General features: G+C 65.8%; 50 protein-coding genes and 2 tRNA genes (1 of these 52 running past the window's edge). 21 read left to right on the top strand and 31 right to left on the bottom strand.

Going from position 1 to position 57,671, the window contains the following annotated elements:
• From lepA to U1H82_RS16010, 7 genes are all read right to left on the bottom strand, one after another.
• Positions 1-1,441, bottom strand: partial view of a translation elongation factor 4 gene (gene lepA, locus U1H82_RS16040; RefSeq protein ID WP_322965949.1) — the 5' portion only. 371 nt of this gene lie to the left of the window's left edge; only the first 1,441 of its 1,812 coding nucleotides appear in the window; the start codon lies at positions 1,439-1,441; its stop codon lies beyond the left edge, outside the window.
• Positions 1,442-1,479: 38 nt separating this feature from the next.
• The gene (locus U1H82_RS16035; protein ID WP_322965948.1) at positions 1,480-2,007 is read right to left on the bottom strand and encodes an AAA family ATPase; all 528 of its coding nucleotides are present in this window, start codon (positions 2,005-2,007) and stop codon (positions 1,480-1,482) included.
• Complete coding sequence (pnuC, locus tag U1H82_RS16030; RefSeq protein ID WP_322965947.1) at positions 2,004-2,555, bottom strand: nicotinamide riboside transporter PnuC; 552 nt, start codon at positions 2,553-2,555, stop codon at positions 2,004-2,006. Before pnuC ends, U1H82_RS16035 begins: the two co-directional genes overlap by 4 nt.
• Positions 2,556-2,632: 77 nt before the next feature.
• Positions 2,633-2,709: transfer RNA gene (locus U1H82_RS16025), tRNA-Pro, on the bottom strand.
• A 117-nt stretch (positions 2,710-2,826) separates the two neighbouring features.
• Complete coding sequence (locus tag U1H82_RS16020; protein ID WP_322965946.1) at positions 2,827-3,645, bottom strand: ATP-binding protein; 819 nt, start codon at positions 3,643-3,645, stop codon at positions 2,827-2,829.
• 46 nt (positions 3,646-3,691) lie between these two features.
• Positions 3,692-5,710, bottom strand: coding sequence for a tetratricopeptide repeat protein (locus U1H82_RS16015; RefSeq protein WP_322965945.1), 2,019 nt, complete (start codon positions 5,708-5,710; stop codon positions 3,692-3,694).
• Between the two features lie 2 nt (positions 5,711-5,712).
• Complete coding sequence (locus U1H82_RS16010) at positions 5,713-7,101, bottom strand: TIGR03013 family XrtA/PEP-CTERM system glycosyltransferase (RefSeq protein ID WP_322965944.1); 1,389 nt, start codon at positions 7,099-7,101, stop codon at positions 5,713-5,715.
• A gap of 169 nt (positions 7,102-7,270) precedes the next feature.
• Here U1H82_RS16010 and U1H82_RS16005 point away from each other — a divergent pair, with 169 nt between their 5' ends.
• Positions 7,271-8,314: a mannose-1-phosphate guanylyltransferase/mannose-6-phosphate isomerase gene (locus U1H82_RS16005; protein WP_322965942.1), complete on the top strand. Its 1,044-nt coding sequence runs from the start codon at positions 7,271-7,273 to the stop codon at positions 8,312-8,314.
• A 42-nt stretch (positions 8,315-8,356) separates the two neighbouring features.
• Here the strand turns inward: U1H82_RS16005 and U1H82_RS16000 are convergent, their stop codons facing one another.
• Positions 8,357-9,355, bottom strand: coding sequence for a polysaccharide deacetylase family protein (locus tag U1H82_RS16000; RefSeq protein WP_322965940.1), 999 nt, complete (start codon positions 9,353-9,355; stop codon positions 8,357-8,359).
• A 2-nt stretch (positions 9,356-9,357) separates the two neighbouring features.
• Positions 9,358-11,175: a sensor histidine kinase gene (locus tag U1H82_RS15995; RefSeq protein ID WP_322965939.1), complete on the bottom strand. Its 1,818-nt coding sequence runs from the start codon at positions 11,173-11,175 to the stop codon at positions 9,358-9,360.
• 191 nt (positions 11,176-11,366) lie between these two features.
• On the opposite strand from U1H82_RS15995, the gene U1H82_RS15990 reads away from it, so the two are divergent.
• Positions 11,367-11,834: an Lrp/AsnC family transcriptional regulator gene (locus U1H82_RS15990; protein ID WP_042487895.1), complete on the top strand. Its 468-nt coding sequence runs from the start codon at positions 11,367-11,369 to the stop codon at positions 11,832-11,834.
• Positions 11,835-11,967: 133 nt separating this feature from the next.
• On the opposite strand, the gene U1H82_RS15985 is transcribed toward U1H82_RS15990, so the two are convergent.
• Positions 11,968-13,254, bottom strand: a complete 1,287-nt coding sequence (locus U1H82_RS15985) for a hypothetical protein (RefSeq protein ID WP_322965938.1) — start codon at positions 13,252-13,254, stop codon at positions 11,968-11,970.
• A gap of 169 nt (positions 13,255-13,423) precedes the next feature.
• Between U1H82_RS15985 and U1H82_RS15980 the strand changes: the two genes are divergently transcribed.
• From U1H82_RS15980 to U1H82_RS15960, 5 genes are all read left to right on the top strand, one after another.
• The gene (locus U1H82_RS15980) at positions 13,424-14,164 is read left to right on the top strand and encodes a YaaA family protein (RefSeq protein ID WP_322965937.1); all 741 of its coding nucleotides are present in this window, start codon (positions 13,424-13,426) and stop codon (positions 14,162-14,164) included.
• Positions 14,161-14,859: an SDR family NAD(P)-dependent oxidoreductase gene (locus tag U1H82_RS15975; protein ID WP_322965936.1), complete on the top strand. Its 699-nt coding sequence runs from the start codon at positions 14,161-14,163 to the stop codon at positions 14,857-14,859. Before U1H82_RS15980 ends, U1H82_RS15975 begins: the two co-directional genes overlap by 4 nt.
• A gap of 384 nt (positions 14,860-15,243) precedes the next feature.
• The gene (gene gyrA / locus U1H82_RS15970; RefSeq protein ID WP_322965935.1) at positions 15,244-17,994 is read left to right on the top strand and encodes a DNA gyrase subunit A; all 2,751 of its coding nucleotides are present in this window, start codon (positions 15,244-15,246) and stop codon (positions 17,992-17,994) included.
• A complete protein-coding gene (locus tag U1H82_RS15965) occupies positions 17,991-18,341 on the top strand; it encodes a DUF952 domain-containing protein (RefSeq protein WP_322965934.1) in 351 nt (116 codons plus the stop codon). Before gyrA ends, U1H82_RS15965 begins: the two co-directional genes overlap by 4 nt.
• A gap of 94 nt (positions 18,342-18,435) precedes the next feature.
• Entirely contained in the window at positions 18,436-19,716 is a 1,281-nt protein-coding gene (locus tag U1H82_RS15960; protein ID WP_322965933.1) for a methyl-accepting chemotaxis protein, read from the top strand.
• A 4-nt stretch (positions 19,717-19,720) separates the two neighbouring features.
• Here the strand turns inward: U1H82_RS15960 and U1H82_RS15955 are convergent, their stop codons facing one another.
• On the bottom strand, positions 19,721-20,155 hold the full coding sequence (locus U1H82_RS15955) for a DUF488 domain-containing protein (RefSeq protein WP_322966034.1): 435 nt from the start codon (positions 20,153-20,155) through the stop codon (positions 19,721-19,723).
• A gap of 74 nt (positions 20,156-20,229) precedes the next feature.
• Here U1H82_RS15955 and trmFO point away from each other — a divergent pair, with 74 nt between their 5' ends.
• Entirely contained in the window at positions 20,230-21,624 is a 1,395-nt protein-coding gene (trmFO, locus tag U1H82_RS15950) for a methylenetetrahydrofolate--tRNA-(uracil(54)-C(5))-methyltransferase (FADH(2)-oxidizing) TrmFO (RefSeq protein WP_322965932.1), read from the top strand.
• Here the strand turns inward: trmFO and U1H82_RS15945 are convergent.
• The 4 genes from U1H82_RS15945 to pdhA all read right to left on the bottom strand — a co-directional run bounded on the left by U1H82_RS15945 (position 21,533) and on the right by pdhA (position 25,557).
• A complete protein-coding gene (locus U1H82_RS15945) occupies positions 21,533-22,024 on the bottom strand; it encodes an EF-hand domain-containing protein (RefSeq protein ID WP_322965930.1) in 492 nt (163 codons plus the stop codon). The genes trmFO and U1H82_RS15945 overlap by 92 nt on opposite strands.
• A 274-nt stretch (positions 22,025-22,298) precedes the next feature.
• Positions 22,299-22,991 carry a squalene/phytoene synthase family protein gene (locus U1H82_RS15940; protein WP_322965929.1) on the bottom strand — a complete coding sequence of 231 codons (693 nt, stop codon included), beginning with the start codon at positions 22,989-22,991 and terminating at the stop codon, positions 22,299-22,301.
• Positions 22,992-23,081: 90 nt separating this feature from the next.
• A complete protein-coding gene (locus tag U1H82_RS15935; protein ID WP_322965928.1) occupies positions 23,082-24,512 on the bottom strand; it encodes a pyruvate dehydrogenase complex E1 component subunit beta in 1,431 nt (476 codons plus the stop codon).
• Position 24,513: 1 nt separating this feature from the next.
• The gene (gene pdhA, locus U1H82_RS15930) at positions 24,514-25,557 is read right to left on the bottom strand and encodes a pyruvate dehydrogenase (acetyl-transferring) E1 component subunit alpha (RefSeq protein WP_322965927.1); all 1,044 of its coding nucleotides are present in this window, start codon (positions 25,555-25,557) and stop codon (positions 24,514-24,516) included.
• 171 nt (positions 25,558-25,728) lie between these two features.
• On the opposite strand from pdhA, the gene U1H82_RS15925 reads away from it, so the two are divergent.
• The 3 genes from U1H82_RS15925 to U1H82_RS15915 are packed head-to-tail and all read left to right on the top strand — an operon-like array spanning position 25,729 to position 29,278.
• Positions 25,729-27,081: an MFS transporter gene (locus tag U1H82_RS15925; RefSeq protein WP_322965926.1), complete on the top strand. Its 1,353-nt coding sequence runs from the start codon at positions 25,729-25,731 to the stop codon at positions 27,079-27,081.
• A complete protein-coding gene (gene cysK, locus U1H82_RS15920) occupies positions 27,078-27,998 on the top strand; it encodes a cysteine synthase A (protein ID WP_322965925.1) in 921 nt (306 codons plus the stop codon). Before U1H82_RS15925 ends, cysK begins: the two co-directional genes overlap by 4 nt.
• Positions 27,995-29,278, top strand: coding sequence for a cell wall hydrolase (locus U1H82_RS15915; protein WP_322965924.1), 1,284 nt, complete (start codon positions 27,995-27,997; stop codon positions 29,276-29,278). Before cysK ends, U1H82_RS15915 begins: the two co-directional genes overlap by 4 nt.
• A 4-nt stretch (positions 29,279-29,282) precedes the next feature.
• Here U1H82_RS15915 and U1H82_RS15910 read toward each other — a convergent pair whose 3' ends face one another.
• From U1H82_RS15910 to U1H82_RS15895, 4 genes are read right to left on the bottom strand one after another with little or no spacing between them, the layout of a single operon-like run.
• The gene (locus tag U1H82_RS15910; protein ID WP_322965923.1) at positions 29,283-29,693 is read right to left on the bottom strand and encodes a MerR family transcriptional regulator; all 411 of its coding nucleotides are present in this window, start codon (positions 29,691-29,693) and stop codon (positions 29,283-29,285) included.
• A 33-nt stretch (positions 29,694-29,726) separates the two neighbouring features.
• Positions 29,727-30,236 carry a hypothetical protein gene (locus tag U1H82_RS15905; protein WP_322965922.1) on the bottom strand — a complete coding sequence of 170 codons (510 nt, stop codon included), beginning with the start codon at positions 30,234-30,236 and terminating at the stop codon, positions 29,727-29,729.
• The gene (gene hisI, locus U1H82_RS15900; protein ID WP_322965921.1) at positions 30,233-30,595 is read right to left on the bottom strand and encodes a phosphoribosyl-AMP cyclohydrolase; all 363 of its coding nucleotides are present in this window, start codon (positions 30,593-30,595) and stop codon (positions 30,233-30,235) included. Before hisI ends, U1H82_RS15905 begins: the two co-directional genes overlap by 4 nt.
• Positions 30,596-30,630: 35 nt before the next feature.
• Positions 30,631-30,882 carry a DUF7218 family protein gene (locus U1H82_RS15895; RefSeq protein ID WP_322965919.1) on the bottom strand — a complete coding sequence of 84 codons (252 nt, stop codon included), beginning with the start codon at positions 30,880-30,882 and terminating at the stop codon, positions 30,631-30,633.
• A gap of 144 nt (positions 30,883-31,026) precedes the next feature.
• Between U1H82_RS15895 and purF the strand changes: the two genes are divergently transcribed.
• Together purF and U1H82_RS15885 are read left to right on the top strand one after the other, a co-directional pair.
• The gene (purF, locus tag U1H82_RS15890) at positions 31,027-32,478 is read left to right on the top strand and encodes an amidophosphoribosyltransferase (protein ID WP_322965918.1); all 1,452 of its coding nucleotides are present in this window, start codon (positions 31,027-31,029) and stop codon (positions 32,476-32,478) included.
• Positions 32,478-33,188: an SDR family NAD(P)-dependent oxidoreductase gene (locus tag U1H82_RS15885; RefSeq protein WP_322965917.1), complete on the top strand. Its 711-nt coding sequence runs from the start codon at positions 32,478-32,480 to the stop codon at positions 33,186-33,188. The genes purF and U1H82_RS15885 overlap by 1 nt, the downstream gene beginning before the upstream one ends.
• 119 nt (positions 33,189-33,307) lie before the next feature.
• Here the strand turns inward: U1H82_RS15885 and U1H82_RS15880 are convergent, their stop codons facing one another.
• Genes U1H82_RS15880 through U1H82_RS15865 form a run of 4 tightly spaced genes read right to left on the bottom strand, consistent with a single transcriptional unit; the run spans position 33,308 to position 37,213 of the window.
• Positions 33,308-34,282 (bottom strand): DNA polymerase III delta subunit-related protein, encoded by a 975-nt coding sequence (locus tag U1H82_RS15880; protein WP_322965916.1) that lies wholly within the window; start codon positions 34,280-34,282, stop codon positions 33,308-33,310.
• A 7-nt stretch (positions 34,283-34,289) separates the two neighbouring features.
• Positions 34,290-35,462 (bottom strand): D-alanyl-D-alanine carboxypeptidase family protein, encoded by a 1,173-nt coding sequence (locus tag U1H82_RS15875; protein WP_322965915.1) that lies wholly within the window; start codon positions 35,460-35,462, stop codon positions 34,290-34,292.
• A gap of 31 nt (positions 35,463-35,493) precedes the next feature.
• A complete protein-coding gene (locus U1H82_RS15870; protein WP_322965914.1) occupies positions 35,494-36,186 on the bottom strand; it encodes a septal ring lytic transglycosylase RlpA family protein in 693 nt (230 codons plus the stop codon).
• On the bottom strand, positions 36,170-37,213 hold the full coding sequence (locus tag U1H82_RS15865; protein WP_322965913.1) for a lytic murein transglycosylase: 1,044 nt from the start codon (positions 37,211-37,213) through the stop codon (positions 36,170-36,172). The genes U1H82_RS15870 and U1H82_RS15865 overlap by 17 nt, the downstream gene beginning before the upstream one ends.
• A gap of 142 nt (positions 37,214-37,355) precedes the next feature.
• On the opposite strand from U1H82_RS15865, the gene U1H82_RS15860 reads away from it, so the two are divergent.
• Positions 37,356-37,445 (top strand) — tRNA-Ser (locus U1H82_RS15860).
• Between the two features lie 250 nt (positions 37,446-37,695).
• Here U1H82_RS15860 and U1H82_RS15855 read toward each other — a convergent pair.
• A complete protein-coding gene (locus U1H82_RS15855; protein WP_322965912.1) occupies positions 37,696-38,562 on the bottom strand; it encodes a YiiG family protein in 867 nt (288 codons plus the stop codon).
• Positions 38,563-38,825: 263 nt separating this feature from the next.
• Here U1H82_RS15855 and U1H82_RS15850 point away from each other — a divergent pair, with 263 nt between their 5' ends.
• Both U1H82_RS15850 and U1H82_RS15845 read left to right on the top strand, forming a co-directional pair.
• Positions 38,826-39,257 carry a hypothetical protein gene (locus U1H82_RS15850; protein WP_322965911.1) on the top strand — a complete coding sequence of 144 codons (432 nt, stop codon included), beginning with the start codon at positions 38,826-38,828 and terminating at the stop codon, positions 39,255-39,257.
• Positions 39,254-39,859, top strand: a complete 606-nt coding sequence (locus U1H82_RS15845; protein ID WP_322965910.1) for a DedA family protein — start codon at positions 39,254-39,256, stop codon at positions 39,857-39,859. The genes U1H82_RS15850 and U1H82_RS15845 overlap by 4 nt, the downstream gene beginning before the upstream one ends.
• A 31-nt stretch (positions 39,860-39,890) precedes the next feature.
• Here the strand turns inward: U1H82_RS15845 and U1H82_RS15840 are convergent, their stop codons facing one another.
• Both U1H82_RS15840 and katG read right to left on the bottom strand, forming a co-directional pair.
• Complete coding sequence (locus U1H82_RS15840) at positions 39,891-40,148, bottom strand: hypothetical protein (RefSeq protein WP_322965908.1); 258 nt, start codon at positions 40,146-40,148, stop codon at positions 39,891-39,893.
• A gap of 128 nt (positions 40,149-40,276) precedes the next feature.
• Positions 40,277-42,502, bottom strand: a complete 2,226-nt coding sequence (katG, locus tag U1H82_RS15835) for a catalase/peroxidase HPI (protein ID WP_322965907.1) — start codon at positions 42,500-42,502, stop codon at positions 40,277-40,279.
• Positions 42,503-43,272: 770 nt separating this feature from the next.
• On the opposite strand from katG, the gene U1H82_RS15830 reads away from it, so the two are divergent.
• Together U1H82_RS15830 and U1H82_RS15825 are read left to right on the top strand one after the other, a co-directional pair.
• Positions 43,273-43,875, top strand: coding sequence for a hypothetical protein (locus tag U1H82_RS15830; RefSeq protein ID WP_322965905.1), 603 nt, complete (start codon positions 43,273-43,275; stop codon positions 43,873-43,875).
• A gap of 22 nt (positions 43,876-43,897) precedes the next feature.
• A complete protein-coding gene (locus U1H82_RS15825; protein ID WP_322965904.1) occupies positions 43,898-44,455 on the top strand; it encodes a fasciclin domain-containing protein in 558 nt (185 codons plus the stop codon).
• A 17-nt stretch (positions 44,456-44,472) separates the two neighbouring features.
• Here U1H82_RS15825 and U1H82_RS15820 read toward each other — a convergent pair whose 3' ends face one another.
• The 3 genes from U1H82_RS15820 to U1H82_RS15810 are packed head-to-tail and all read right to left on the bottom strand — an operon-like array spanning position 44,473 to position 50,265.
• Positions 44,473-45,924: an efflux transporter outer membrane subunit gene (locus tag U1H82_RS15820; protein ID WP_322965903.1), complete on the bottom strand. Its 1,452-nt coding sequence runs from the start codon at positions 45,922-45,924 to the stop codon at positions 44,473-44,475.
• A complete protein-coding gene (locus U1H82_RS15815; protein WP_322965902.1) occupies positions 45,924-49,070 on the bottom strand; it encodes an efflux RND transporter permease subunit in 3,147 nt (1,048 codons plus the stop codon). Before U1H82_RS15815 ends, U1H82_RS15820 begins: the two co-directional genes overlap by 1 nt.
• A gap of 4 nt (positions 49,071-49,074) precedes the next feature.
• Entirely contained in the window at positions 49,075-50,265 is a 1,191-nt protein-coding gene (locus U1H82_RS15810; protein WP_322965901.1) for an efflux RND transporter periplasmic adaptor subunit, read from the bottom strand.
• A gap of 121 nt (positions 50,266-50,386) precedes the next feature.
• Here U1H82_RS15810 and U1H82_RS15805 point away from each other — a divergent pair, with 121 nt between their 5' ends.
• The 3 genes from U1H82_RS15805 (at position 50,387) to U1H82_RS15795 (ending at position 55,296) form a co-directional block, all read left to right on the top strand.
• Entirely contained in the window at positions 50,387-51,463 is a 1,077-nt protein-coding gene (locus U1H82_RS15805) for a sensor histidine kinase (protein WP_322965900.1), read from the top strand.
• A complete protein-coding gene (locus U1H82_RS15800) occupies positions 51,456-52,085 on the top strand; it encodes a response regulator transcription factor (protein WP_322965899.1) in 630 nt (209 codons plus the stop codon). The genes U1H82_RS15805 and U1H82_RS15800 overlap by 8 nt, the downstream gene beginning before the upstream one ends.
• Positions 52,086-52,266: 181 nt before the next feature.
• Positions 52,267-55,296: a TonB-dependent receptor domain-containing protein gene (locus U1H82_RS15795; protein ID WP_322965898.1), complete on the top strand. Its 3,030-nt coding sequence runs from the start codon at positions 52,267-52,269 to the stop codon at positions 55,294-55,296.
• A gap of 108 nt (positions 55,297-55,404) precedes the next feature.
• Here U1H82_RS15795 and U1H82_RS15790 read toward each other — a convergent pair whose 3' ends face one another.
• Positions 55,405-56,265 carry an AraC family transcriptional regulator gene (locus U1H82_RS15790; RefSeq protein WP_322965897.1) on the bottom strand — a complete coding sequence of 287 codons (861 nt, stop codon included), beginning with the start codon at positions 56,263-56,265 and terminating at the stop codon, positions 55,405-55,407.
• 142 nt (positions 56,266-56,407) lie between these two features.
• A protein-coding gene (locus U1H82_RS15785; protein WP_322962882.1) for an IS3 family transposase occupies positions 56,408-57,615 on the bottom strand; the annotation gives its coding sequence in 2 pieces (ribosomal slippage) (positions 56,408-57,291 and positions 57,291-57,615; 1,209 coding nt in all).
• Positions 57,616-57,671: the final 56 nt, after the last annotated feature.

Below are 57,671 nucleotides of genomic sequence, written 5' to 3'. Positions count from 1 at the left end.
GATACCCGATCTGGTGATAGTCGAAGCTGGCATAGCCCTTGGACAGCGACTTCAGCCGGTCATAGAAATCGAACACGACTTCGTTGAGCGGCAGTTCATAGGTCGCCTGCGCCCGGCCGCCGACATAAGTGAGGTTCTTCTGGATGCCGCGCCGGTCCTGGCACAGCTTCAGGATCGAACCGAGATATTCGTCGGGGACATAGATGGTCGCCTCGATCCACGGCTCGCTGATCGACTCGATCTTGTTGGGATCGGGCATGTCGGCGGGATTGTGCAGATCGATCTGGCCGCCGCCATGCGTCAGCTCGATCTGATAGACCACCGATGGCGCGGTGGTGATGAGGTCGAGATCATATTCGCGGGTCAGCCGCTCCTGGATGATCTCCAGATGGAGCAGGCCTAGGAAGCCGCAACGGAAGCCGAAACCGAGCGCGGCCGAGGTTTCCATCTCGAAGCTGAACGAGGCGTCGTTCAGCCGCAGCTTGCTGATCGACTCGCGCAGCTTCTCGAAGTCGTTGGCGTCGACCGGGAACAGGCCGCAGAACACGACTGGCTGCACCTCCTTGAAGCCCGGCAGCGCCTGCTCGGTCGGCTTCTTGGCGTCGGTCAGCGTGTCGCCGACGCGCGCCTGCGCCACGTCCTTGATCTGCGCGGTGATGAAGCCGATCTCGCCGACGCCTAGTTCGGTCAACTGTTCGATCTTCGGCCGGAAACAGCCGACGCGGTCGATCAGATGGGTGGTGCCCGCCTGCATGAACTTGATCTGCTGCCCCTTTTTCAGGGTGCCTTCCATCACGCGGACCAGGATGACGACGCCGAGATAGGGGTCATACCAGCTATCGACCAGCATCGCCTTGAGCGGTGCGGCCGCGTCGCCCTTGGGCGCAGGGATGTTCTTGACGATCGCTTCCAGGATGTCGCCGATGCCGATGCCCGACTTGGCGCTGGCCAGCACCGCGCCCGAGGCGTCGATGCCGATCACATCCTCGATCTCGGCGCGGACCTTTTCGGGTTCGGCGGCGGGCAGATCGATCTTGTTGATGACGGGCACGATCTCATGGTCGTGCTCGATCGACTGATAGACATTGGCCAGCGTCTGCGCCTCGACACCCTGTGCCGCGTCGACGACCAGCAGCGCGCCTTCGCACGCGGCGAGGCTGCGGCTGACCTCATAGGCGAAGTCGACGTGACCGGGCGTGTCCATCAGGTTCAGCGTATAGGTCTCGCCGTCCTGCGCCTTGTAGGCCAGGCGCACGGTCTGCGCCTTGATGGTGATGCCGCGTTCCTTCTCGATCTCCATATTGTCGAGAACCTGTTCGCTCATCTCGCGGTCGGTCAGGCCGCCGGTGAACTGGATCAGGCGATCGGCGAGCGTCGACTTGCCATGGTCGATATGCGCGATGATGGAGAAGTTGCGGATCTTGTCGAGCGGCGTGGACACGGGTGGAATGGTTTCCTGAAAAGCTATTCGGCAAGCCGTTAGCAAAGACTGGCGCAGATGCCAAAGCGATCAATTGCCGCCCGCGCATTTGCATAGCGGCTTTCGCCCTGCCCCTCGACCAAAGCATAGGCAACGCCGCGCCGGTCCAACTCTGCGCGAGAAAGGTCGAAGAAGCGCTGCCGCGCCGCCAGCGTGCCGAACAGGCGGGTGCCGTCCTCCACCCAGGGTAGATCGGGCGCGAAGAGCAGGTAGACGTCGGACAGCCGGTTCCAGCGGGCGAACCACGGATCACGCCGGCCGAACAGCATGTCGGCCCATACGGCGGTCATCAGCGGATCGGTATCGGTGACGACCGGCCAGGGCCCGCTTGCCAGCGCCGTCGCCAACATCACATCATGCCCCCGCCCGATCGCCACCAGATCGGCCATGGTGAAGTCGGTGCCATGCGCCTCGGCATAATCGCGGCCATATTCGGGGAGATACCGTCCGCCCAAGGCCTGGGCCAAGCGCGGCCCGACGGTCGACTTTCCGGTGCTCTCGGGACCGTGAAGGCAGATGCTCCTCACGCCCGCCCCCGCCATTCGCGATAGCCCCACAGCGACAGTCCCAGAAAGATCACATAGAGAAGCGCGGTCAACGTCAGCCCCTTCACCGCGTAGAGCGCGATGGACGAGAAATCGACCGCGATCCACAGCAGCCAATTTTCCAGCCGCCGCCGGGCCAGCAAAATCTGCGCCGCGACGCTGGCGACCGCATTGCCCGCATCCCAGAACGGCATCGCCGCGTCGGTCCAGTGCGCCATCGCCCCGCCCCATGCCAAGGACGCCATAGCGATCCCGGCGAGCCAGAGCGAGCGGGCGCGCAGGGACAGTGTCTCGACCGCCACCTCGCCTTCGCGCGCGACGCTGCGCCGCCAGACGATCCAGCCATAGAGATTGAGGACGAAGAAGAAGAGCTGCAACGCCGCATCGCTGTACAGCCGCTCGCGCCAGAACAGCAGGCCGTAGAGCGTCACCATCACCAGCGCGACAGGGTAGTTCCACAGGCTGCGCCGCACGACCAGCGTGACGTTCGCGACGCCGAGGAGAAAGGCGATGGATTCAAGCCAGGTCATGCCACCCGGTCACGCCGGATCGCCCATGCGGGGCGCTTCGCTATCGTTGGGTTGAGCCGCGCGCTTGGCGGCGGAAATGGTCGGGGAGAGAGGATTCGAACCTCCGGCCCCTGCCTCCCGAAGGCAGTGCTCTACCAGGCTGAGCTACTCCCCGACTAGAGAGTACGGACCGTTTTCGAAGCCTTTCGGGAAGGCCGATCCGTGCTGGAGGCGCGCCAATAGCCAGCGGTTCGGACGCACGCAAGCGGTTTTTTATCTGTCGCCAAAATTATTACAGATTTCGCCCCATCCGCCCCGCCAGGTCGACGATATATTGCCAGGCGACCCGACCCGAACGACTGCCCCGGCGCGTCGCCCAGTTGACCGCTTCATCGCCATCGAACGGCAGATCGTACCGCACCGCATAGCCCCGCACGATCGCCAGATACCCGTCCTGGTCGAGCGTGTGGAAGCCCAGGCTCAGGCCAAAACGGTCGGCAAGCGCCAGTTGGTCGTCGACCACGTCACGCGGATTGATCGCGCTATCCTGTTCGCTGAGGTCGCGGGGCAGCAGGTGACGGCGATTGGCGGTGACCAGCAACCGGACATGCGCAGGCCGCGCCTCCGCCCCGCCGTCCAGCAGCGAACGCAGCTTGCGGGCCTCCCCTGCCCCTTCGAAGCCCAGATCGTCGATGAAGACGGCAAAGGCGCGCTCGACGCCCTCTAGCATCGCGAACAATTCGGGCAGGCTGTCCAGCGCATCGACCGACACCAGCGCCAGCCGCCCCGGCCGATCCGCCTGAACGGCGGCGACGCTCGCCTTGACCAGCGCCGACTTGCCGGTGCCCCGCGCGCCCCAGAGCAGCACGTCCTGCGCCGCATGGCCATCAGCCAGCCGGACGAGATTGGCGAGCAATGCCTCCCGCTGGCGATCCAGCCCCTGGAGCAAATGCAATGGCACCGGCGCGAACCCCCGCGCGGCATGAAGCGCCCCGCCCCGCCACAGATAGGCCGGATGCGCGAGCGGATCGGCGGACGCCGCAGGGAGCGGCGCAAGACGTTCGAGGGCAGCAGCGATGCGTTCGAGTACGGCGGGGGCAAGATCGGTCATGCCTCCGCCGGTACGGCACCCACCTCCGCCTGCCAAGCGGCGAGCGTCAGAGTCCCGCGCGGTGCGCCAGAATCACGGGATCACCAGGCGCCAGAGCCAGCGCCTTGTCGAACAATTGCCGCGCGCCGTCATCCTGCCCGGCCGCCGCCAGCGCCTGGCCATAGGCATCGGCCACCGCTGCGTTCATCGGCTCCAGGCGATAGGCCGCCGCGCCATATCGCCGCGCCACCTCGCCATCGCCGATTTCGGCATAGGCAATGGCGAGATCGTGCAGCAGTGCGACGTCGCGCAGACCAAGCTGGCTGCGAAGCCCCTCCAATGTCTCGATCGCGGCATCCCATTGCCCGGCCTTCATCTGCCATTGCGCCAATAGCCGGCGTGCCACGATGCTCTGCGGATTCTGCGACAGGTACAGGCCCAGGCTGACCGCCGCGTCGCGGGCATGGCCGGTCCGCTGATAGGTATCGATCAGCCGCAACATGGTCGGCTCGTCAAAGGTCAGGTCGGCCGCTCTGGCATAAGGCGCCAGCGCCTCGGCATGGCGTCCGGCGGTCGCCAGCGTATCGCCATAGGCCAGTTGCGCGGCGGGGGCACCGGGGCTGGCCCTGACCAGTGCCTGTGCCGTCCGGATTGCGGCGGCCCGGTCGCCCTGGCTCGCCAGTCCACGGATCAGCCCCAGCGCATAGGTCGGGTCGCCCGGTGTCTCCTCTGCCGCCATCGCAAGGTCACCAAGCGGGCGATCGGGGCGAAAGATCGTCGAATCGCCCCGATCGGCATGGGCTGTCCGGTCGGTGAGGGCGGCGGCCTCCCCCGGCGCGGCGGTCATGGCCAGGCGGAGCGCATAGCCATCGGCATCCGCCCGCGCCAGGATAGGACGAAGCGTCGCAAGCGCGCCGGGCCGGTCTCCCGCGCCGAGCTGCGCCGCCGCCAGCAATTCGCGCGCCGCTATGTTCATCGGCTGCATCGCCACCAGCCGCGCCCAGGCGCGCACGGCCAGCTGGGGCTGCTTTTGCGCATAGGCCAGAGCGCCCTTCAGCAGCACCGCCGCCGGTCGCGCATAGAACGCACCGCGCGTCAGTTCCAACAGCTCCTGCGCCAGCGCATAGCGCCCCGCGCGCGCGGCGATGACCGCCTGAAGGTAGAAGGCATCGGGGCTCCCCGGCTGCGATACCAGCGCCGTACGGGTGACCACCAGCGCGTCGCTGGCCCGGCCCATATCGCCCAGAGTCGCGGCATATTGGATCAACGCTGGGTAGTGATAGGCATCGTGGTTCAACGCCGCCCGGAACCAGGGCAAGCCCGCCGCCAGTCCGTAACGCGCGCGCACCACCTCGCCCTGAAGCGTCAAGGCATCGGGATCGGCCGGGGCCAGCGCCACCGCTCGCGCGGCCGCCTGCGATGCGCCGTCCATGTCCCCTGCGCCGAAGCGGCTGCGCCCCAGATCGGTCCAGGCGCGCGCATCGTTCGCATCGCGGGTGACCAGCGCTTGCAGGTCCTGCCGCAGTTGCGCGCCGCCGCCGCCCTGCGCCGCTGCCAATTTGGCGGCAATCCGCGTCATCGCCGCATCACGCTCGGCGGGCATATGATCGACCGCGTCCTGCGCGCCCGCCAGATTGCCCTGGATCAGCCGTGCCTCGGCCCGCGCCGCCAGCGTCTGCTCCAGCGGCACGCCATCGGCCAGTGCCCGGTCGAGCGCGGCCTCCGCCGTCACCCCCTCACCCAGCAACAGGCTGGCGCGGGCCAGCAGCATCTGCGCGGCACGGGATCGGGGCGCGACCTCCGCCGCTTGTCGGGCCTGGTCATAGGCCGCATGATAATTCCCCGCCTCCAGCGCGATCGTCGCCCGCCGCAACGCCTGCGCCGGATCGATCGGGGGCTTGCGACCATGGAGCAGCGTGAACAGCCCCGCCATGGCCAGGCCGATCACGCCCAGCACGGCCAGGACGCGCATGCGCCGCCGGATCGACCGCCGCCGCCAGATGCGCCGCTTGCGCCGCAACATCGGATAGGGATGCGAGCGCCGCCGATCGCGCACCGGGGGCGTCGCAGCCGGATCGCCGGTCATGCTCAGCGGGCGCCCGATGGCCACAGGATGACGCGCAACGTCTGGAGCAGGATCAGCGCGTCGAGAAAGGGCGAGTAATTCTTGGCGTAATAAAGGTCATATTCCAGCTTGTGCCGGGCATCCTCGATCGACGCGCCATATGGATAGTTGAGCTGGGCCCAGCCGGTGATCCCAGGCTTCACCATGTGGCGCTCGGCGTAAAAGGGGATTTGCTGCTCCAGCTGCTCGACGAATTGCGGCCGTTCGGGGCGGGGGCCGACAAAGCTCATTTCGCCGGTCAAAACCGACCAGATCTGCGGCAGTTCGTCGATCCGTACCTTGCGAATGAAGCGCCCGATCCGGGTAATGCGGGGATCGTCCTTTTCTGCCCAGACCGCATGCCCCGCCACCTCGGCATCCTGGCGCATCGATCGAAGCTTGGGAATGTCGAAGGGCTCGTTGAACAGGCCCACACGCCGCTGACGATAGATGGCGGGGCCGCTCGATTCCAGGCGAATGGCGATCGCCGTCACCAGGATGACGGGCACCGCGACGATCAGCAGGATCAGGCTGACCGAAATGTCGAAGGCGCGCTTGGCCGTGGCCGACCACATGCGGCCCGAGGAAAAGCCCTCGGAAAAGATCAGCCAGCTATGGCTGACGGACGCCAGGTCGATGCGCCCCGTCTGCCGCTCCAGAAATGTCGATAATTCTGATACCTGTACGCCGGTCGTGCGAACGCGCAGCAAGTCCTGATAGGGCAACGAACCACGCCGCTCCTGAAGCGCCAGCACGACCTCGCTCGCCTCGCGGTCGATGACGAAGGCCTGCAGGTTGGGAATGGCGCTACGCTGGACCGCGCCGGGGATCGCGGCCTCCTGCGCATTCATGGCGATCGCGCCCGCGACCAGGAAATTGCTGCCCGGCCGTTCGGCAAGCGCGGCGATCTGTGCCGCCCGCTCGCCCGCACCCATCAGGATGACGCGTCGCTTGAACCGGTCGCCGCCCAGGAAGCTGCCGAGTAGCCCGCGCACCACGACCAGCAGCACGACCGCGAGGACCATCGAGAAGAACAGGCTCGATCGCCAATAGGACAGGGTCGGGAAGAAAAAGAAGATCAGCGACAGGAAGATCACGCCCAGCGAGATCGCGACCATCAGCCGCGCCGCAGCGAAACGCAGCGACAGGAACGAGGCGGCGGCATAGGCCCCGACCGCAAGCAGCGCGATCTGAAGCGGGATCGCAAAGCTCAGCACCTGGGGCAGCCGTTCCAGGAGCGACCCCACCGGATAGCCGATCTGCCGGGCCCGCAGCACCCAGCCGAGCTCCGCCGCCAGCATCAGCAGCAGGAAATCGACCAATCCCAGCAACAGCGCGGCATGGGGGACATAATGTTTGAACAGGCGGATCATCTACCGAACGGACATCCCCAACGCACACGCAACCCTGGCTTTCACACCGGCTTGTCCCAATTTTTACAGACAATGACAAACGAACGGTGAAGATATGCGTTCTGCCGCGTTATAGGCGATCCCGCCACCGCGATATGCGTCGGTGGCGCGGCAACAAGAAGGGGCATACATGCATAATCCAATCGTGCCGGTCATCCTGTCCGGTGGTTCCGGCACGCGTCTCTGGCCGATGTCCAAGCCCGAGATGCCCAAGCAGCTTCTGCCGCTGACGTCCGATGAGACGATGTTGCAGCTGACGGCGCAGCGGACCAATTCCAACGACTTCGCCGCGCCGATCGTCGTCGCGGGCCAGCGGCATGCCGATCTGGTCGAAAGCCAGCTGACCGAGGCGGGCACCCCGCCCCAGGCGCTGATCCTGGAGCCGGTCGCGCGCAACACCGCGCCCGCCATCGCGCTGGCAGCTTTGGTCGCCAAGCCCGAGGACGTTCTGTTGGTCATGCCGTCGGATCACGTCATCGCCGATCTCGACGCCTTCCACGCCGCGATCCGCGCCGCGCTGCCGATGGTGTCGCAGGGCTGGCTCGCCACCTTCGGCATCGCCGCCGACAAGCCCGAGACGGGCTATGGCTGGATTCAGGTCGGTCGCGAGATCGCGCCGGGCGTGCATCAGGTCGCCCGCTTCGTCGAAAAGCCCCGTCTGGAACGCGCCGAGGCCATGCTGGCGCGCGGCGACTATGCGTGGAACGGCGGCATCTTCCTGTTCCGCGCCGACCGCTATCTGGAGGAACTCGGCCAGCACGCGCCCGAAATGCTGGTCGCCGCCGAGCAGGCGGTTCGCGCCGCCAAGCGTGAGGGCAAGCGCATCTGCCCCGACGAAACCGCCTTTGCCGCCTGCCCGTCCGATTCGATCGACTATGCCGTGATGGAACGTGCCGACCGGGTTGCGGTGGTCCCCGTGGCCATGGGCTGGAACGATGTCGGCAGCTGGGACGCGCTGCACGCGATCAGCGAGCTAGACGGCTTCGGCAACGCGCATCGCGGCGAAGTGCTGGCGATCGACACCAAGAACTGCCTGATCCGTACCGATCGCGTGCGCGTGGCGGCGGTCGATGTGCAGGACCTGATCGTCGTGGCGAGCGGCGACGATATCCTGATCCTGCCGCGCGGGCGCAGCCAGGACGTCAAGAAGCTGATCGAGGCGATGAAGCGCTGATCGAACCGGCCGGGCCTGCGACGGCAAAGCCCGGCCAATCGTTTAGCCGATGGCGGACAGGACCTCGTCGATCGTCGTCGCGGTCACGCCGTGCCGGGCCAGCCGATCGAAAACCGCATCCCACCAGCGATCGAACATCGCCCGGTCGGCCGCATTGCGGACATAGGGCGTATGGCCCGGTTCCAGCGTCGGCGAGTGAAAGGAAAAGGTCAGCAGGCGGACCCCATCGGCCAACGCCCGGTCGATGCCCGCCAGCGCATCGCGTATCCCCACGCCTTCCGGCGTCAGGGGAATCCGGTTGAGCAACCCGGCCCGCGCCATCACGCCGCGCCCATGCGGCCAATGCCCCGCCCGGCGATAGAGGGCCGCGCCGCGTCGCCGGAGCAGGCCGGTATAGACGCTCGTCAGCGGCAGCTCGATCATCCCTTCGCGTCGGAAACCATGCGCATCGACGGCGCTGAAATCCATGCCGCCCGTCGCGCCATAATCGTGTAGCGCGCGCATCGAACTGTCGATCCGATAGCCCCGCTCCGCCAGCAGCGACAGTGAACAGGGGCCCAGTCCGTACCGGCCCGAACGGAAAATCCGCGGTTGCGTACCGAAGGAGGCGACGATCGCATCCGTCAGCGAATCGAGCTTGGCGATCTCAAGTCCGATCGGCAGATTGCCCGCATGGCTGGTAAACGGGTCGACAACCTCCTGATAAGGCGGCGTGACCCAGGCATGGAGCTGCGCGCCGATCTCCGACCGGCCGTCCGCCAGGCATTCCGACAGGATATCGACCGCCACCCGGTCGACCGCGACGGGATAATCGACCATGCAGGTCAATCCGACCCCGGCCTGGGCAAAGCGACGATGCGCTTCGCCAAAGGCCCGCATCGCCTTGGTCGAGCGGTGCCGCCGATCGAGCGGTGCCGTCCAGTCGAACTCCTCCTCGACATCGACCGTCACCAGGAAGCGCCGCCCGAAATCGGCGGGCCACGCTATCCGTTCGGCGGCGGCGGCGGCCTCGTGAAACCGGGGGCGAACGACGTCCGACACGGTCAGGCGATCGATGCCTGCCCTGCCCGCTGATCATCGCCGATGGGCAGCGCCAGGACGACGCGGTGCAGCCCGATGGTCAGCCCACCGCCCATCTCGGCACCCAGCTTGTCGATCAGGCGCAGCGAGAAGCCGGTGCCCAGCAAGGGCGCGCCATCGCGCTGTTCCTCGTCCCCGGCTTCGCTGAGCAGCGCGGCATCGGCCTCGACCGTCAGGGCAAGCGGGCGATCGATCCGCAACGCCGCCATACCCTGATCGACCGACAGGCTGGCAGTCAGGCGCTCACCGACCACGCAGTTCGACAGCAGCACCGAGAAGAGCCGCATCAGCAACCGCTCACAGGCCCGGTCGTCGGCCAGCGCCGCGATGGGCGAAGATGACGGATCGAACCGGATTTCCGCGCGACGCAGCTCCGCCAATGGCCGCAGATCGCCCAGCACGCGCTGAATCAGCGGCACGAGCGGCACGATCGTTGGGCGAAGTTCCAGCACATGGCCTTCGATCCGCGCGGCAGTGTCCAAATCCTCGACCGAAGCCAGCAGATCGGCGGCCATCGACCGGATCGCGCTGGCGCGGTCGCGGTAGACGGGCGCGACGGGGCCCAGCAACTCGCTCTCGATCAGTTCGGCAAAGCCCGCCACGGCGTTGGCGGGGGTGCGGAGCTCATGGACCAGCTGGCGCAGCGAATCGGACGACGATGTCTCGGGCGCCTTTTCGACGACATTGGCCATCTCGTCCCGGCGCGGGCGACGGCCGCTGCCGCGATAGCCAGCATAACGTCCGGAAACGGAGTCGAAAAACGGCATGGCGGACACCCGCCACGACCCCGCCGCCGCCGAACTGCCGCCAATCTCCAGCCGCGCATCGCGAAAGCCCGAACGACGGCGGAACGCGCCCATGGCGACGCCGTCAAACTGCGCCAGCCCCTGCATCGCGGTTTCGGCGATGCTGACCCCGACCAGCGGGCCGCGCGTCACGCCTTCGACACCCAGGATCAGGCCGTTGGCGTCGGTTTCGAAATCGAAATGGGCGGGCCCGGCATCGCTCTGCGTCGCGCCGGTCACTTCCTCGCGCCGCTGGTTGAAGGCATCGATTCGCGCGACGAGATCCGCGATCTCGTAACGTGGCGGCGCGGCGGGCGGCGGCGCGTGTCGCATCGCCTCGGCCATGAACGGCAGGCTTCGCGCCACCTGGCCCAAGGCGACGAAGGGTGTAGCGGCCTGGGTCGGCAACGGATCGAGCAGAACCGATAGCGGCGGCGCCTCTTCCTCGACGGGCATCTCGGCCTCGGCAAGGACAGGTGCTTCCGCTGCGGGCGCCTCGATAACCGGCTCCGGCGCCGGAGCCGTTTCTGCGGCAGGCGCGATAACCTGCGGCGCAGCCTCGGCCGGGACGTGCGGCAGGACGAAATCGACCGCCCCGAAGCTGTCCAGGCCCCGCACCACCGCATCCGACAGGTCGCGACGGTGACGCAGGATCGATCGGGTGCGCGGGGTCAGGCGTGGCAGGATCGCCAGCCAGTCGGCATCGTCGAGCTGCGCGACGCGCAGCACGGTAGCGGCGACGGCCAGCGCGTCCTCGGCAAAGAAGCCGACCAAAGCGGCGGGCGGCCGGCTGCTACAAAGGATGCGCGCGCTCGCGACACGTACCGCCTCGGGCACCGCGTCACGCAGCGCGGCAAGCCGCTCCAGCATGGCGGGATCGGCAGGTGCGCGGCCACGGCTTATCAGGTCGACCAGCTGCCGCCAGGCGGTCTGCGCGCCGAATGGCGTCGCAGTGTCGGCCGATAAAATCGTCGCCAGACTATCGTCGAACCGCACTGAGCTCCCTTCACGCATGGCATATCGGCCTACAGGCCTTTCGTTTAACGTCCTTATCCTTCCAACTGGTAACCTGCAAATATCCTTATCCGTGCCGTTGCAATGCCGGAGAATTGCGGTAGTGCGTAATTTTCTTATAGTGTGCCGTTCAAGAGCATAGGGATTCGGCTTTTTATGTGGAGTATTGTGTAATGGCGCTCGATCGCATCGATCGACAGATCCTGGCGCTGTTGCAGGCCGATGGCCGTATGACCAATGTGGAGCTTGCCGAGCGCGTCGGTTTGACCGCGCCACCCTGCCTGCGTCGCGTCCGCGCGCTGGAGGAAGCCGGGGCCATTCGCGGCTATCACGCCGATCTGGACGCCGCCCGGCTGGGCTTTCCGATCACCGTATTCGCGATGGTGTCGCTGCGCAGCCAGGCCGAGCATGACCTGGCGGCGTTCGAGGCCCATGTCGCCGGAATTCCCGAAGTGCGCGAATGCCATATGCTCAACGGCGAGATCGACTTCATCCTGAAGATCGTCGCGTCGGACCTGAAGAGCTTCCAGGAAATCCTGACCGGCCATCTGACGCCCGCCCCCAATGTCGCCAGCGTCAAGACATCGCTGACTATCCGCACCGCCAAGCAGGTGTCGGGGATTCCGATCGAAGCCGATTGATCCGGTTTCGGTGGCAATAAAAAGGCCGGTTCTCCGTTCTGGAGGACCGGCCTTTTTTATTGGCGTTGGCGCTTGGCCTTCGACTTCGCCCAGTGAAAAGGCCCGCACCGTTTCCAGTGCGGGCCTCCATTCCTTAGACCTGGGTCGCCAGCCAGGTGGTCCAGAAGCTCGCCAGATCGGCGCGCGGCGCGCCCTTGACGGCATCGAACGCGGCCTTGGCACCCGCCTTGTCGCCACCAGCAGCCAGCGCGATGCCGAGGCGCGTATTCACCTCATTGGCATCGACGCCGCCCTTTTGCAGCGCCAAGCGATAGAGCTCGGCCGCCTTGGCGTAGTTGCCCTGGCCATAATAGGCCTCGGCCGTCAGCGCGGCGAGCTTGCCGTCGCTGGCCGACTTGGCGCGCGCCTCGGTCGGGGCGAGCGAGCCTTCCTGGCGGCTCTTGGCTTCGGCGGCGGTCAGCATCGCCTTGGCGGTGGCGTTGCCAGCCGGGATCTTGCCGGTCGCCATGCCTTCCTTCAGCACGGTGGCTGCCTCGGCGGGCAGGCCCTTGTCCGTCGCATACTGCGCATATTCCATATAGTCGTTCTGGTCGGCCAGCGACTTGGACGCGCGCATCAGGCGGAACAGATCCAGCTTCTGGTTCTTGTCCAGCGTCGCCAGCGAACCCGGCTGCAGGCCATAGATGACCAGGGCGTTGCGCCAGTTCTGCGCGGTCGGATAGGCCGCGATCCACTTGCGCATCCAGCCCAGCGTCTCGGGCACCATCTTGGCCTTGTTGGCACGACCGATGGCGAACTTGTAATAGTCCTCCGGCGCCTTCTGGCCCGAGGCGTTCATCTGGTCGATCACCGAGGCGAGTTCGGCGTTGCCGCCCGCGACATCGCCCATTTCGATCTTCGACTTGACGATCAGCATCGGCAGGTTCGGATCGTTATAGCCGAGCTGCTTGGCCTGCTGGAAATATTGCAGCGCGATCGGATACTGCTTGCCGTTGAAGGCCAGCGCACCACGACGATAGACGTAGCGCGGCTTGTCGGCCGCCGGGGTCGACGGGCTGGCGATCAGCGCGTCAAGCGGCTTGGCGAGCACCGACTCGTCGATCGGCGCGTTGGGATTGGCCTGCTGCGCCGCGAAGAGCTTGCCCGATTCGAGCTCGTAGCGCATCGCCGCCGCGATATATTTGTCGTCCTCGGTCTTGGCCGCGGCTTCGACGGCCGCGATCAGCGGCTCGGCGGCGGCATAGTTCTTCTGCTGCAGCACCGGCTGGGCGGCCTGAGCGGCCTTCAGCGCTTCGGGGCTCAGCTTCAGACCGCCTGCTTCTTCCTTCTTCTTCTCGGCCGACGCGGGCGCGGTCAGCACGACGCTGCCCATGCCCGTCGCGAGCGCGGCCGCCAGCGCGAGCTTCGGTATGATTTTCATGCGAATTCTCTCCAAGAATACAGCCGGTCGGTCCGGGATCGTCGATGGCAGGCTTGATAGGGACAGCGCGCGTCCCGTTCAAGCAAAGCAATTGATGGATGCCCCCACTTATCCATCCCGCGCTGAACGCGGATTGAACGCGAACGCTCCCGGCGCTAGCCCGCGCGGCATGATCGCCGTCATCTCCCCCGCCAAGACGCTCGACTATCAGAGCCCCCTGCCCGACCTCGCGCCCACCATGCCGCACTTTGCCGAGGAGGCGATGGCACTGGCCAAGGCCGCCTCGGGGCTTGGCGAGGAAAAGCTCGCCTCGCTGATGCGCATTTCGCCCGCGCTGGCGCAACTGAATGCCGAACGCTTCCGCGATTTCCCGACCGCACCCGAGCGGCCCGCGATGTTCGCCTTTGCCGGCGACGTCTATACCGGGCTTGAGGCCAAGTCGCTCGACATGCCCGCCATCCTGTTCGCACAGGATCATTTGCGGATGCTGTCGGGGCTTTACGGCCTGCTCCGCCCGCTCGATGCGATGCGGCCCTATCGGCTGGAGATGGGCACGCGCTGGGCGCCGGGTGGCGGCAAGCTGACCGACTGGTGGGGCGACCGGATCGCAGAACGGCTGGCCCAGGAGGTCGAGACGGAAGGATCGGGCACGATCCTGAACCTCGCCAGCCAGGAATATTGGCATGCGGCCGAGGGCAAGCTGCCCACCTCGATCCGCGTCATCGCGGTCGATTTCCGCGAAGGCGACCGCTTCGTCAGCTTCCACGCCAAGAAGGCGCGCGGCGCGATGGCCCGCTGGATGATCGAGCACCACGTCACCGATACCGACGCCATGCGCGGCTTCGATAGCGACGGCTATGCGTTCGACGCCGAGGCAAGCACGCAGGACCTTTGGAGATTCGTGCGATGAGCGCGTGGAAGCGGGCGGTCGTCATCGGCGCCTCGGGCGGGATCGGCGGTGCGATCGCCGACGCGCTGGAGGAAGAAGGCGTGAGCGTCACGCGCTTTGCCCGTTCGAGCCCTGGTGACGGCCATATCGATATCGAGGACGAAGCCAGCATCGCCGCCGCCACCGCGCGGATCGCCAAGGGCCCCGCCCCCGATCTGGTGATCGTCGCAACCGGCCTGCTCCATGACGGCGAGCATGGTCCCGAAAAGGCGATCGACCAGCTTTCGCCCGAATGGCTGACGCGCAATTTCGCGGTCAATGCGATCGGCCCGGCGCTGGTCGCCAAGCATCTGCTGCCGCTGATGCCGCGCACCGGCAAGACGATCTTCGCCGCGCTCTCCGCCCGTGTCGGCTCGATCTCCGACAATCGGATGGGCGGCTGGTACGGCTATCGCGCGTCGAAGGCGGCGCTCAACCAGTTTATCCGCACGCTGGCGATCGAGCATAAGCGGCGCAACGACCGCTCGATCGTCGTCGCGCTGCATCCCGGCACGGTCGACACCGCGCTGTCCCAGCCGTTCCAGGGCAATGTCCGCCCCGGCGGGCTGTTCACGTCTGACCGCGCGGCGGTGCAGCTGCTCGACGTGATCGACGGGTTGAAGGCCCCCGACAGCGGCAAGCTGTTCGATTGGGAGGGCAAGGAGGTCCAGCCCTGATCCTCGCAGAGAGGGATGCAGGGAACGCCGCAATGACGAAATGCGTGAGCCCTCAGGCCCTCAAACAGCCTTAAACCCTTACCAAATCAACATTATGACAAGATGGTAACATCTGCGACATTCCTCGGAAACCGCTTACTCCTCATAAGGACATGGCTGGCCGCCGTTTACTCCCGTCGGCGGCCAGCGCCTCCAAAGTCCCGCGATCCTGCTGCCGAGGGGGGAGCATAGGCGTCGGGCCCATCCCCGCCGCCCCGTTCCGCGCCGTCACCGTTTCTCCCGAACGGCCGCTCGCGAATGGGTTGCGCGGGGGTGGTCAGGCGCTTTCCGCTGGGCTAGGAACGACAATTCCCATCTGACCATCAAGCCGGAAAGCAACAGACTTTGGCCGACGAGACGACCCTCGCGGAACCTTCCGATATTTCGACGATCTCCATCGTCGACGAGATGAAGTCGAGCTATCTCGACTATGCGATGAGCGTGATCGTGGCGCGTGCGCTGCCCGATGTGCGTGACGGCCTGAAGCCCGTCCATCGCCGTATCCTCTATTCGGCCGCCGAAAGCGGCTTCGTCGCGGGCAAGCCCTATCGCAAGTCGGCGCGCATCGTCGGTGACGTGATGGGTAAATACCATCCGCACGGCGACAGCGCGATCTACGACGCACTGGCCCGCATGGCGCAGGACTGGTCGATGCGCGTGCCGCTGATCGACGGCCAAGGCAATTTCGGCTCGATGGACCCCGATCCGCCCGCCGCGATGCGTTACACCGAGGCGCGTCTGGCCAAGGTCGCCAATTCGCTGCTCGACGATCTCGACAAGGACACGGTCGACTTCCAGCCCAACTATGACGGCTCGGAACGCGAACCCACGGTCCTGCCTGCCCAGTATCCGAACCTGCTGGTCAACGGCGCGGGCGGTATCGCGGTCGGCATGGCCACCAACATCCCGCCGCATAACCTGGGCGAGGTGGTCAATGCCTGTCTCGCGTACATGGAAAACGGCGCGATTACGGTCGAGGAACTGAACGAGATCGTCCCCGCCCCCGACTTCCCGACAGGCGCGCTGATCCTGGGCCGTTCGGGCGCGCGCTCGGCGTACCAGACCGGGCGCGGTTCGATCATCGTGCGTTCGCGCCACGAGATCGAGGAGATGCGCGGCGACCGCCGGGCCATCGTCCTCACCGAAATCCCCTATCAGCAGGGCAAGAACGCCCTGGTCGAGAAGATCGCCGAAGCCGCCAAGGAAAAGCGGATCGAGGGGATCAGCGACATTCGCGACGAGTCGAACCGCGAAGGCGTTCGCATCGTCATCGACCTGAAGCGCGATGCGACCCCGGAAGTCGTGCTCAACCAGCTCTGGCGGCACACCCCCGCCCAGACCAGCTTCCCGGCCAATATGCTTGCCATTCGCGGCGGGCGGCCCGAATTGCTGAACCTGCGCGATATCATCCAGGCCTTCGTCCAGTTCCGCGAGCAGGTCATCACCCGCCGCTCGAAGTTCGAACTGGCCAAGGCGCGCGAGCGGGCCCACATCTTGCTGGGCCTCGTCATCGCGGTGACGAACCTGGACGAGGTGGTGCGCATCATCCGCGGCTCGGCCTCGCCCGTCGCCGCGCGTGAAGCGCTGCTCGCCCGCGAATGGCCGATCGCCGAGATCGCGCCCTATATCCGGTTGGTCGAAGCGGTCGAGAGCGAAGGCTTTGGCGACACCTATCGCCTGTCGGAGACTCAGGTTCGCGCGATCCTCGACCTGCGCCTGCACCGCCTGACCGCGCTCGGCCGTGACGAGATCGGCGACGAGCTGAAGGGTCTGGCGGACTCGATCACCGAACTGCTCGAAATCCTCGCCAACCGCGTGAAGCTGTATGAGGTCATGCGCGGTGAGTTGGTGGTGATCCGCGACCAGTTCGCGACCCCGCGCCGCTCGGAAATCGCTGCCGCTGCCGACGGTATCGACGACGAGGACCTGATCGAGCGCGAGGACATGGTCGTCACCGTGACCATGCAGGGCTATATCAAGCGCACCCCGCTCGATGCCTTCCGCGCGCAGAACCGGGGCGGCAAGGGCCGGTCGGGCATGGCGACCAAGGACGAGGACGTCGTTACCGAGCTGTTCGTGACCAGCACCCACACGCCGGTCCTGTTCTTCTCGAACCATGGCAAGGTCTATCGCTACAAGGTCTGGCGTCTGCCCGAGGGTGGGCCCGCCACGCGCGGACGGCCGATGGTCAACCTGTTGCCGCTGGCACCGGGCGAGGTCATCTCGACCGTGTTGCCGCTGCCGGAGGACGAGGCGGAGTGGGGCGCGCTCCACGTCATGTTCGCCACCGCCAAGGGTGCGGTGCGCCGCAACTCGATGGATGCGTTCACCAACGTCCCCTCGAACGGCAAGATCGCGATGCGTTTCGAAGAGGGCAGCGAGGACCGGCTGATCGGCGTCGCGCTGCTCGGCGCCGAGGACGATGTGCTGCTCGCCACCCGTTGCGGCCGCGCGATCCGCTTCGCCGCCGACGATGTGCGCGAGTTCCAGAGCCGCACCTCGACCGGCGTGCGCGGCATCGCGCTCAAGGGCGAGGACGAAGTTATCTCGCTCTCGGTCCTGCACCGCGTCGGCACCACCCAGGAAGAACGCGAGGCCTACCTCCGCTTCGCCCCCTGGAAGGGCGAGAAGGAAGGCGAGCCCGAACTGTCGGTCGAACGCTATGAGGAGCTGCGCAACTCCGAGCAGTTCATCCTGACCGTCTGCGCCAATGGCTATGGCAAGCTGTCCTCGGCCTATGAATATCGCCGCACCGGTCGCGGTGGTCAGGGCATCACCAATATCGACAATATCGCCCGCAACGGCGATGTCGTCGCCAGCTTCCCGGCGTCCAAGGGACATCAGCTAATGCTGGTGACCGATCAGGCCAAGCTGATCCGCATGTCGCTGGCGAGCTTGCGCGTCATCGGACGCGGCTCGGCGGGTCTGCGGCTCTTCAACGTCGCGGCGGGCGAGCATGTCGTCTCGGCCGCGCGTATCGAGGAAACCGAGGAGGATGCCGAGATGAACCTGGCCGACGGCACCCCCGACATCGCACCCGAGCCGGATGCGGTCGTCGGCGAGAACCTGGCGGCGGGCCCGGAGGATGGCGAATGAGCCGCCCCGCCACCGCCTATAAGGTACTGACCGCCGATCAGATGGCGGTGCTGGAAAAAGAGGGCGTCTTTGCGGGCGCACCGGTGGATGTGGCCGATGGCTATATCCACCTGTCCACCGCGGCGCAGTTGACCGAGACGGTCGACAAGCACTTCGCCGGCCAGACCGACCTGCATATCGCAGGCGTCGATCTGGAGGCGATGGGCGAGGCGGTGAAATGGGAAGAAAGCCGGGGTGGCCAACTCTTCCCGCATCTCTACGCCCCGCTGCCGCTGGTGGCGGTCATCGCCTATGGCCCGATGGAGCGGGACGAGGACGGATCGGTACGGCTGCCCATTACCGGCTGACGCCGAACGATATCATGGATGAAGGATGTTTCGTCATCGAAACGTCACCTATTCCTAACACCGCCTTTACGCTCTCCTTCTAAAACGGGCGGCCATGAAGCCGCCCGTTTTCTCATCCTGGACAGCCGATGGCGAAAGTCCGGCGATCGCGACCGATGCGTCGTTGATCGACGCGATCGCGCTGTTCCGGCAATATCCGGACATGCGGCTGCTTCCCGTGCTGGATGCCGAACGGCGGCCGGTCGGCGCGATCACCGAGCGCGATGTGAAGGCGCTGCTCTACAATCCCTTTGGCCATGCGCTGCTCCACAATCCGGATTTCGGCGCCAGCCTGACCGCCTATATCCGCCCGCATCCCTGTTGCGATGAGAATGCGCCGCTGGCCGAGAAGCTGGCGCTGCATGCCGATTGGGGTGCCCCCGACGCGCTGATCCTGACGTCGCGGGGAATTTTCGTCGGGTTGCTGGAGGCCGCCAGGATCGCGCGGATGGCCGCCGATGCGCAGATGGCACTGGCGCAGGAGCGTCTGGCGCGAGCCCAGCGGATCGATCAGGCCGCGCGTTTCTTCACCGCCGACATCGCCGCGCTGACCGAAACGCTGCTGCGTGCAACGGGCGATATGGGTCGGATGGCCAGCGATCTGGCCCGCTATGCCAGCGAAACCATGCTCGGCGCGGACCGGATGACCAAGGATATGGCCGATACCGGCGCGGCGCTCGGCGATATCGCGGCGCGGGGCCGTAGCCTGGCCACCGCCTTTGCCGATATCACCCGTGACATGGATCAGGCGGACAGCATTCGCGAAGCCGTCCGTACCCGTATCGCCGCCACCGACGACCGGGCCGAGGCATTGGCCGCCGGTGCCAGCACGATCGACACGCTCCTATCGCTGATCGAGAATGTCGCCGCGCGCACCAATCTGCTCGCCCTGAACGCCGCGATCGAGGCGGCGCGGGCGGGCGAAGCCGGACGCGGCTTCGCGGTCGTCGCGCACGAGGTTAAGGCACTGGCCGGACAGACCCGCGAAGCCGCGCGCGATGCCGCCCGCAATGTCGGCGCCGTGAAGGACAATATCCACGCGCTGGTCGCCGAACAGGTGCAGCTCAACCGCAAGGTCGATGCGATCGGCAATATCTCCCAATCGATCGACGAGGCCGTCGCGGCGCAAGGGCTCGCGACGACCGCGATCGCGACCAATGTCGAGCAATCGGTCGTCTCCGCCGATCGCATCGGCCAACAGGTCCAGCAGATCCAACAGGATGCGACCCGGATCGATCAGGACGCCGGATCGCTCCTGACCCTGGCCGAAGCGCTGGAGCGAACGATCGAGCACCTCCGCGACCGGAGCGCCGCCTTCGTCGCGACCGTCGCCTGATCGATCAGACGTAGAGGTCGACCACCGTCATATCCTGCCCCACCGCCTCCAGCAGCAGGGTCCGGTGGCAATGGCAAGGATCGCGCTCATAGCAGAGCAAGGCGCTGGGCTTGTCACGCGCCAGATCGAGCATCCGTTCGGCCGCGACCTGTGCCTCGGGCAGCGCGAGTTGATGGTCGTACACCTCCCGCAGCGTGCCGACATCGCCCTTCTTGGCCGCATCGCGCCCCCGCTTGGGGGTGCCGAGGTCCTTCAGATGGACATAGTCGATCCCAGCTTCCTTCAACGCGGCGGCGAGCGGCGATTTGGAGAAGCCCGGTCGCCGCGACAGGGGCAGCGCCCGGACATCGATCAGCCGCTCGACCCCGGCCTGTTTCAGCGTCGCCAGAAAGCCGTCGACGGTCGCGCCCTCATATCCGATGGTGAAGATGGTGGTCATGAAGGGCAAGTGGGGTGCCGCACGGGTCACGCCAAGTCCTTCCACCCGGCGGTTTACCGGTCTAAAGCCCGGCGATGACGTATGACATTCATGTGATCGGCGGCGGCCTGGCCGGGTCCGAAGCCGCGTGGCAACTGGCCGAGGCGGGGCTGAAGGTACGCCTGTCGGAAATGCGCGGCGGGGCGGACACGACGCCTGCCCATCATGGCGGCGATCTGGCCGAGCTGGTATGCTCCAATTCCTTCCGGTCGGACGATGCGACTTCCAACGCGGTCGGCCTGCTGCATCAGGAGATGCGCGCGCTCGGTTCGATCATCATGGCCAAGGGGGACACCCATGCGGTGCCCGCCGGTTCGGCGCTGGCCGTCGACCGTGACGGCTTTTCGGGCGGGGTGACGGCGGCGCTTGAGGCGCATCCCAACATCACCATCGTCCGCGAGCGCATCGACGCGCTGCCAGAGGGGCCGGCGATCATCGCGACCGGCCCGCTGACCGCGCCGTCCTTGGCGGGCGGCATCGGTGAGGCGACGGGTGCCGAGGCGCTGGCCTTTTTCGACGCGATCGCCCCCATCGTCCACCGCGAGTCGATCGACATGGACGTCGCCTGGTTCCAGAGCCGCTGGAACAAGGGCACGGGCAAGGACTACATCAACTGCCCGATGGACAAGGAGCAATATTACGCCTTCCATCAGGCGCTGCTCGACGGTGAGAAGACCGAGTTCCGCGAGTGGGAAAAGGACACGCCCTATTTCGACGGCTGTATGCCGGTCGAGGTGATGGCCGAGCGCGGGGTCGAGACGCTGCGCTTCGGGCCGATGAAGGGCGTCGGGCTGGACGATCCGCGCACCGGGCGCTGGCCCTATGCCGTCGTCCAACTGCGCCAGGACAATGCGGCGGGGACGCTTTGGAACATCGTCGGTTTCCAGACCAAGCTGAAATATGCCGAGCAGATCCGCATCTTCCGCACCATTCCCGGCCTGGAAAAGGCCGAGTTCGCGCGGCTGGGCGGACTGCACCGCAACACCTTCATCCGCTCGCCCGAATTGCTCGACGCGACCTTGCGGCTGAAGTCGCGGCCGAACCTGCGTTTCGCGGGCCAGATCACCGGGTGCGAGGGTTATATCGAGAGCGCGGCGATCGGCCTGCTCGCCGGGCGGTTCGCCGCCGCCGAGCTGACCGGTAAGATCATTGCGCCGCCGCCGGTCGAGACGGCGCTGGGCGCGCTGCTCGGCCACATCACGGGCCTCGCGGAGGCCGAGACCTATCAGCCGATGAACGTCAATTTCGGCCTGTTCCCGCCCATCCCCGGCAGGACCAAGAAGGCCGACCGCAAGCGGATGTACACCGACCGCGCGCGCGAGGCACTGCCCGGCTGGCTCAACTCTCTTCCGCCGGGGCCGCCTCCGGTGCCTCAGCCGATGCCGTTCGTGCCGGAGGACAGTCCCGCCGAACAGCCGGTCGACGCTTGACGGCGGTGGTGGCGAACTCGGCCGCGTTCATCGTGCCCGACCTGTCATGGTCAGCGGTGGCGAATTTGGTCGTGGCCTTGATCGCCCATTCGTCGAAGCTCAGCTTCCCGTCGCCGTCGCGGTCCAGCTTGGCATAGGCCTTGCGCCGCGCGGCGAGATATTCCTCGCGTGTGATCGTGCCGTCGCGGTCCTTGTCGTAACGGTCGAAACGCTTCTGCTCGCGGGTTTTTGCCGACGCTTCAGGTAAGGGCGCGTCGTCCTCGGCGGTTTGCGCAGGCGCGCTCGCCGCGGCGCTGGCGGCGGGAAGCGGGGACGGAGCATCCGGGCGGCTGCCCCACAGGAACATACCTGCCCCCACCAGCACGAGCGTGCCCAAGCCACCAGCCAGATAGCGCCACATCTTCGTCTCCCCCCGTCAGACGGACTATGGTTAACCGGGGTTGGGGATGAGCGGCAAGGGATTCCCTTGGCCTTCGACTTCGCTCAGGCTGAAAGGGGGTTGGTATTGACTGACCCATCCCCCATTCGCTCCACCCCGGCGTAGGCCGGGGTCCAGTCTCCGCAAAGTCGGTGGCGCGCTCCTCATTCGCTTGGGAAGCAAAGGCCCAGCGCCTTCGATAAGGCAGCGTAACTGGACCCCGGCCTTCGCCGGGGTAGGAAGTTGGGACGACTGGTCAGCGTCCCGTCAGACCGTGCCACGCCAACCGCGCAGCGCGCATCGGGTGGCCGGGCAGACGATCCGGATGGCGCAGGCTTTCGCGCGCCAGAACGGCCAAACCGCTCAAACCCCGAACCGGCTTGGGTGATTTCGACGCCAGCACCGCATCAAGGTTCGACACAGCCGCAGCCCCGATTTGCGCACGGGTCGCATCATCGGAAACATGCTGCGCCAGATCGGCCTTGGCCCAGCCTGCCCCCAGCGGCGCCGTCCCCGATTGCCCCAACAGCCGCCCGACGCTCGCAAACAACACGCCACCCCGCGCCTCGGCATGGCGCGCGATCCGTTCATCATCCAGCGGCGTGCCATCATCGAGCAGCGCCTCCCACCCCTCGATCATCGGCGCGAGGTCCGCTCCCCGCACACCGCCGGGCAGCACGGACGCTGCCAGCCGCTGCAACACGGGATGCGCGGGCGCGGCCTCATGATCGAGCTTTTCCAGCGCCTCATACCACCAGGTCAACCGCATCTGGCCGATCATCGGCTCGGTCGTGCTTTGCAGGATCGAGGCGAGTTGATGATCGAGGTCGAGCAACGCCGCGAAGCCCTCCCGCACCGCTGCTGGCGCATAACCCACCGCCAGCGCTTGTTCGCGCATCACCGCGTCGACGGCGGGCGGCGGCGTGTTGGATGCAGGAGAGTCGGTCATCCCCTGCCATTCGCACAGGTGGCGCCCACGAAAAAGGGGCCTCCCGGCTCCCCGGAAGGCCCCTTTCAAACCAAAAGGTTACCTCACGGCTTAGCCGCGATAGGTGACCTTCTTGACCGCCGCGACGACCTTGTTCGCGTCGACCAGCGCCAGCTTTTCGAGGTTGGCGGCGTAAGGCAGCGGCACGTCCTCGTTGGTCACGCGCAGCACCGGCGCGTCGAGGTCGTCAAAGCCCTCTTCCATCACGACAGCGGTGATTTCCGACGCGATCGAGCAGGTGGGCCAGCCTTCCTCGACCACGACCAGACGGTTGGTCTTGGCCAGCGACTTCAGCACCGTCTTGGTGTCGAGCGGGCGCAGCGTGCGCAGGTCGATGACCTCCGCGTCGATGCCCTCACCGGCCAGCTTTTCGGCGGCTTCGAGCGCGACGCCCACGCCGATCGAGTAGGACACGAGGGTCACGTCCTTGCCCTCGCGCATGATCCGCGCCTTGCCGATCGGCAGGACGAAATCGTCGAGCTTGGGCACGTCGAACGAGCGGCCGTACATCAGTTCGTTTTCGAGGAAGACGACCGGGTCTTCCGAGCGGATCGCCGCCTTCAGCAGGCCCTTGGCATCGGCCGCGTCATAGGGCGCGATCACGATCAGGCCGGGGACGCTCGCGTACCACGGGCCGTAATTCTGCGAGTGCTGCGCGCCGACGCGGCTGGCGGCACCGTTGGGACCACGGAACACGATCGGGCAGCGCATCTGGCCGCCGGACATATAGTTGGTCTTGGCGGCCGAGTTGATGATGTGGTCGATCGCCTGCATGGCGAAGTTGAACGTCATGAACTCGATGACCGGGCGCAGGCCGCCCATGGCCGCACCCGTGCCGACACCGGCAAAGCCGTACTCGGTGATCGGCGTGTCGATGACGCGGCGGTCGCCGAACTCGTCTAGCAGGCCCTGCGTCACCTTGTACGCGCCCTGATACTGGGCGACTTCCTCGCCCATCACGAAGACACGGTCGTCGGCGCGCATTTCCTCGGCCATCGCGTCGCGCAGCGCTTCGCGGACGGTGAGCTTCACCATCTCGGTGCCTTCCGGGATTTCCGGCGAGGCGGGCGCTTCCTGCTCGGCGCTAGCGACCAGCTTCTGGGTACCGCTTTCCTGTTCGGCGGCGGCCGCACCTTCCGGCATCGGCGGCGCGTTGTGATCGGTCGCCTCGTTCTTCGGCGCGGCATTGGCCGCATCGCCCGAACGCGAACCCGACGCGGCGGCGGTCGAGACGTCCTCGCCCTCTTCGGCCAGCAGCGCGATGGCGGTGCCAACCTTCACATTGTCGGTGCCCTCGGCGACCATGATCTTGGCGATCACGCCTTCATCGACGGCTTCGAATTCCATCGTCGCCTTGTCGGTCTCGATCTCGGCCATGATGTCGCCGGACTTGACCGTATCGCCTTCCTTCACCAGCCACTTGGCGAGCGTGCCCTCTTCCATCGTCGGGGACAGGGCCGGCATCTTGATCTCGATCGCCATCTCAGTAACGCTCCACCAGCACTTCAGTGTAGAGTTCAGCCACATCGGGCTCGGGGGTCTGCTCGGCGAAGTCGGCCGCCTCGTTGACCTGCTTGCGGATATCCTGCTCCAGGGCCTTCAGATCGGCCTCGGTCACGCCCTGTGCTTCGAGCAGCTTCTTGACGTGATCGATCGGGTCCGACTTGTCGCGCACGCCCTGCACTTCCTCGCGGCTGCGATACTTGGCGGGGTCGGACATGGAGTGACCGCGATAGCGATAGGTCTTCATCTCCAGGATCACCGGACCCTTGCCCGCGCGGACCCAGGCCAACGCCTCTTCGGCCGCGCCACGGCAGGCCAGCACATCCATGCCGTCGACCTGGATGCCGGGGATGCGGAAGCTCTCGCCACGGCGATACAGCTGATCCTCGGACGAGGCGCGGTTGACGGCCGTGCCCATGGCATATTGGTTGTTCTCGATCACGAAGATGATCGGGAGCTTCCACAGCTCGGCCATGTTGAAGCTCTCGTACACCTGGCCCTGATTGGCCGCACCGTCGCCGAAATAGGCGAGGCAGACGCCGCCATCATTGCTGTACTTGTGCCCGAACGCCAGGCCGGTGCCCAGCGACACCTGCGCGCCGACGATGCCGTGGCCGCCATAGAATTTATGCTCGGTCGAGAACATGTGCATCGACCCGCCCTTGCCCTTGGAGATGCCGGCGGCACGCCCCGTGAGCTCGGCCATGATGACCTTGGGATCGATGCCGTAAGCCAGCATATGGCCATGGTCGCGATATCCGGTGATCACCGAATCCTTGTCGCCATCGAGCGCCGACTGCAGGCCCACCGCCACGGCTTCCTGGCCGATATACAGGTGGCAGAAACCGCCGATCAGGCCGAGGCCATAGAGCTGGCCCGCCTTTTCTTCGAAGCGACGGATCAGGAGCATCTGCTTGTAGAAATCCAGCAACTGTTCCTTGGTAGCCTGGAACGGTTGCGGTTCGGCGGGACGCTCCCGATTGGGGATGGGGGGCTCGCTGGTACGGCTTGGAGCTTTTGCCACAGTCGGGAACACCTTTGTTTCCGTTAGGGAAGGATGGGAGCCTATTGGCGCGCTTTGTCATGAAACTCAATTCCCCCTGACAATTCCCAGCAGGACAGGTGGAATTTACGCGCCGATAGCTTTGCCTCGGTTGCCTTGTCGGCTGCCCTAAGCCTACAACGCTGGCCGATTATGGATAGACCCATTCACCCGTTCCGCATCGCCAATTTCCGCAGCTACTGGCTGTCACGGTTCAGTGGGACCATCGCCGTTTCCGCCATGTCGATCGTCATCGGCTGGCAGGTGTATAATCTGGCGCGTGAGACGATGGACGTGCGCCAGGCCGCCTTCATGCTGGGCATGATCGGTTTCGCGCAGTTCGTGCCGCTGTTCCTGCTGACCCCGATCACCGGCCTGGTCGCCGACAGCGTCGACCGGCGCTGGATCGTGCGGGCGACGACGGGGCTGCTGGTGCTGACCGCCGCATCGCTGTGGTTCCTCACCTGGTCCGGGCATCTGACACTCGGCGCGCTGTTCACCGCCGCCGTCGCCTTCGGCATCGCGCGGGCCTTTTCGGGACCGGCTTATTCCTCGCTCGCGCCCAATCTGGTGCCGCGTGAGAGCCTGCCGACCGCGATCGCGGTCAGTTCGATCGCATGGCAGGTCGGCACGATCGCCGGGCCCAGCATCGGCGGCCTGCTCTACGCGATCCATCCCGAATTCGCTTACGGCGTCGCGACCCTGCTGTTCGCCATCGCGCTGCTGTGCATTTTCCTGATCGGCCCGGTGCCGCAGCCGCCCGCGCAGACCGATCGCCGTCCGCTGACCCGAATCGTCGAGGGGTTCAGCTATGTCCGCCGCAACCGTTTGGTGCAGGCGGCGATCACGCTCGATCTGTTCGCGGTGCTGTTGGCGGGCGCAACCTCGCTGCTGCCGGTCTATGCACGCGACATATTGCATGTCGGGTCGCAGGGGCTGGGCGTGCTGGCGGCGGGCATGGGGATTGGTGCGGCGACCACCGCCATCTGGTTCTCGTTCAAGCCGATGCACTCCAATGTCGGCGTGAAGATGCTGATCGCGGTCGTCGTCTTCGGCCTGTCGATCCTGACCTTCGGTATCGCCAGCCACATCACCGGTGCGCTCGGCCTGACCAGTGCGACGCTCGGACTGGGCGGGGTCAGCATCTTCGTCCATCCGGCCTTCCTGCTCAGCCTCGTCGCGCTGGTTTGCGCGGGCGGCGCGGACATGGTGTCGGTCTATGTCCGTCAGTCGCTGATCCAGCTCAACACGCCCGATGCGATGCGCGGCCGGGTGAGCGCGGTGTCGCAGCTGACCATCTCTGCCTCCAACGAACTGGGCGAGTTCGAGAGCGGGGTCATGGCCTCGATCCTCGGCCCCGTCGGCGCGGTGGTGTTCGGCGGGCTAGGCGCGATCGGCGTGACCTTGCTCTGGTCGCGGCTGTTCCCGGAACTCCGGCGCGCGCGAACCTTTGATCCGCCTGAAATCCTCGAAACCGAACCTGCCCACGGAGAAGCCAAGCCATGAAGGCCAACACCATCCTGGAAACGATCGGCAACACGCCGCACATCAAGATTCAGCGGCTGTTCCCCGGATCGGAGGTCTGGATCAAGTCGGAGCGCTCCAATCCGGGCGGTTCGATCAAGGACCGAATCGCCCTCGCCATGGTCGAGGCAGCGGAGGCCAGAGGCGACCTGAAGCCCGGCGGCACCATCGTCGAGCCGACGAGCGGCAATACCGGCGTCGGCCTGGCGATGGTCGCGGCGGTCAAGGGTTACAAGCTGATCCTGGTCATGCCTGAGTCCATGTCGATCGAGCGCCGCCGCCTAATGCTGGCGTACGGCGCGACCTTCGACCTGACCCCGCGGGAAAAGGGCATGAAGGGCGCGATCGAACGCGCGCTGGAGATCGTCCGCGAGACGCCCGGCGCGTGGATGCCGCAGCAGTTCGAGAACCCGGCCAATATCGATGTCCATGTCCGCACCACGGCACAGGAAATCCTGAACGACTTCCGCGATTCGCCGATCGACGTCATCATCACCGGCGTCGGCACCGGCGGCCATATCACCGGCGTCGCCGAGACGCTCAAGAAGGAATGGCCGCATCTGAAAGTCTATGCAGTCGAGCCCGCCGCCTCGCCGGTCATCCAAGGCGGCCAGCCGGGTCCGCACCCGATCCAGGGCATCGGCGCAGGCTTCATCCCCGCCAATCTCCACACCCAGGCGATCGATGGCGTGATCGAGGTCGACGCCAATGTCGCCAAGGACATGGCGCGCCGCTCGGCGACCGAGGAAGGCATCCTGGTCGGCATCTCGTCGGGTGCGACACTGGCGGCGATTCTGCAAAAGCTGCCCGACCTGCCCGATGGCACCCGCGTCCTGGGCTTCAACTATGACACGGGCGAGCGGTATCTGTCGGTGCCGGACTTCCTGCCCGAACAGTGAGCGACACGTCCCGGCCGCGCGGCGGCATCCGCGCGGCCCTGTTCGCAATCGCCGGTACGGCCAGTGTCGTACCGGCTTTGATCGTGGCGAACGCACCCGACATTCCCCGACGCGCGCATCGGTCGGTCCAGCGGACCCGGCCTGCCCCCCGCGTGGTGCCGCCCGCCGAACTGCCCCCGGTCGAGCCGGTCGCGTTCGTCGACATGACGCCCGACGAAGCGCGGGCCTATAATGCGGGCATCCCCTTTTCGACCGATCCGAACCCGGCCGCGCGCCCCTTCGTCTATCGCGGATCGCCGGAGGACAAGGCACGCGCGCTCGACTGCCTGGCGGCGGGCGTCCTGTACGAGGCAGGCGACGACGCCAAGGGCGAGCAGGCCGTGGCGCAGGTCGTGCTCAATCGCCTTCGCCATCCCGCCTTTCCCAAGACGGTGTGCGGCGTGGTGTTCGAGGGCCAGGAGCGCACCACCGGCTGTCAGTTCACCTTCACCTGCGACGGCGCGCTGACCAAGTGGCAACCACCCGAGGCCGCCTGGACCCGCGCGCGCGCGATCGCGGCCATGGCATTGAACGGCAAGGTCTTCCGTCCGGTCGGCCATTCCACGCATTACCATACCGATTGGGTCGTCCCCTATTGGCAGGCGAGCCTGGACAAGGTGGCGCAGGTCGGCAGCCATTTGTTCTTCCGCTGGTCCGGTTGGTGGGGAACGCCGCCCGCCTTCAACCGACATCTGGTAGCGGGCGAGCCGGTCATCGCGGCACTGGCCCCTTTTTCGCCCGCGCATAGTGCCGGAACCAAGGCCACCGACCAGGCAGGGGCCGCGCTGGCCGAGGGTGACGTCGCCACCGGCACGACCGGCCCGCTGGCCAGCGACCCGGACATGTTCCTCGCCCCCCTCCCCATCGGGCTGACTCCGGAGGGCTTTCCCGCCTATGCGATGACGCTGTGTGGCGAGCGCAAGCATTGCACGGTGATGCTATGGCGCGAGGGGCCTGTCCCGCAGGCGGTGCCGCTGACCCCGGCCCAGATGCAGACGATGGCGTTCAGCTATCTACGGGATACCGCATCCGGGCTGGAGCGGACGCTGTGGAACTGCAAACTCTATCCTCACATGCCCGCCGGACGCTGCATGAAGCGCCAGACGCTGACGGTCATCCCGCCCGCTCCCGTGCCGACTCCGACGCCTATGGCCAGCCCCTCACCCGCCGCGCCCGGCGAATTGAACGGTGTACGACGCGCGAGCGCCGCCACGCCGCCTGATACGACGAAACAGCCCTGATCGCTCAATCGCGGTGCGAGCGGACGACGGCCACGAAGTCCGTCAATTCGGCGATCGCGGCGTCGATGTCCTGCTTCTGGGCCTGCAAGGCGGCGATCTTGGCATCGCAGCGTGCGATCGTCACCTCGCGCTGAAGACGGCGACCATCGTCCAGATCGTACAGGTCGATCATCTCGCGGATATCGGCCAGGCTGAACCCCACCCGCTTGCCGCGCAAGATCCAGGCGAGCCGGGCGCGATCCCGCTGCGAATAGATACGCTGTGTGCCGCGCCGCTGGGGCGAGATCAGCCCCTCATCCTCGTAGAAGCGCAGCGCCCGTGCGGTCACGCCGAATTCGGTGCACAGCTCGGTGATCGAATAATCATCGCGATCGGCGCGCGGCAAAGGTTCGGCGGAGGCGGCGACCTGAGTCATGATCGCCGAAGCTAAATACCCTTTACGTGCACGTCAATCGCCGCAGAGCGCGGTGCCGTTTGCGCCGTGCAGCGTGCGTGCCTCGGCCACCGACGCGCTGATCCGCTCGACATTCAACGCCGACAGGGTCGCGCGGCCGGTGCAAAAGGCATGGCAGGCGGACGGCAGCGCGGCGGGAAACTGGATACTGTCACCATCGAACCGCGCGGTGAAACGACAGGCGCCCAGCACGATCTTCAGGGCGGCCCCCGACCGCTCGAGCGTGCCGGTGGCATTGCACCCCTGCCCCTCGCCATAATCCAGCACGACGCCGATCCGCCGCATTGAATCAGCCTTGGCATCGCCCAGCGGCAACACGCACATCCGGTCGGTGTCGCGCGACCAGATGCCATCGAGCGGTGCGGCCGCCGGATCGGCGACCAGTCCGGCGGCGATGCTGGCGGCCTCCAGTTGGTCGCCCGCCATATTGTCGCCGCCCTCCCCCGCCTGGCCACATGCGCCGAGCAGCAGCGCCGTCGCCAGCACGACCAACCGTCCGATCACGCGACCGGCGCCAGCCCGTCGCCCTCGATCCGCCGAAAGAAACAGCTGCGCGCGCCGGTATGGCAGGCGGGTCCGGCCGGATCGCAGATCAGCCAGATCGCATCCTGATCGCAATCGATCCGCATCTCGACGACGCGAAGGACATTGTTGGAGCTCTCACCCTTTTTCCACAACCGCGCCCGGCTGCGCGACCAGAAATGTGCCTCGCCGGTGGTGCGGGTGGCCTCAAGCGCCTCGGCATTCATATGCGCGACCATCAGCAATTCGCCGGTGGCGCGATCGGTCGCGATCGCGGTCAGCAAGCCATTGGCATCGAATTTGGGGTCGAGCGTCAGCCCGGTGTCGCGGTGGTCGGCCATGGGGCGGCGTTAGAACGGATTGCCGCTCCCCTCAATCACCCATGGTCGCGAATCGCCTTGATGAGATCGTCCTTGTTCATCCTGGACCGGCCCTCGATCCCGATCTTCCGGGCCTCGTCCATCAGCGCGTCCTTGGTCCGGTCCTCCAAATGGGTGGAATTCTGGTCCAGGCTGCCCTTCGCCTTGGCATTGGCGATGCGCGCCGCCTTCTCCTTGGATTCGCCCTGCTTGCGCAGTTCCTCGTACAGCCCGTCATCCTTGATCTGGGGCCCGTGATCGCGCGCCATATGGCATCTCCTGCTTTCGGGTCCGAAACGCAGCCTTTGCGAAAATGATCCCCGCCATGATGACAAACAGGCGACAAACGCGGACGACGTTCCTATATGCGCCCCGTCTGCCCCTTAGTTGCGAACGTTGCGAGCGCCTCTCTTATGCTGACCACCAACCCCTTCGACGACGACAAACTCCGCGAGGAATGCGGTATTTTCGGTGTGTCCGGCGCTGACGGCGCGGCTGCGCTGACCGCGCTGGGCCTGCATGCGCTCCAGCATCGCGGGCAGGAAGCGGCGGGGATCACCAGCTTCGACGGGACGCTGTTCCATACCCACCGGGCGATGGGCCATGTCGCGGGCAATTTCGACCGCGACGACGTGATCCGCAGCCTGCCGGGCGACGTCGCCTGCGGCCATGTCCGCTACTCGACCACCGGCGAGACCGCGCTGCGCAACGTCCAGCCGCTTTATGCCGACCTGTCGACCGGCGGTTTCGCCATCGCGCATAACGGCAATATTTCCAACGCGATGAAGCTGCGGCGCGAACTGGTCCGGCGCGGTTCGATCTTCCAGTCGACCAGCGATACCGAGACGATCATCCACCTCGTCGCCACCTCCAACTATCGCACCCTGCTCGACCGGTTCATCGACGCGCTGAAGCAGGTCGAGGGCGCCTATTCGCTGATCGTGATGACGCCGGAGGGCATGATCGCCTGCCGCGATCCGCTGGGCATCCGACCGCTCGTCATGGGCCGCCTGGACGGCGCGGTGATCTTCGCGTCGGAGACGGTGGCGCTCGACGTGTGCGGCGCGACCTTCGAACGCGCGGTCGAGCCGGGCGAGCTGGTCATCGTGCAGGGCACCGAAATCCGCTCGATCCGTCCCTTCCAGGCGGTGGATGCGCGTCCCTGCATCTTCGAATGGGTCTATTTCAGCCGCCCCGATTCGATCGCGGGCGACCAGTCGGTCTATTCGGTGCGCAAGGAAATCGGCGCGCAGCTGGCCCATGAAGCGCCGGTCGATGCCGACCTGGTCATCCCCGTCCCCGATTCGGGCGTTCCCGCCGCGATCGGCTATGCCCAGGCGTCGGGTATCCCGTTCGAACTGGGCATCATCCGTTCGCATTATGTCGGCCGCACCTTCATCCAGCCGGGCGACAAGGTCCGCCACCTCGGCGTCAAGCTGAAGCACAATGCCAATCGCGCGCTCATTCAGGGCAAGAAGATCGTCCTGATCGACGATTCGATCGTGCGCGGCACCACCAGCCTCAAGATCGTGCAGATGATGCGCGAGGCGGGCGCGGCGGAGGTGCATATGCGCATCGCCTCGCCCCCGACGCGTCATAGCTGCTTCTACGGCGTCGACACGCCCGAGCGCGCCAAGCTGCTCGCCGCCAAGCTGGACCTGGGCGGCATGACGGACTTTATCCATGCCGACAGCCTGTCCTTCGTCTCGATCGAGGGCCTCTACAAGGCGCTGAACGCGGCGCGCGGCGACAAGCCCAGCTATTGCGACGCCTGCTTCACCGGCGACTATCCCACCACGCTGACCGACCATGACGAAACCGCCTCGGTCGACCAGTTCGCGATGCTGGCCGAGCGGGTCGCCTGATGGCGGGCCCGCTCGACGGCAAGCTGGCGCTGGTCACGGGTGCCAGCCGGGGCATCGGCGCGGCTACCGCCATCGCGCTGGGGGCGGCGGGCGCGCATGTCGTCCTGACGGCACGTAGCCCCAAGGGGTTGGAGGAAGTCGAAGAGACGATCTTCAACGCCGGTGGTTCGGCCACCATCGCCCCGCTCGACCTGACGGAAAATGAGTCGATCGGACGGCTGGCGAGTGCCATCGGCGAACGCTGGCAGGCCCTCGACGTGCTGGTGCTGAACGCGGGGATGCTGGGCTCGCTGGCCGCCGTGCCCGCCATCGACGCCAAGGAGTTCGCGCGCGTCCTGACCCTGAACGTCAGCGCGCAGGCCGCGATGATCGCCGCGTTCGATCCGATGCTGCGCCGCTCGGGCGGCGCGCGGGTAATCGGCGTGACCTCTTCGGTCGCCCGCAAGCCGCGCGCCTATTGGGGCGCTTACGGCGCGTCCAAGGCGGCGTTCGAGACGTTGCTTGGCGCCTATGGCGACGAAACGTCCGAGATCAGCGCGATCCGCACCGCGATCGTCGATCCCGGCGCCACCCGGACCCAGATGCGCGCCAAGGCCTATCCCGGCGAAGACCCCGCCTCGGTCAAGGCCCCGGAGACGGTGGCGGCGCGCATTCTGGAGCTAGCGATCCAGGGGTTCGCGCCCGGACATTTCGAACGGGTTGGTCTTTAAATATCGGTAAGGCCGCACGGGCTAAACACCGTCATTGCGAGCGTAGCGAAGCAATCCGGGGTTGGATCAGGACGCCCTAGATTGCTTCGCTATGCTCGCAATGACGGTGTGATATACCCTCACCGCAACGTCGCGACGATCCCCGCCATTTCGAACACCGTCCCCTGCGCATCGAGCGATAGGCCGCGTGCCGCGCCCGCCAGATCCTGCGCAGCGGCATAGGCATCCAGCGCGACCTTCAATCCCGGCCCCGACCGCCCGCGCGCCCGCATGGCGATGAAGGCCGGCACCCGGTCCAGAAACGCCTCGTACCGCGCCTGCGCCGCCTTGCCCGCCAGTGCCTTGGCCAGCTTGACCCGATCGGCATTGCCGGGATCGCCTGTCTCCGCGATACGCGCGATCGCACTGTCGAGCCCGGCGATGTTGAGCCCGGCAAAACGCAGCGCCCGTCCCGGCGCACCGTCCGCGACCGCGACCAGCGCGGCGATCTCGTCCTCGTCCGCCTCGGGCAGCTGCATCCGCAGGACCCGCCCCGTGTCGGCGTCGCTCAACCGCTCGAACCGTAGCAGGCGGCAGCGCGAGCGGATCGTCGGCAACAGACGCCCCGGCGCATGGCTGACCAACAGGAACACCGTGCCCGCAGGCGGCTCTTCCAGGTTCTTCAGCAGCGCATTGGCCCCGCCGCGCTCCAGATCGTCGATCGCATCGATCAGCACGACCCGCGCCGGTCCCATGGCGGGCGCAGTCGCGAACATCGGTTGCAGCGTGCGGACCTGTGCGATGGTGATCGAGCGCGCGAGGTCCTGATCGGGCTTTTCCGCATCCTTGGGCAGGCGCGCCATCACCCGGAAATCGGGATGCGATCCAGCCGCCATCAACTTGGCGGTCGGATGATCCTCCGGCACGGCGAGGCCGGGCGGCAAGTCCCCCGCCCCACTCGCCCGCGCGAGCAGCCGCGTGGCCGCCGCGCGCGCGAAGCTGGCCTTGCCCACACCCTCAGGCCCGGCAATCAGCCAGGCATGGTGAAGCTTGGCGCCCCCCAGCGCGGCGGCAAAGGCGGCCTGGGCCCCGTCATTGCCGACCGGCAGGATCACGGACGGCTCAACCGAAGAGCGAGGTCAGCCCGGCCCAGGCGCGGCCGAAAAAGCCCGCTTCGGCGACGTCCTTGTCCGCAACCAGCGGCAGGCGCTGGGCGGGCATGTCGGGCGATCTGACGACCAGATCGGCGATGTGCTGGCCTGCCTTGATCGGGGCCTTGATCGGGCCCTGATAGACGACCTTGGCGCTGATCGCGGGGTCGAGACCGGCGGGCAGCGTCACGGTCAGCTGGCGCGGCGCGATCAGGCCGACCTTGCTCGACGATCCCATCTGGACCTCGGCATCGGCGACCTTCTTGCCCTTGGCGACGACGGGCTTGGCCTGCCAGGCGCGGAAGCCCCAGTTCATGAACTTGACCGATTCCTCCGCCCGCGCGCCGAAGCTGTTCAGCCCGGCGACGACCATTACCAGACGGCGGCCATTCTGTTCCGCCGAGCCGGTAAAGCCGAAACCCGCCTCTTCGGTATGGCCGGTCTTCAGACCATCGGCACCCGCGACGCGGCCCAGCAGCGGGTCACGGTTGGCCTGGGTAATGGCGTTGCCGCCCATCGTCTTCCCCCACGAGAAATCGCGGCGCGAGTAGAACTGCTTGTAGAGCTGCGGGAAGTCCTGGATCGTATGTTCGGCCAGATCGGCCAGGTCACGCGCGGTGACATAGGTCACGCCGCCATCGGGCCAGCCGTTCGAGGTGCCGAAATGGCTATTCGTCAGCCCGATCTGCTTGGCGGTGCGGTTCATCCGCTCGACAAAGTTCGGCTCGGTGCCCGCGATATGCTCGGCCAGCACGACGCAGGCATCGTTGCCCGACAGCGTCACGATACCATAGAGCAGATTGGCGACGCTGACCTGCTCGTTCGGCGAGAGGAACATGGTCGACCCCGCCTGCGGGCCATGCCACTTCTTCCAGGTCTCCGGCTGCACCGTGACCATGTCGTTCAGCTTCAACTGCCCCTTCTTGATGAGGTCGAAGGCAACATAGACCGTCATCATCTTCGCCATCGAGGCGGGCGGCATCCGGCGATCGGCATCCCGCTGGAACAGAATCGCGCCCGAGGACAGGTCCTTCATGAAGGCGACCGGCGCGGGCGTGTCGAACTGCGGCGCGGCCGCGATCGAGGGATGGGCCAGCGCGACGAGGGCGAGCGGGGCGGCGAGGGATGCGTACAGGGTCTTCATGGGTGTTCCGTGACCAAAGGGCGGGGCGAGGTCAATCCTGATGCAGGATGCGGGCGTCGTCATAACCCGCCTCGACCGCCGCGTCACGCAGCGCTTTGGCGGATTCGGCATTCATTCCCGATCGTTCCACCCGCCATACGCGACCGGCGGCCGTCGCCCGCGCGTCGAAGCGCCGGGCCAGCGCCTGCGCACGGGCATGGCTGGAAAAGCTGGCGATCTGCACGCGGTAGCGGGCTTGCGGGTCGAGCGCGATCGGGCGGGCGACCGGCGGAACGGCACTCGCTCCGGCCAGGATCAATCCGGGTCGGTCCAGACCCGGCGTCAGCGCGCGCAGCCGGATATTGGCGACCGCCCGGCGATTGGTGCCGAGCAGTCGCGCCGCGCCCAGCGACAGGTCCGCGACCCGATCGGCGCGCCCCGGCCCCCGGTCCCCGACCCGCGCGACGATCGTGCGGCCGGTGTCAACATCGGTCACCTCGACCATCGAATCGAGCGGCAGTGATCGGTGCGCGATCATCACATCGTCGGGATTGAATCGCTTGCCCGTCGCGGTGCGGCGTCCGGCCAGCTCATGCCCATACCAACTCGCCCGGCCGGTCGCGTCATATTTGCCATAGCGTGCGGGCGCGGCGTCCTCGGTCGGAGCGGCTGCAACCGGCCCAACCCAAACCGGCGCAACGAACGCCAGCGCCCATAGCGCGATCGCCTCAGCCCGCAATCGCATCGGCCAGCAACCCTACTGACAGCGCGTAGAAGTTCGAGCAGTTGTAATCCAGGATCACCCGGTAATTGCCGGTCAGCAGATAGGCGGTCGCTCCCTGCCCGTCCGGCTCCATCAGCGTGGCGAGCACCTGGTCATTGGGCCAGGCCGCGCCCTGCGGCACGATGCCCATCGCCCGCCATTCGGCGATCGTCCGCCAGCCGCTATGCCGTTCGAACACGCGCGGGCAACGCGGGCTGACCAGCCGGTTACGCACCATCGCGCGGTCGAACCCGGCAGGCACGGTCACCGCAAAGCCCCAGGGCTGGCCCGCGCGCCATCCGGCATTGACGAAATAATTGCCGATCGAGGCCAGCGTATCGGCCTCGCTGTTCCAGATATCGGCGCGCCCGTCGCCATCGCCGTCACGCGCCAGCCGCAGATAGATGGAGGGCAGGAATTGCGGATTACCGGTCGCCCCGGCCCAGCTGCCCTTCAACTGCTCGCGCGTGACGCCGCGATCCATCATCTTCAGCGCGGCGATGAACTCGCCTTCGAACAGCGGGCGACGGCGCCCCTCATAGGCCAGGCTGGCCAGCGAGCGCAGCAGGTCGAAATTGCCGGTATAGGCGCCGTAATTCGTCTCATGGCCCCAGATCGCGACCATGATTGATTCAGGGACGCCCGTCTCCCGCTCGATCCGCGACAGGCGCGGACGCTGCGCCAGATATTTGGTGCGCCCCCGCCCGATCCGCGCGGCATCGACATGCGCGGCCTTATAGGGCGCGAACGGGCTGAACCCGCTATTGGCCGGGCCGCCGGGCTGGCGGCGGTCGAGCTCGATCACGCGGCTATTGAGCGTCAGCGTCGGCAGCACCGAATCCAGCGTCGCACGGCTGACTCCTTGTGCCAGCGCGGTGCCGCGCACCTGTTGCAGATAGGTCTGAAACCCGGCCTCGTCCTGCGCGCAGGCGGGTGCCGCGCTGACCGAAGCCGCAAAGATCGACACGATGGCGAGGCGCTTCAAACGCCGGGTAATGTCCCCCCACATGGACGCCTATGTGCCATAGCCGGACCGAAGCCGGAACCTCGCACCACCGCAAGGCTGGCACGTCCAGCCGCGCCGCCCGCTCTCAAATCGACAGTGGATTCAGCCAGCGGCTTGGCGTAGAGGCCCCTTCCACCGCGACCCCGGAAGAGTGGCCGAGCGGTTTAAGGCACCGGTCTTGAAAACCGGCGATGGTGCAAGCCATCCGTGGGTTCGAATCCCACCTCTTCCGCCATATGGCATCGTTATTATTGCGCTTTACTGGCCACATTCGCGCGGCACCCACACTCATACCCATTTTTGCTTTCGATTCCGGGCTTGATTGCCCGAACATCGGCGAACGCCACGACACACTTGCGGCATCGCGCGTCACTTTCCGGGACTATGCGCAATAGATAAACCGTCTCTAGCGTACGGTCCTGGCATCCCATTCCCGGCGAATTGGAGAATGGGATGCCAGCTAGTTCACGAAACCATATCAGATGTCAGCACTGGCTGACATTGAGGTCATTGATGACGCTGTTGTAGGTCTGGAGCAGCGTCTCGGCATCTTGCACTTCCTTCGGCTTCATCATCTGGAATGAAGAGCCGTTCTTGCGATCCTTGGCATAGGTGCCGTCCTCGCTACGCTGGATGATATCGCGTCCCGCCGCGAGATAGGCATTGGCATGCAGCATGAAGCTGGCGCACGCCGTCTTGTCCTTTTCGCGAACCTTGTTGTCGAACTGGACGGCCATGGTGTTGAACTGGTCCAGCGATGCCTTGAATGCCGCCTTCTGGTCGCCCAGTCCCTTGCCATCGAGCACGCCCGAGGCATGGTCCATGCTTTCCTTGAGATAATAGACCGTACCCTTGCGATAATAGTCCAGCGTATCCTTCTTGGTCGCCTCGAACGCGGCCTTGATGCGCGCGCGATCCTTGGCATCGATGGCCTTTGCATAGGTGGCCTGGGCGGCGGCGACCTTGTCCAAGGCAGCGATCAGCGCAGGCTGGAGTTCGCGCCCATGGGCGCCCTTGTCGCTCATATAGCTCTTCGCCTCGATATAGTTGGCCATATCGCGGTAGAGCGGCGCGACCGTCCCAAGCGCTTCGCTATAGGTGCGGGCGGCGCTGTCGAGTTCCGGCATGGCGGGCTTCATGGCCAAGGCCTTGTCCAACTGCGCCTTGATGCGATCGATGCCTGGGTCGGATGGGAAGAACAGTTTCGTCAGATCCTTGCCGCTGTCGAACATCGGTTTGATCGAGCGCTGATAGGTCGCCGCGATCTCGGCAAAAGGCGTGCGCGCCGTATTGGCCGCTTCGACATAGGCATTGTATTTCTGCATCTCGCTCTGGTCGGCGTCCGTCGCCACGGCGCTCGAATTGTCGCCTCCCTTGCTCCCGCACGCGGAGAGCGCGAGCACGCAAGCGGGAAGAGCCATGGAGCGGAGCAATATCCTGAACACAGAAACCACCTCTGTTTTGTTGACGCCAACGAGCACCTCCAAGTCCTTGAAAAAAGGACTATCGAGCCGCCGGCGCTCCCTATGCCCTTCTTGGACTCAGCTTTCAAACGCGGGGGGTCAGGTTTGCCCGGCAAGGTAAAGGGCGGGTCTCGGTGCCGGACGCAGCAGCGATGCCTGACGTTGATCGCCGCATTTGGCAGGCGTATCCATCCGACATGACCCGCAATCGACCTTGGCGAAAAGCCCTGATCGCGTTGTTTGTCGCGATCGTGGCTTTCACCGGCTACCACGCGGTTCGAACAGTCAGCGATGCGATATACTGGAACGCGCACCGCGACGAACCGATCGAGCCGTGGATGACGATAGGCTATGTCGCGCATTCCTATCACGTGCCCCCGCACATCCTGCATGCCGCCTTGAACATGCCGCCGGAGCCGGATCGTCGACCTCTTGCCCGAATCTCGCGGGACAGCGGACTGTCGATGGCGCAGATCGAGGCGAAACTGACCCATGCGATCGTACATGTACGACCGCCCTACCCGCCCCCCGGCCCGCCGCCGCCACCCACCATGCCATCACGATCGTCATCGCCCGCCAAATGACGGACCAACTGCTTGAGCTGTTGACGACCTATGGACTGCCCGCGCTTTTCGTCGCGATGGTCCTGGCCGCCGCGGGTATGCCGTTCCCCAGCTCGCTGACGTTGGTCGCCATGGGGTCGTTCGTCGCGCAGGGAGAACTGTCGTTCTGGCCCGTGATATTTGCGGGGTCCGCCGGTGCGGTCGTCGGCGACCAGATCGGCTATGCTTTCGGGCGATATGGCGGGCGGCCGCTGCTCGCGGCGGTCACCAATCGCATCGGCGGGGCCGACAAGGTCGCACAAGCCGAAGCCTATTCGCGCAAATGGGCGGGTTGGGGCATATTTTTCAGTCGATGGCTCATCGGGCCACTCGGACCATGGATCAATGTGACCAGCGGGCTGACCCGATACCCCTGGATGCGGTTCGTCATTCTGGATGTCGCGGGTGAGGTCCTGTGGCTGTTGATCTACGTCTCACTCGGTCGCGCCTTCAGCGACCAGGTTCAGACGATCGCCAGCCTGCTTGGCAACTTGACCTGGGTGATCGTGGGCTTGCTGGCTGCCATAGTGCTGGGATGGAAGCTCTTCGGACGGTCGCAGGCGGTGTCGGACGATAGCGAATAGCGATCGCTATCAGCGCAACTGTCGATCGCCCCTAACAATCCGTCTTAACCTGCCGATTGGCGTCGGCGATCATGCGCGCCATACGCTCGGCATCCTTGGCGATCTGCTCGTCGTCCAGTTCACGGCGCAACCAGCGCAGCTCGTGAAGCTTGCCGCTGTCGTCCAGTTCACCGCATCCAACCCGCTTGCCATAGTCAAGCAACGCACAATTCGCGCCGGGAACGTGCGTCCGAACGATCTGCCGTACCCGATCGATCACATACTCACCGGTGCCTGCAATCTGTGCCATGTCGTCCTTCCATTTGATGACGTGGATAGCATTCCTACCGCCGCCCGCGAAATGGAAGCACGAAAAAAGGGCGCGGCGGCCCGGACCTGCGTCCGGACGCGCCGCGCCCTCGATTTGGGCCTGCGGGCTTAGCTCGCCTGGTTGGCCGACACCGGCTTGGCTGTCACGTCGAAGCGGTCGGCGTTCATCACCTTCACCCACGCCCGCACGAAGTCGCGCACGAACTTTTCCTCATGCCCGTTCTCGGCATAGACCTCGGCGGTCGCACGCAACTGCGAGTTGGAGCCGAAGATCAGGTCGGTCCGGGTCGCGCGCCACTTTTCCTGACGGCCGCCACGATCATAACCGATGAACTTCTCGTCGCTCGACGCATCGACCAGATCCCAGAAGGTATCGTTGTCGAGCAGGTTGACGAAGAAGTCGTTGGTCAGCTGTCCCGGACGATCGGTCAGCACGCCTTCGGGTGCATCGCCGAAGTTTGCGCCCAGCACACGCAGGCCACCAACGAGCACGGTCATTTCCGGCGCGGACAGCCCGAGCAGCGCTGCCCGGTCGAGCAGCAGCTCCTCGGTCTTTACCGGGCTACGGGTCTTCAGATAGTTGCGGAAACCATCGGCCTGCGGCTCCATCCACTTGAAGCTCTCGACATCGGTCCATTCCTGCGTCGCGTCACCGCGACCGCCCAGGAAGGGCACGCTGACGTCGAACCCGGCATCCCGCGCCGCCTTCTCGACCGCCGCCGAACCGGCCAGCACGATCGCATCGGCCAGCGACATGTCGCCACGCAGTTCGTTCAGCTTGGCCAGGACGGTCTGGAGCTGTTCGGGCTCGTTGACCGCCCAGTCCTTTTGCGGGGCCAGCGCGATGCGGGCGCCGTTCGCGCCGCCGCGATGGTCCGACCGGCGATAGGTCGAGGCAGAGGCCCAGGCGGTCTTGACCAGTTGGGCGACCGTCAACCCGCTCGACAGCACCGCCTCCTTGAACGCCGCGACGGCATCGTCCGACGGCGCGGTGCCTTCCGGCACGGGGTCCTGCCAGAGCAGCGTTTCTTCCGGGGCTTCCGGCCCGAGATAGCGGATCTTCGGTCCCATGTCGCGGTGGGTCAGCTTGAACCAGGCGCGGGCGAACGCATCGTCGAGCGCCGCCTGGTCGTCGCGGAAGCGCAGCGCGATTTCGCGGAACTCAGGGTCCATCTTCAGCGCCATGTCGGCGGTGGTCATCATCGTCGGCACGCGCTTGTTGGGATCGCGCGCGTCGGGTGCCATGTCCTCGGGGTCCGGATTGACCGGAGTCCACTGCTTGGCGCCCGCCGGGCTCTGCGTCAGTTCATAATCGTATTTGAACAGCAGCCGCAGATAGTCGCCGGTCCACTTGGTCGGATTGTTCGACCATGCGCCCTCGATGCCCGAGGTCGTGATATGGCCCTTGCCGATCTCCTCGCTGTCGGTCAGCCAGCCCAGCCCCTGCTGGTGGATCGCCTCCGACGCGGGGTTCTTGAAGTTTACGGGGGGCTTGGCGCCATGCGCCTTGCCGAACGCGTGGCCGCCAGCGGTCAGCGCGACCGTCTCTTCGGAGTTCATCGCCATCCGCTGGAACGTCGCCTTCATGTCGCGCGCGGATTTCAGCGGATCGGGATCACCGCCCGGCCCTTCGGGATTGACGTAGATGAGACCCATCTGGATCGCGGCAAGCGGTCCTTCGAGTTCGGGCAGTTCCTCGGTGATACGAGTCTGCGCGCCTTCATCGACCCACAGTTCCTCGGCACCCCAGAAGGTGTCGCCTTCCGACGCATAGACGTCCTTGCGGCCGCCCGCGAAGCCGAAGGTCGGCCCGCCCATGCTCTCGATCGCGACATTGCCCGCCAGGATGAACAGGTCGGCCCAGCTGATATGCTTGCCGTATTTCTGCTTGATCGGCCACAACAGGCGTCGCGCCTTGTCGAGATTGCCATTGTCCGGCCACGAGTTCAGCGGCTCGAAACGCTGCTGTCCCGACGACGCACCGCCGCGCCCATCGGTCACGCGATACGTACCGGCGGCATGCCAGGCCATGCGGATCATAAACGGGCCATAATGTCCGTAATCGGCAGGCCACCACGGCTTGCTGTCGGTCATCAGGGCAAGCAGGTCGGCCTTCAGCGCGGCATAGTCGAGCGTGTTGAACGCCTCGGCATAGTCGAAGTCTTCGCCCATCGGATCGGGCGAGACGCCGTGCTGGTGGAGCATGTCGACGGGCAGCGCATCGGGCCACCAGTCCTTGTTGGTCCGCCCCAGCAGCGACCGGGCCTTGACCTCGCCGCCACCCTTGCCGCCCATTGGGCAACCGCCGCTCTTGGGCTGTTCGTAATCGGCCATGTTGGTGTCCTCTTCCAGCCGGTGTTACCTTCACATCGAAAGATGGGCGTCCGAAAAGAAATCGTCAAATCGATTATTCGGAATTGATAGATCATATAATTCAATCAGGACTCACGCCAAGCCTATGTCCTTCTGAAACCGGGGCGCGCGGTCCAGCGGCATGTGCCAAGACCATGAACGCTGCTGATCACTGCTAATTTAGGCCAATCAGATTTTTGGGAACATGTGCGTAACGAGATGGGTTATATGATCCAGGTTAAATAGGTGGGTCCATGCGTTCGATCCTGTTGCTTGCTGGCGCCGGATGTCTTGCAATCGGCGCTTCCGCTATTGGCCAGGCCTTGCCTCCTGGTCCTCCGGGAGGACCTCCAGGCGGGGGACCTCGGCCTGATGCTGGCCCTGCTGGACGGGATGGCGGTCCCGGGGGCGCGGCGCCCAGGGCGCCGGATCGCGGCCCGGCGGGTCCACCGCCAGGCGGGCCGGGTCCAGGTAACCCAGGCCGCACCGCCGGTCCCGGTCCTGCCGGCAGGCCCGATATGGGTCCCCAGGCGCGCCAGCCTGATGCGCCGCCGCCCGGTATCGCCGCTGCTGGTGGACCTGGGCCGCGGCGTGGCCCGCCGGGTCCGGCACCGGACGGCCCTCCGGGTCCGGCTGGTCCTGCGGCAAATGGCCCTCCCCCGCCTGGGCCCGTTGGTCCACCGCCGCAGTTCGCCTCGCGGCGTTGGGACGGTGACGGCTATCGCTGGGACGATCGCCCCGCCCCGATCCCTGTGCGCTATGGCTGTCCGCCGGGGCTCACGCCGTATCGAGACGGCTGCGCAGCGCCAGCGGGCCTGCAACCGATCGCGCCCGGCCCCGGATGGGCGAACTGGTTTCCGGCGCAATATGTCGGTGATGGCGAGGATTGGGCGTATCGCGACGGTTATCTCTATCGGTACGACCCGCTCGGCAATGCGCGTCCGGGCGGGCTGGCAGCGCTGATCTCCGCCTTCATACCGCTCGTCGGTGGGGCATTGTTCAACGGCAATGTCTGGCCGCAGGGCTATGGCTATGATCAGGTGCCCCGCTATTATGATCGCTTCTACGGCGCAGGCTATGATGGCGATTATAATTACCGCTATGCCGACGATACGATCTTTGCCGTCGATCAGGGGTCGAACCGGATCAATTCCATTGCCGGTCTGCTGACCGGCGACGCATGGCGGGTCGGTCAGCCGATGCCGGTGGGATACGACATCTACAATGTGCCCGAGCAATATCGCGACCAGTATGTGGACGGGCCGGATCACTGGTATCGCTACGCCGACGGCTATGTGTACGACGTCGATCCGACCACACAGCTCGTTCGAGCGGTAAGCCAACTTCTGCGCTGAACGTGAGGGAAAAGGGATGCGCATGAAAAGCGGGATGATGATCGCGGCGACCACGCTGGCGCTGGCGGTTGCAGGATGTCATGACAAGATCGACACGGCGAACAACGCCACCGCCGAGGCCGCCAGGCAGCCCAGCCTGCGTCAGGCTTTGGATGGTGCAAACGGACTGGGGCAAACCGCCCGCCTCGTAAAACAGGCAGGGCTGGATCGGATGTTCGACGGCGATGCCAGCTATGTCCTTTTCGCGCCGACCGATGCCGCGATCGAGGCCCTTCCGGCCGAAACCCGGCAGAAGCTGGCCAGTCCCGCTGGCAGGCCGCAACTGCTCGCGCTGCTCCGCCAGCACATCGCGCCCGGCTTTATCAGCCGCGCCGACATCGACCGGGCGCTTGCCCGCAAGGACGGACAGGTGCGCCTCGCGACGATGGGCAGTGCCCCGCTTACGCTACGGCGCCAGGGCGATGCCATCGTGATCGGGTCAGACACGCCCACGCCGCGCCTGACGCAGCAGCCCATCGTGGCGCGCAACGGCACGATCTTCCCGATCGATCATGTCCTGCCGCCGTCCAAGGCGCGGTGAGGTCGTCCATCCCGAGGTCATCGCGAGGATAGACCGGCCTGCCACCCTCCGCCCAGCGCCTGATAGAGGAGCACGGTGTCGCTCAGCCGCTGGGCCTGCGCCTGGGTCACGGCCGCTTGCGTGCCTAGCCATGCGGTTTGCAGGTTCAGCGTCGCGGCACCGCTGACCTGTCCCAGCCGCGCCTGGGCGCGGGCGATGGCGAGCGCGTGGCGGGCGGCCATGTCGGCCTGCACGGCGGTACGCAAGCCCTGGGCGTCGGCGGATACGGCTTGCAGGACATCGGCGACATTCTGCATCGCCGACAACACGGTCGAGCGATATTGCGCCTTGGCCTGATCGAGCGCCGCCTCCGCCGCGCGCTGGCGCTTGAGCAGCGTTCCGCCCTCGAAAATCGGCTGGAGTAGATTGCCCGCCAGCGTCCAGAACGGATTGCCGTTGCGAAACAGCGTCGACAGCCCCGTCGAGGTGCCGCCCGCCGTGCCGGTGATCGAAAAGCTGGGCAGCCGCGCGGCGATGGCGACACCGACCTGCGCCGAGGCATAATGGAGATTGGCCTCCGCCGCCCGGATATCGGGGCGCTGCGCGACCAGTTCGGAGGGAAGCGAGACGGGTAGCTCGGCAGGCAGGTGGAGCGTGTCGAGATCGGGCGCGACGAAATGCTCGGCCGGATAGCGGCCGGTCAGCACGGCCAGGAAATCGCGCGCCGCCGCCTGTTGCTTGGTCAGCGTCGGCAACGCCGTCTCCGCTTGCGACAAGGCCAACTGCGCCGCCGCGACATCCGCGCCGCTCGCCGCGCCCAGCCGGAGTTGCGCCTGGACGATATCGAGATAGCGGCGATCGGCCGCGATCACCTGCCCGGTCATCGCGATCTGACGGTCCAGGCTGGCCAGCGTGATCGCAGTGTTGGCGACATTGGTGGTGACGGTCAGGAACGCGGCCTCCGTCTGGAAACGCTGCGCCTCGGCCTGCGCCCTCGCCCCCTCCACGCCGCGCCGGATGCCGCCGAACAGATCGGGCGTGTAGCTGGCGGTCGCGCCCAGTGTGTAGAGGGTGAAGATATCCGAATTGTCGCTCAGCGGCGATTGCAGGACGCCCGCATTCTTCTGCCGCTCGACCTGCGCATTGGCGCTCAGGGTCGGGAACAGACTGCCCCGCTGCGCCAGATAGGTCTGGTGCGCCGCGCGCAGCGCCGCCTTGGCGCTTTCGACATCGGGGTTGTGCCGCAGCGCATCCTCTTCCAGCGCGTCGAGCGCGCGCGAGCCGAACTGCGTCCACCAGCGATAGGAGACGGTGCCGCCCCAATGGAAAGACTGCGCCTCGCCGCCCGCGATCGGCGCGGCATCGGTCCTCACCGGCAAAGCGGCGGGCGTATACGCGCTGGCGCTCGGGGCGGCGGGGGCGTGGAAGTTCGGGCCGACCGCACAACCGCTTAAGCTCAGGCCCAGCATCAGGCAGGACATGCGGCGCATCAGTTCGCCTCCTCCACGTCATCGTCTTCGGGGATGGGGCGTGCGCGGCCAGCGGGCGAGAACATCTCGATCAACACCGGCAGCACCAGCAGGATCAGCGCGGGCGCCAGCAAAATGCCTCCGACCACCACCAGCGCCAGGGGGCGCTGTACCTGCGCACCGATCGCGGTCGACATGGCGGCGGGCAGCAGGCCCAGACACGCCGCCAGACAGGTCATCAGAACGGGCCGCAACCGCGTCTCGGCGGCCTGGACCAGCGCCTGGCTCCGCTCGATCCCGCGCTCGACCAGTTCGTGGAAATAGGAAAGGACGATCACCCCCTCCATCGCCGCGATGCCGAACAGCGCGATAAAGCCGATCGCCGCCGACACGCTGAACGGCGTGCCGGTCAACGACAGGGCGAAAATGCCGCCGATCACCGTCATCGGCAACACGCTCGACACCAGCAACGTCTCGGTGATCGAGGAGAAGTGGAGGAACAGCAGGAGCCCGATCAGGACCAGCGTGATCGGCACGATCACCTCCAGCCGGTCGAGCGCGGCCTGGAGATCGCCGAATTCGCCGACCCATTCCAGATGCTGGCCGTCGCCCAGCTTCACCTTGGCCGCGACCGCCTTTTGCGCATCGGCCACCGCGCCGCCCAGATCGCGGCCGCGCACGCTGAACTTGATCGGGATATAGCGGGTCTGCTGCTCACGATAGATGAAGGACGGGCCCGAGATCAGACGGACCGTGGCGACATCGCCCAGCGGCACCTGCATCATGCCTCCGCCGGCATTGGCGACGCCGATCGGGATGGCGCGCAGATCGTCCAGCGTCGCACGCTGAGCGCCGTTCAAACGAACCATGATCGGGAAGTTCCGGTCGCTGCCCTTTTCGTAAAGATTGCCCGCCGCCTGTCCGCCGATCGCCGCCTGCACCACCGCGTTGACGTCGCCGGGGGCCAGACCATAGCGGGCGGCCTTGACCCGATCGACATCGATCTGGACGGTCGGCTGGCCGAGCGAGTTGAAGATCGACAGGTCGGTGATGCCCGGCACCTTCGCCATTGCCGCCTTCACCGCCTCGGCGGTGCGTTGCAGGCTGGTCAAGTCGTTGCCGTAGAGCTTGACGGAATTCTCGCCCTTCACGCCCGACGCGGCTTCCTCGACATTGTCCTCGATATATTGCGAGAAGTTGAAATCGACCCCGGCGAAATTCGCCGCCAGCTTGCGGTTCATATCGTCGGTCAGCTTCTCTTTGGTCATGCCGCTCGGCCATTCGCTTCGCGGTTTGAGCGGCACGAAGAATTCGGTGTTGAAGAAGCCGGTGGCGTCGGTCCCGTCATCGGGACGGCCATGCTGGGAGATGACGGTCGCGACCTCCGGATAGCTGGCGAGGATGCGGCGCATATGGTTCACATACTCATCGCCCGCCGCCAGCGAGACCGATTGCGGCATGGTGGCACGAATCCACAGATTGCCTTCTTCGAGATGCGGCAGGAACTCCAGCCCCAGGCCGTGCGCCGCCACCACCGCCAGCAGGAACAACGCCCCCGCCACACCCAGCGTCACGGCCCGGAAGCGCAGCGCGAAGTGCAGGATCGGATGATAGACCGCGTGCAGCCAGCGGACGATCGCCGTCTCGCGCTCCTCCAGGTCGAGGCCGAGCAGGATCGCCGAGAGCGCGGGCGAGACGGTGAAGGTCGCGACCAGACCACCCGCGATCGCATAGGCATAGGTCCGCGCCATCGGGCCGAAGATGTGCCCCTCGATCCCCGTCAGGGTGAAGAGCGGCAGGAACGACATGATGATGATCGCCGCCGAGAAGAAGATGGCCCGGTTCACCTCGCCGCTGGCTTCCGCGATGACCGCGATCTTGCGCGCCATCAGCTTGTCGCGGCGCAGTTTGACGTTGGGCGCCTCGGACAGATGGCGGAAGATATTCTCGACCATGATGACGGTCGCATCGACGATCAAGCCGAAATCGATCGCGCCGACCGACAGCAGATTGGCGGACTCGCCCCGCGCCACCAGGATCATGACGGCGGTGAACAGCGCGAAGGGAATGGTCGCCGCGACCACGATCGCGCTACGCAGATTGCCGAGGAATATCCACTGGATCAGGAAGATCAGGATCACCCCGAACAGCAGATTGTGCATGACCGTATGGGTGGTCAGCTCGATCAGCTGGCTGCGGTCGTAGATGCGCTCGATATGAACGCCCGGCGGCAGGATGTTGGAGGCGTTGATCCTCTGCACCTCTGCCTCGACGGCGGCGATGGTGGGCGAGCTCTTCTCGCCGCGATGCATCAGGACGATGCCCTCGACGATGTCGTTGTCCTGATCCTGGCCCGCGATCCCCAGGCGCGGCAGATGGCCGACCTCGACCTTCGCCACATCGCGCACGAAGACGGGGGCGCCGTTCACGGTCTTCAGAAAGGTGTTGCCGATCTGCTCGGGCGACTGGATCAGGCCGACGCCGCGCACGATCGCGGCCTTGGGGCCCAGGTCGATCGTCTGGCCGCCGACATTGATATTGGCGTTGTTCAGCGCCTGCAGCACCTGGCCCAGCGTCAGGCCGTTGGCCATCAGCGCCTGTTTGTCGACCGCGACATCATAGGTCTTGGTCTTGCCGCCCCAACCCGACACGTCGATGACGCCCGGCACCGCCTTGAACCGGCGCTCCAGCATCCAGTCCTCGATGGTCTTCAGGTCGGTCACCGAATAGCCGGGCGGGCCGACGACGCGGTAACGATAGATTTCGCCGATCGGGCTTTCGGGCGACAGCTGCGGCTGCACCCCGCCGGGCAGCGGGGAGAGCTGGCTCAGCTTGTTGATGACGCGCTGCTCGGCCTCCTGATAGCTATAGTCGTAGGTGAACTGCACCTTCACGTCGGACAGGCCGAACAGCGAAATGGTGCGGACCGTCTTCACATGCGGGATGCCCGCCAGCTGAATCTCGATCGGGATGGTGATGTTGCGCTCGATCTCCTCGGCCGACTGACCCGGATATTGGGTGATGATGTCGACCAGTGGAGGAACGGGATCGGGATAGGCCTCGATATTCAACCGGCTGAAGGCAAAGCCCCCTGCCCCCAGCATGATGATGAGGAACAGCAGCACCAGCCAGCGGCGCTTCAGCGCGAAATGGACGACGGCGTTCATCGGATCAGTCTCCGCCGTTGGCACGGTCGATGAAGACGGAACCGGCGGTGACGACCTCTTCGCCAGGGGCCAGCCCCTGCGTCACGGTCACGGCATCGCCCGTGCTGGTGCCGGTGCGGATCGCGCGGAGCGACAGGCTGTGGCGCTCGGGGTGCACGACCCAGACATGCGCGTCATCGCCTTCATAAAGCACTGCCATTGCCGGGATTTCGACCGCCGGCTTGGTCGCGCCGTCCGAGAGCCGCGCACTGGCGAACATGTTGGGACGAAGCGCACCGTCGGGATTGGCGATCTGCGCGCGCACCACGATCCGGCGGGTATTGGGATCGACCACCGGCGAGATGTAATAGACACGCGCATCGAAGCGCCGCCCCGGAAACGCCGGAACCTGTACCGACAGCATCGCGCCGCGCCGCAACTTGCCTGCATCCGCCTCACGCACATTGGCGACCAGCCAGACATGCGACAGGTCGCTGATCGTGAACAGCGGCGCGCTGGCCCCCGAAGCGGCGCTTTCGACATATTGGCCGATGCCTGCATTGCGGGCGGTGACGGTGCCGTCGATCGGCGTGCGAACGATCGCTTCGTTACCGGTCGCGGATTTCAGACCAAGGACGCTCAACCGCCCGCGCGCAGCGGACAATTGCGCCTCGCTGCTCGCCAGCGTGCTGCGCGCGCTCGCCAGGTCCGACTGGGCCTGCTGCACGTCACGCTGCGCCGCGCCCTGCACCGCCAGCAGCGCCTGTTGGCGGGCGGCATTGGCCTCGGCCGTGGTCAACGCCTTGCGCGCCGCCGCCACGGCCGCCTCGGCGGTGGCGATGTCGCTGCGCCCCTGCACCAGTTCCGACGCGGCGATGGCATAGATGGGCTGTCCCCGGCGGACCACATCGCCGGGCTTGACGAAGATGCGCGAGATGCGACCGGTAAAGGGCGAGAAGAGCTGGGTCGTGCGATCGTCATCGGTCGCGATCTGCCCGTCGGTCAGCAGCGCGGGCGCATATTGGTCGCCGCCCGCCTTGGCGAAACGCAGATTGGCCCATTGCTGATCGGTCGGCCGAAACTCGCCGGGCGGGAGCCTGTCCTTAGGCGCTGGTGCGGCATCCTTCGACGCCGAACAGCCGCCGAGCATCAGGACCGCCAGACTGACGGGGGCAAGTGCGGTCCAGAGCCGCCGGTCGCGGGGTAAGCAGATCATGCGCGACCGACTAATGAGACGCCCGGTTTATCGGCAATCGCCCAGCCGTATCGATGGGCTATACCTTGGTATATGCCGCCTCGTCTCGACGGCGGCCCGTCGCGCTTGGTAAGACAAGGCCATGCCCCGAAAGGATCATGTACCGCCCGATGGCCGCGTCTTGCGCTGGATGACCGGCATCCTGGCCGCCGCGCTGATCCTGGGCATCTTCATTCTCGACGTCGTCACCGACCGGGTGATCGCCGTAGCAGTGCTGTATATCATCCCTATCCTGTTGTCGCTGCGTAGCTTTTCCCCGGCGCGGGTCATGGGACTGGCAGGGGCGTGCGTTATCCTGACGATGCTGGGCAGTCCGCTGACCCGGTCCGGCATGACCGAGGCCGGGATGGTCAATCTGGCGATCAGCCTGATCGCGATCGTCACCACCGGCTATCTCGGCCTGCGCATGCTGGCACACGAAGCCGCCTCGCACGAGGCGCGGGCGCATATGCGGCGGCTGTCGCGGATCGGCAATCTCGGCGAGCTGGCCTCCTCCATCGCGCATGAGGTGAACCAGCCGCTGGCCGCCATCGCCAGCAGCGCGGGCGCCTGTCGCCGCTGGCTGGATGCCAGCCCACCCGATCTCGTCAAGGCGCGCGAGTCGCTCGACCGGATCAGCCGCGATGCCGCCCGCGCGGGCGATGTCGTCGCGGGGGTGCGCCGTCTCGCCAGCCGCAAGCCGTCCATGTCCGACCGGGCCGACATGGTCGAACTCGTCGAGGAATGCGTGGCCATCGCCCGTGCCGAACTGGATCGGCAGCAGATCCGCCTCGACCTCACCCTGCCCGATGATGGCGCGGCGGTGTGGGGGGACCGGGTGCAGATTCAGCAGATCGTCGTCAATCTCATCATCAACGCGATCGAAAGCGTCGCCCAGAATGGCGCGGCCGAGCGGCGCATCCTTCTGACCCTTGCGCAGCAGGCGGGCTTCGTCACGCTGACCGTGGCGGACACCGGGCCTGGGCTGTCGCGCGAGGCGGTCGGCCATTTATGGGAACCCTTCTGGACCAGCAAGGATGGCGGCATGGGCCTGGGCCTGACGATCAGCCGCACCATCGCCGAAGCGCATGGCGGCGCGCTGGAATGCCGCCCCCGTGGCGGGCGCGGCGCGGTGTTCGAACTGCGACTGCCGCTGACGCCGGCGCCCGGCCATGCGTGACCGCCCCGACGACACGCCCCTGGTCCGTATCGTCGACGACCAGCTTTCGGTCCGCGAGGCGGTGGCCGATCTGCTCGCCTCGGTCGGACTGGCGGCGCGCGGCTATGCCTCGGCCGCCGAGTTTCAACAGCAGGACGATCCGGCCCGGCCCGGCTGCATGGTCCTCGACGTGCGGATGCCGGGCAGCAGCGGCTTCGACCTGCTCGCCACGATGACGGCGCAGAACGCCGCCTTGCCGGTCATATTCGTGACCGGGCACGGCGACATCGCCATGGCGGTGCGTGCGATGAAGGCGGGCGCCGTCGATTTCCTCGCCAAGCCGTTCAACGACCAGCAGCTGATCGACGCGGTCAACGCCGCGATCCGCGAGGATACCGCGCGCCGAAAGACGCGCGCCATCGCCGCGGACGCAGCCCGCCGCCTCTCGACCCTTAGCGAAGGCGAATATGAGGTGATGCGCCTCACCATCGAAGGGCTGCGCGTCAAGCAGATCGCCGACCGCCTGAACATCAGCGAGATTACCGTCAAGACACGGCGGGCGCGGATGATGCAGAAGCTTGAGACCACGACGTTGATCGAGCTGTTTCGGATGACCCTCGTGGCGAATGGCGCTGATATTTAGGCGCAGAACCGGACGTTTGGAGCGCCCTGCCCACTCCCTTCGCTTCTGTCCGAATGCCCATGGACCTGACGTGTCGCCAATAAATCCCGTCGGTCTGAAAAACATATAGTATAATATATTTGCATCCGCCCATAAGGTGTGGTTGGGTAGCCACGTAAAAAATCGTTATGGGAAGGGCGATATGGGGGACTTTCGTTGCGCACTCCGCTTTGTCGGAGCATCTTTTATTGCGCTGGCTTGGTCTGGCGTTGCATTCGCCCAGACCGCGAACGGCAGTACTGACGGCCCAGCGGCGCAATCGGAAACCTCCATCACCGGGGTTGCGGCCTCCACCGACAAGATCGACGCCAAGCAGGAAGCACGCGACGCGACAGATGTCATCGTCACCGGCACGCGCATCGTGCGCCCCAACATGACCAGCAACGCGCCCATCACCACCATCGACTCGACCTATCTCAAGGAGCGGGGCCTGGCGCGGGTGGAGGATGCGCTCGCGCAATTGCCGCAGGTAACCCCGATGCTCGGTCTTCAGGGGCAGCGATGGGACTCGGGCGCGGCGCCGGTCGGCCTGCGCAACCTGGGTTCGGGCCGCACCCTGACGCTGCTCAACGGGCAGCGGATGGACAATGACGTCAACATCATCCCCGGCGCACTGATCGAACGGATCGACATCATGACCGGCGGCGCGTCGGCCGTGTACGGGTCGGACGCGATCGCGGGCGTGGTCAATTTCATCCTGAAGCGCAAGTTCGACGGCATCGCCTTCGATGGCGAGGTGAGCGGGTTCAACCATGACAACAACAACCCGCTGCTGGCGAAGGTCGCGCAGAATGCGGGCTATACCTATCCGCGTGGCACCTATCTGGGCGGCGGCAATTATTTCGCGTCGCTGGCGGCCGGCAAGAACCTCCTCGGCGATCGTCTGAACATCAGCGGTTTCGCGACGTACAAAAAGGCGGACCCGATCCAGTTCCGCAACATCGATACGGTGAACTGTCCGCTGTTGATGTTCGACCCGAACAATCGCGACGCGGGCAACACGACATGGGCGTGTGATGGCACCACCTACAACCCGTATAATTATTTCAGCATCAACGGCCAGGATCGCAGCAATGCGCGCGACGGTTCGCGCAGCTTCCGCCCCTATGACACGGCGGACGAGGTGCGCATCCAGCGGATCGATTCGATCCAGCGGCGCAGCGAGACGTTCAACGGCGGCGGCTTCCTGACGGCGGAACTGCCGCTGGGTATGCGCCTGAACGGCAGTTTCCTGTACAGCCATATCATCGAGACGGGCGCGAATTCGGTCGATGGCGGCCTGTGGACACCGGCCGCGCCGGTCAATTGCGACAACCCGTTCCTCAGCGCGTCACAGGCGCGGGAAATCTGCGGCGCGGCGGCGGGGAGCACCGCGCTGAGCGCGCCCATCTCGCTGTCCCTCTTCCGGCCTGGCATGATCCAGAATTTCCGCAACACGACCAGCGACTGGCGCGGCTCGCTCAATCTGTCGGGAATGATCGTCGACAAGATCCGGTTCGAACTCAGCTATCAACAGACCCGGAATATCATGAACGGGTCGGCCGACCATCTGTACGTGCCGGACCAGGCGGATCGCCTGGCGCGCGGGCTTCAGGTCCGCAACGTGAACGGCGTGCCGACCTGCCTGTCGAAGATCGACGGCACCGATCCAAGCTGCCAGCCGATCGACGCCTTCTCGTCCAACACGTCGATCAGCGATGCGGTCTATAACTGGGTGACCGGCCCCGGCAGCCGTCGTCAGCAAAACGATCTGCAGGTCATCAACGCGGTCGTGTCGGGCACGCTCGAGGATTATGGGATCAAAAGCCCGTTTGCGACCAGCGGCGTCGGCTTCGCCATTACCGGCGAGTATCGCAAATACCGCAACCAATCGCAGGGCTTTGGATCATGGTCGAATTTCACGACCTTCGACGGGCGAACCAGCGTGAGGGAGCTGGGCGGCGAGATCGACATTCCGCTGATCGAGGACAAGCCGTTCGCCAAGGAACTCAGCATCAATGGCGGCTATCGAATCTCCGATTACGACGTCTATCGCAACCTGATCCACAGCTGGAAGGCGGAGGCGAGCTGGGCGCCCGTCGACGGCCTGCGTTTCCGCGGCAGCTATAACCGCGCGGTGCGCGTCGGCGTGCTCCAGCGTCTGGAGGGCGAGAACCGCTATCCCAACACGCCGATGCTCGATCTATGCGCGCCGCCGCGCGCGTCGAGCGATGGCAAGGGCGCCAAGCGCTATACGTTCGACCAATGCGCGATCGGTATGACGCGTGCGCAATATGACGCGCTCACCAACTATACCGGATGCGATTCCCAGGGCTATTGTCCGACGACGCTGGTGAACGGCGGCAATTCGGATCTGCAGCCCGAACGGTCACGCAGCAAGACGCTGGGCGTGGTATTCCAGCCGCGCGGCATTCCCGGCCTAACCGCCTCGGTCGACTGGTATGATATCAATATCCAGGGCGCGTTCGAATGGACCCGGATCGGCATGGCGTTCAACCAATGCTATGACAACAAGGTCGCGTTCTTCTGCCAGTTCTACAAGCGCGATCCGCAAACGGGACAGCTGCTGATCGCCGACGCGCGGTATAACAACTCGGGCTATACGGCGACGCGCGGCATCGACTTCAGCACCAACTATGCGCTCGATCCCAAGCGGTTCGGCATGACCGACGATATCGGCACCTTCGGGCTGAACTTCAACGGAACGCTGACCACCAAGTTCGAACGCCAGTTCGCGCCGGGCAACACGCCCTGGTCCTGCCTGGGCTATTTCGGTTTCGCCTGCGCCGATCCGATGCCGCGCTGGCGCCATGTGGCGGGCGTCAATTGGCAGCTGCCCTGGATCAAGGGCGGGGTCGGCTTCACCTGGCGCTATATCGGCCCCACCAGCAATTCGAAGCTGTCGACCAACACGGTGCTGGCGGCCGCACCGGGCCAGACCTATCCGCTGGTCAACCGGATTCCGGGCTATAGCTATTTCGACTTCAACACCAATGTGACCTTGGTGAAGGGCATCGATGTGCGCTTCAACGTCCAGAACATCTTCGACAAGGACCCGCCCCTGATCGGCAGCGATCTCACCTATGGTATCGGGTCGTATTTCAATACCTTCCCGACCTATTATCAGGTTCGCGGGCGGACGTTGCGCGTCGGTATCTCGGCACGTTTCTAAATCGGTTCGCTATCGGTCGGAGTGCCGACGTGACGACGCTTTCGGTTCGGGGCAAGGCGCGAAGGCCACCTCGGACCGAAAGCGCGAGCCTTTCCGGGCAAGCGGCCATCATCTCGACAGGATGTGGAACGCGTCTTCGGTCAGGTCGGCCGTCGCCTCGTTCAATAGCGCGGCCCGCATCTCGGAAGGGGAGGTGCCGTAGATGCGGCGGAACAGCTTGGTGAAGTCCGAGGCGCTGCTCCCGAAACCGGCGCTGCGGGCAAGTTGCTGGATCGGCGTGTCCGGGGCACTGCGCAGACGCTGAAGGAAGGTGCGCAGGCGGTGGTCGCGCAGATAGGCCGCCACCGTCACGCCCTGGTTGGCGAACGCGCTGTAGAGGCTGCTGCGTGACACGTTGAGCATGGTCGCGATCTTGGCCGGGGTCAGTTCCGGATCGGTGCCCGCCGCGGCCACCAGCGTCTTTACGCGGGTGAGGAGATGGGATTTCTCCTGCCCCACACTCGGCTCCATCTGGCGGATCATGGCGAGTGCCACATCGGCCGTGGTCGTGAGCGCCACATCGAACGCCCCCGGCGATACCGCACCCAGTGCGCCGACCATGTATCGCACCTGCAGGCTGAACAATTCGGCCAGTTCGCTGTTCGTGAATACGCGCCCTGCCATACCGCGCAGACGCGCCGCGTCCACCGCTGCGGCGACGGCGGATCGCGGCACAAAGATCGCCACGACATGCGCCGGATAGTCGCGCATCACATGCGGGATCGCCGTGTCGAGCGTGAACACGTCACCCTCTGCCAGATGAAGCAGCTTGCCGTCCGTCTCCACCTCCATGCGGCCATGGGTGATGAAGCAGGTGAGCAATCCGTCCATACTATCGGCGTCGTCATCCTCCTTGCGCCGCCCCGTCATGCCCGCATTGCGCGAGATCGAATGGAGGAACGCGGCGCTGGACCCGATGAACCAGCGCATCGTCGTGTCCAGCGGCTGGCCGTTGAAGGTGATCGGCGGCGTGCGACGATAGAGGAAGGCGTTTTCGAGATAATCCTGGGCATCGGACGGTGCCTTGGTGCTGTCGATCTCCGTGATCTGGCCCCCGTTTGGCCGGACGGATTCAAGCGGTTGCAGAAACCATTGCGCGATGCTCGCGCGGGGAACGCATTTTGAGCCCTGAATGAGGGTGGTTGTCGTTGTAGTCTTCGATCCATCCGGCAAGCGATGTCAACGCGGTGAGTGCATCGGGTAGCGACGAGACGCGGACGTAATCGCGTTTGAGGGTATGCACGAAGGCTTCGGAGATGCCGTTGGATTGCGGGCTGCGGACAGGGGTGAAGCAGGGTTTGAGCCCGAGTTGCCGGGCAAAGGTCCGCGTTTCGCGGGCGGTATAGGCCGAGCCGTTATCGGACAGCATCTCAACCGGCGCGACCGTGCGCATACCGCCGAAGCGGGCCTCCACGGCTTCCAGCATGATGTCGCGCACGTCCGAACCGCTGATGCCGGCATTGGTGACGGCGTGCCAGGCGATGATCTCGCGGTCGTGGGCGTCGATGATAAAGGCGCCGCGCACGACCTCGCCGTTCCAGCAGGTGAACTCGAACCCGTCCGAGCACCAGCGCAGGTTCGAGCGGATCGCCACCACGACGCCGTCATGACCGTAATCGGTTCGCTCGGTATAGCGCCGCGCCAGCAGCAGGCGGTTGGCTGCCATGATGCGGTAGACGCGTTTGTGGTTGACCGGCACCAGTCCTTCGGCGCGCTGCTGTCGATTGAGGACCGCCGCGATGCGGCGGTAGCCGTATGTTGGCCGCTGCGCGGCGATCTGGCGAATGCGGGGCAACAGGTCCGCGTCGTCGGCCTTCGTGTATGGCCCGCGCGTCTTGGTGCTGCCGGTCAGGCGGTCGTACACCGTCGAGCGTCCGACGCCGAGCGTGCTGGCGACCAGGCTCACCGGATAGTCTCCGGCAGCGGCGAGTGCATGAGCAAGCTCGCTTTTTTTGGGCGCGAGCGCTCCAGCGCCTCCTTCAGTATCTCGACCTCCAGCGTCTTGCGGCCGAGCTGGCGCTCCAGTTCGCGGATGCGGGCTTCCATCTCACGGACCTGACGGTTGCTGGTTACGTCATCGTCGCCGACGATCGCGACGCTTCCGCCTTCCAGCATCAGCCGCCGCCAGCGGTACAGCAGGTTCGGGGCCACGCCATTGCGGCGCGCCACCACCGATATGCTCTCGCGACCATCGAGCGTTTCCTCAACGATCCTCAGCTTCTCGGTGGAACCCCAGTGACGACGCCGACCGCCGTCGGTGATGATCTCGGACACGGACATAAGCCTATGCTCAGGGGATAGCCCCAAGCCTCCTTCTTAGGCTTGAATCCGTCCGG

Origin of the sequence: Sphingomonas fuzhouensis (assembly GCF_034659795.1) — a bacterium.
Classification (GTDB): Bacteria; Pseudomonadota; Alphaproteobacteria; order Sphingomonadales; family Sphingomonadaceae; genus Sphingomonas; species Sphingomonas fuzhouensis.
This window is presented reverse-complemented; position numbering and strand designations above follow the sequence as displayed.

Coding starts and splice junctions, on each gene's coding strand:
- pnuC (WP_322965947.1), bottom strand. CDS start 2,555: ATGACCTGGCTTGAATCCATCGCCTTTCTCCTCGGCGTCGCGAACGTC.
- U1H82_RS16020 (WP_322965946.1), bottom strand. CDS start 3,645: ATGACCGATCTTGCCCCCGCCGTACTCGAACGCATCGCTGCTGCCCTC.
- U1H82_RS16015 (WP_322965945.1), bottom strand. CDS start 5,710: ATGACCGGCGATCCGGCTGCGACGCCCCCGGTGCGCGATCGGCGGCGC.
- U1H82_RS16010 (WP_322965944.1), bottom strand. CDS start 7,101: ATGATCCGCCTGTTCAAACATTATGTCCCCCATGCCGCGCTGTTGCTG.
- U1H82_RS16005 (WP_322965942.1), top strand. CDS start 7,271: ATGCATAATCCAATCGTGCCGGTCATCCTGTCCGGTGGTTCCGGCACG.
- U1H82_RS15990 (WP_042487895.1), top strand. CDS start 11,367: ATGGCGCTCGATCGCATCGATCGACAGATCCTGGCGCTGTTGCAGGCC.
- U1H82_RS15985 (WP_322965938.1), bottom strand. CDS start 13,254: ATGAAAATCATACCGAAGCTCGCGCTGGCGGCCGCGCTCGCGACGGGC.
- U1H82_RS15980 (WP_322965937.1), top strand. CDS start 13,424: ATGATCGCCGTCATCTCCCCCGCCAAGACGCTCGACTATCAGAGCCCC.
- U1H82_RS15975 (WP_322965936.1), top strand. CDS start 14,161: ATGAGCGCGTGGAAGCGGGCGGTCGTCATCGGCGCCTCGGGCGGGATC.
- U1H82_RS15965 (WP_322965934.1), top strand. CDS start 17,991: ATGAGCCGCCCCGCCACCGCCTATAAGGTACTGACCGCCGATCAGATG.
- U1H82_RS15960 (WP_322965933.1), top strand. CDS start 18,436: ATGAAGCCGCCCGTTTTCTCATCCTGGACAGCCGATGGCGAAAGTCCG.
- U1H82_RS15955 (WP_322966034.1), bottom strand. CDS start 20,155: ATGACCACCATCTTCACCATCGGATATGAGGGCGCGACCGTCGACGGC.
- trmFO (WP_322965932.1), top strand. CDS start 20,230: ATGACGTATGACATTCATGTGATCGGCGGCGGCCTGGCCGGGTCCGAA.
- U1H82_RS15945 (WP_322965930.1), bottom strand. CDS start 22,024: ATGTGGCGCTATCTGGCTGGTGGCTTGGGCACGCTCGTGCTGGTGGGG.
- U1H82_RS15940 (WP_322965929.1), bottom strand. CDS start 22,991: ATGACCGACTCTCCTGCATCCAACACGCCGCCGCCCGCCGTCGACGCG.
- U1H82_RS15935 (WP_322965928.1), bottom strand. CDS start 24,512: ATGGCGATCGAGATCAAGATGCCGGCCCTGTCCCCGACGATGGAAGAG.
- U1H82_RS15925 (WP_322965926.1), top strand. CDS start 25,729: ATGGATAGACCCATTCACCCGTTCCGCATCGCCAATTTCCGCAGCTAC.
- cysK (WP_322965925.1), top strand. CDS start 27,078: ATGAAGGCCAACACCATCCTGGAAACGATCGGCAACACGCCGCACATC.
- U1H82_RS15910 (WP_322965923.1), bottom strand. CDS start 29,693: ATGACTCAGGTCGCCGCCTCCGCCGAACCTTTGCCGCGCGCCGATCGC.
- hisI (WP_322965921.1), bottom strand. CDS start 30,595: ATGGCCGACCACCGCGACACCGGGCTGACGCTCGACCCCAAATTCGAT.
- U1H82_RS15895 (WP_322965919.1), bottom strand. CDS start 30,882: ATGGCGCGCGATCACGGGCCCCAGATCAAGGATGACGGGCTGTACGAG.
- purF (WP_322965918.1), top strand. CDS start 31,027: ATGCTGACCACCAACCCCTTCGACGACGACAAACTCCGCGAGGAATGC.
- U1H82_RS15885 (WP_322965917.1), top strand. CDS start 32,478: ATGGCGGGCCCGCTCGACGGCAAGCTGGCGCTGGTCACGGGTGCCAGC.
- U1H82_RS15875 (WP_322965915.1), bottom strand. CDS start 35,462: ATGAAGACCCTGTACGCATCCCTCGCCGCCCCGCTCGCCCTCGTCGCG.
- U1H82_RS15870 (WP_322965914.1), bottom strand. CDS start 36,186: ATGCGATTGCGGGCTGAGGCGATCGCGCTATGGGCGCTGGCGTTCGTT.
- U1H82_RS15865 (WP_322965913.1), bottom strand. CDS start 37,213: ATGTGGGGGGACATTACCCGGCGTTTGAAGCGCCTCGCCATCGTGTCG.
- U1H82_RS15850 (WP_322965911.1), top strand. CDS start 38,826: ATGCCTGACGTTGATCGCCGCATTTGGCAGGCGTATCCATCCGACATG.
- U1H82_RS15845 (WP_322965910.1), top strand. CDS start 39,254: ATGACGGACCAACTGCTTGAGCTGTTGACGACCTATGGACTGCCCGCG.
- U1H82_RS15840 (WP_322965908.1), bottom strand. CDS start 40,148: ATGGCACAGATTGCAGGCACCGGTGAGTATGTGATCGATCGGGTACGG.
- katG (WP_322965907.1), bottom strand. CDS start 42,502: ATGGCCGATTACGAACAGCCCAAGAGCGGCGGTTGCCCAATGGGCGGC.
- U1H82_RS15825 (WP_322965904.1), top strand. CDS start 43,898: ATGAAAAGCGGGATGATGATCGCGGCGACCACGCTGGCGCTGGCGGTT.
- U1H82_RS15820 (WP_322965903.1), bottom strand. CDS start 45,924: ATGCGCCGCATGTCCTGCCTGATGCTGGGCCTGAGCTTAAGCGGTTGT.
- U1H82_RS15815 (WP_322965902.1), bottom strand. CDS start 49,070: ATGAACGCCGTCGTCCATTTCGCGCTGAAGCGCCGCTGGCTGGTGCTG.
- U1H82_RS15810 (WP_322965901.1), bottom strand. CDS start 50,265: ATGATCTGCTTACCCCGCGACCGGCGGCTCTGGACCGCACTTGCCCCC.
- U1H82_RS15805 (WP_322965900.1), top strand. CDS start 50,387: ATGCCCCGAAAGGATCATGTACCGCCCGATGGCCGCGTCTTGCGCTGG.
- U1H82_RS15800 (WP_322965899.1), top strand. CDS start 51,456: ATGCGTGACCGCCCCGACGACACGCCCCTGGTCCGTATCGTCGACGAC.
- U1H82_RS15795 (WP_322965898.1), top strand. CDS start 52,267: ATGGGGGACTTTCGTTGCGCACTCCGCTTTGTCGGAGCATCTTTTATT.
- U1H82_RS15790 (WP_322965897.1), bottom strand. CDS start 56,265: ATGCGCTGGTTCATCGGGTCCAGCGCCGCGTTCCTCCATTCGATCTCG.